Raw genomic sequence first — 48,948 nt, 5'->3', positions numbered from 1 at the left:
GCCTCAGCGATTTACAGCCGGACCAGGGCATCGCTGACAGCCCTCAGTCATTTAGAAAGCAACTTTATTGCTTCTGCATAAAAAAATTACTGGGGAACCCTCAGCCCTGTGGGAGAGGGTTAGGGTGAAGGCACCAGACCGCACGGAATCAATTAAACGGCGCCTTCCCCTCCAGCACCATATCAATCACGTCCAGCACCCCTTCGTCATTATTGTTCGGCGCTTCATAGCGGGCCACAGCCTTTATATGCGGTCTGGCGTTGGCCATCGCGAAGCCAAACCCAGCCTGGCGCAGCATCTCCACGTCGTTACCGCTGTCGCCAAAGGCCACCACTTCACTGTCCTCAATGCCCCAGCGCGCTTGCAGGATCCGCAGGCCGTTAGCTTTGTGAACGCCAGGGATTATCAGGTCGATACTGCCGTGACCCGTGGTCACCGGCACCATGATGTCGCCAAGCTTCTCATGCAGCAGCGCCTGAATGCGCGGTATTTCGTCGTCAGAGACGTTAAGCCCGAACTTGAAGAAAATATCGTTGAGGTTGTCAAAGCTGCTGACGCTTTCAAGGCGGTGATAGTATTTCGCCGCAATCTCTTTGAAGAGGTCGTTATACGTTTTCAGCGTGTAGGCGCTGTTTTTTCCGCAGGCAATTATCTCAATGCCGGGCACGTCGTTTAACAGGGTGGCGACGGTCAGAAAATGCTCTTTCGACAGTTCGCCGTTAAACACGTCTTCGCCCGCATCCACCACCCAGCCGCCGTTTTCGGCGACGAAGGCGATTTCATGGGCGATCTCGGGGAAAAATGAGATCAACTGGTAGTACTGGTTTCCGCTGGCGACCACAAAACGGATGCCTTGCGCTTTCATGCGCGCGTACTGCGCCAGAAAACGCGCGCGATTATAGGTTTTCGCATCGCTCAGGAAGGAGCCATCCATGTCGACTGCAATCAGTTTAACGCTCATATCCCTTCTCCATTGTCGTTTGTTCTGCTTCCGGTTTTGCCACCGCACGCGCCACCAGGGCGGCAATAATCACTAACCCTAACACCACCAGCATGGCGCTGCGCAACCCGTAGTGCTCACCGAGGAATCCAAGCAGCGGCGGCCCCACCAGGAAAGCGAGGTAGCCCGTGGTCGCCACAACGCTCACGCGCGTCGGCGCATCGGGACCGGTATCGCTGGCAGCGGAAATGGTCAGCGGGAAGCCAAGGGAGGCGCCCAGCCCCCACAGGATCACCGACACACCGGCAATCCAGTCCACATCCACAAAGATGATCATCGCGATGCCCAGCCCACCCAGCAGGGCGCTGGCACGGACGACCGCCACGCGGCTGTAACGGTCGATAAACCAGCCGCCGGTAAAGCGTCCGACGGTCATGCCGAGCGTAAATCCAGCGTAGATCAGCGAGCCGGAGGTGGGGCTAAATCCGTGCCCGTCCACCATCAGCAACGGTAGCCAGTCGTTGGCGGAGCCTTCAGCAAATGCCATCGCCAGCACCACCACGCCAATCAGCATTAGCTGGAAATCACGATAGAAGGGCAACCCTTTTGCCGCAGACTTCTGTTCGTCCGAGGCGTGTTGTCCTGTGCCTGCGGGAATAGCCCTGATGCCGGTGAGGATCGGGATAATACAGACCAGCGCCGCCAGCAAAATGTGCACATTGGCCGCAATGCCCAGCGCCGTCAGCGCCATCCCCACGCCCGCGCCCGCCAGCGTGCCGAGACTGTAAAAGCCATGCATCATGGGCAGCACCGTTTTGTTCATCGCCTGTTCGACGGCGGCCCCCTCGACGTTAATGGCCACTTCAGCCGCACCAAAGCTGCCGCCAAATACCATCAGCCCAAGGGCAAACATCAGCGGCGAGGCGAACCACAGCGCCACGCTCAAAGCGAACATTCCCACCACGGCGCAGCACATGGTGGTGCGGATCACCGCGCGCGTGCCAAAGCGCTTCACCAGCCAGGCCGAGCAGAGGATGCCGCTCATCGAGCCAATCGACAGGCCAAACAGTACGATCCCCATCTCCGCCGTCGAGACGGACAGCGTATCGCGGATTGCCGGGGTGCGCGTTGCCCAGGAAGCCATCAGCAGCCCGGGGATGAAGAAGAACATAAACAGCGCCCACATGCGTAGATGCAGGGCTTTGCGAGGAGAAGTTAGCGTCATTGGGATCAGCACCAGAAGTACAACAATAGCGACAACACTAGCAACTTTGTGTACATTTGTACACAAACTGGATGAGGATTTTATGAGCAGACCACCGAACGACCCTAACCGCCGCGAGAAGATACTCCAGGCGACGCTGGACACCATTGCTGAGCACGGTATTCATGCCGTCACGCACCGCAAAATTGCCACCTGCGCAGGCGTGCCGCTGGGGTCGATGACCTACTATTTCGACGGGATGGAGTCGCTTCTGGAGGAGGCGTTCACGTGGTTTACGCAGCAGATGTCTCAGCAGTACCGGGATTTCTTCGCGGGGGTGACCGGGCGGGAGAGGGCGTGCGAGGCCATTACCACGCTGATCCACAGTTCAGCCGTGACCACGCCACACAATATGGCGCTGATGTATCAGCTGTACGCTTTTATGCACCGCAGCGCCGCGCTGAAAACGGTGATGCAGGACTGGATGAAGATGAGCCAGACTACGCTTGAGCAGTGGTTTGATCCGGCTACCGCCCGTGCGCTGGATGCGTTTATCGAGGGGATGACGCTGCATTTTGTAACCGACCGGTCGCCGTTAACCCGGGAGGAGATCCGGGCGATAGTGGGACGGATTGCAGGCGAGGATACCGTCTGATAGCGCTCGCCCCGGCCACGCCTGATGTCAGGAGATTTTTTTCCCGCTGGCGTCAACGACGACTTCGCCATCTTCCTTTGTAAATGCCCCTTTTTGCGCGTCCGGAAGGATGTCGAGAACGACTTCAGAAGGGCGGCACAGACGTGTACCCAGCGGCGTCACCACAATCGGACGGTTAATCAGAATGGGGTATAGCAGCATGAAATCAATAAGCTGGTCATCGGTGAAATTTCCCCCGGCAAGGCCCAGTTGTTCGTAAGGCTCGACGTTTTTGCGCAGCAGATCGCACACGGGAATCCTCATGTCTGCAATCAGCCTGGTCAGTTCATCACGCGACGGTGGGTTCTCAAGATAGAGAATAATTTCGGGTTCCGTACCGCTGTTGCGGATCATCTCCAGCGTATTGCGCGACGTGCCGCAGGCCGGGTTGTGGTAGATAGTGATGTTGCTCATATCCGTTACTCATTACAGTGTGAAGGAGAGACGTAGCGCCAGCGCGGCGAGCGTCACAAACAGAACCGGCAGCGTCATTATGATGCCCGTCCTGAAATAGTAGCCCCAGGTAATGGTCATGTTTTTCTGTGCCAGCACATGAAGCCATAGCAGGGTAGCCAGGCTACCGATGGGGGTGATTTTCGGCCCCAGATCGCAGCCAATCACGTTAGCGTAAATCATCGCCTCCTTAATCAAGCCTGTTGCCGCACTGCCCTCAATGGAGAGCGCGCCGATCAATACCGTTGGCATATTGTTCATTATGGATGACAGAAAGGCGGTGATAAATCCGGTTCCCAGCGTAGTGGCCCAGAGTCCGTGTCCGGCTAAGCGATCAAGAACGCCTGAAAGAGACTCCGTCAGCCCGGCATTACGCAGGCCATACACCACCAGATACATCCCCAGCGAAAAGATAACGATCTGCCAGGGTGCGCCGCGCAGCACTTTCCCGGTGTTAATGGCGTGCCCGTGTTTCGCAACGGCAAATAAAATCAGCGCGCCAGTTGTTGCGATAGCGCTGACCGGGATACCCAGAGGTTCAAGCACAAAGAAACCGACGAGCAGTAGCAGCAGCACGATCCAGCCCGTTCTGAACGTCGGCAGGTCGTGAATGGCCCGTGCGGGCTCGCGGAGTTTTGCCAGGTCATATTCCGGCGGTATTTCCTTGCGGAAGAACAGATGCAGCATCACCAGCGTCGCGGCAATTGCGGCGATATCAACCGGGATCATCACCGAGGCGTATTCGCTAAAGCCCAGCTTAAAGAAGTCCGCTGAGACGATGTTGACCAGGTTGGAGACAATCAGCGGCAGGCTGGCGGTATCGGCGATAAATCCCGCCGCCATCACGAACGCCAGCGTGGCCTGCTTGCTGAACCCCAGCGCCAGCAGCATGGCGATAACGATAGGTGTCAGGATCAATGCCGCACCGTCATTGGCGAACAGCGCCGCCACGGCCGCACCCAGCAGCACGATCCAGGTAAACAGCAACCGCCCGCGACCGTTTCCCCAGTGAGCAACGTGCAGCGCCGCCCACTCGAAAAAACCGGACTCATCCAGCAGCAAACTGATAACGATTACCGCGATAAACGTGGCCGTCGCATTCCAGACGATGTTCCAGACCACCGGAATATCGTTAACGTGGATCACACCGCTCGCCAGCGCCAGCGCGGCGCCAATGGTGGCACTCCAGCCGATACTGAGCCCTTTGGGCTGCCAGATAACCAGTACCAGCGTAAACAGAAAAATAGCCCCTGCCAGAAACATCTTTTACTCCGTTATATCTGTTTTTGTGAATGTGTTGTGGTCAGCACGAGCCCGGGAGGCGGTTTTTCAGCTTCATACGTGTCTCTTCTCGCAGGCAGTTCCAGCTGGTGTCGATTACGGTTGCCGCCCATGCAGGCATGTTGGGAGAGAGACGGTAGTAGATCCATTTACCCTCACGACGATCGATGACCAGCCCGGCCTCACGCAGCAATGCCATATGGCGGGAGACTTTCGGCTGCGGCTCGTTGGTAGCGGAGCAGAGATCGCAGACGCACAATTCTCCTGCTTCACGGAGCAGCATGACGATGGAGAGCCGCGTTTCGTCGGAGAGGGTTTTGAAGAGCTGGAGCGGGTGGAGCATTCTGTCATCCTGAATGTTTTGTGTCATATGCATTAAATCATATGTGATTGTAGTAAAGGAGAGAAGAAGGAGATAGCAGGAAGGATAAAAAAGCGACTGGAGGACTCGCTAAGGTCAAAATAGTCTTTATGGCTTGTCCGGACTACTCCTGATAGTCATGGGAAAGAAACCGCCCCAGGGGGACGGTTTCTTTATATCTGCTCACTTTGAACGCTCTTCTGTGCTCAGGCGCAGCAGCGATCGTTCCAGGTGTCACGGTAAATGATATTCCCCTCCGTGTACTTCCATGAGATTGCTTCGTAACGCAATTCGAGCGTTTCAAGATGGGTGCTGCTCATCCCGTTAGGGGTCATGAAGGGTGCCACTGTCGTGAACTTAACGTTTTCCATCACGATATTGAAATATTCGGCCTCGATCCCGGACTCCAGAATGCGGTACATCTTAATGATCCCCTTCTTCATAACTCTCCCTTCGCACACGGCGCGGTAAAGAAGCGGGGTAGTCTGATCAAATTCTTTAACTATCGTAATAGGGCGATGGACGCGCGTGCCGGTGAGTTTACCCCAGCTTGGATCAACCGGAATGGTTACACCGTGGGAGAACGATTTTAGCTCTATGGAACCAAGACGCGTGGGCATCATGCAGCTACCGATAATCGGCGAACCGTTCTCGTCTTCTAGCCATAGGTGTGCGGGTGTAGACATGTAATTTCCTTATTAGTAAGCGTAACGCATTGATGTTCCTCAATGCCATATCCAGTAAGCCAGTCCCAGTGTTACCAGGTAAAACAGGAGGATGAATCCCTGGCTAACCTCAGGGAAGTAAACGTCAAGGACATAGCCAAAAATGAACGTGAGGATGATCGGGACATAGGTCCAGAAGAAAAACTGAGCCTGAGATTTGAACCAGCGTCTTAAAAAGCCCATCAGTGTCTACCCATTAGCTTCAGGATCGTGTCAGCAGCATCATAAGGGCTTTGACTGTCAGTCCATTGCTGGGTTAGCACGCCCGCGCGCATAAAAGCAGGCTCCACCAGGAAATACATCATCTCCAGTTCTCGCAGGTATAACGCTTGATAGTAGGCGGGATGCATCACTTGCAGGCGATGAGCGCTGTCAGCAGCTTTTTGCACAACCCCGTATATCCCCAGCCCTCCAATAGCCGCGCCCGTTAATCCTGAAACGACCTTTAACCCTGAAGGTGGAAGGGTCACATAGAGGCAAACAGTCGATGCGACGCCTGCAGAGAATGAATACGAGGTTAGCGTGCTGGTGGATATATAAACGTTAGCGCGCATTAGAGCATGCTGTATCGCTGATAATTCTGCCGGGGAATAATCCTTAACCAGCTCCTCTACGTACGTGTTGATTAGGTCAAAGACGATGTTCCAGCGAGAAACGAGATGGAATATGCCCTTTCGGAATCGAGCGTCCTCCAGGTTTTGTCGGGTGCATACATCGTAATATTCATCAGTAAAGCAGGAGGTGTAGTACAGCAGGCGTTGGGCACCGGCACCTATATTATTCAGGTGGCTCTTTACCTCTTCACCTACATCACGTACCGCCCGGTCCAGCTTCATTGCCAGTATCTTTTGGCTCTGAAGCTGGCGGATGATCTCTTCAGAATGGTACATGCTTACTGACCTCGCACTTCAGCTCAATTGAGCGATTTTTTGCTGCATCCCCTAAGACCGGCATTGCTATTACTGAACTTGAAAACTGCATTCCTGTCCCCTCCATAGTGTTTCTATCCGCTCCAGCGTATATCTGTAACTAATATGGAAGTTCAAAGCAGATCATGTTTATGAAAAGCAGGGTATTTTTAGGATAATGACTTGATGTTTTTTAACCAATATGCGATTTATCGGCGAGCTTTTAGTGCGAATAGATAAGTTCAACATTGAGTGACTCGTTCCAAAATCCAACAGAAATATCATCACATACAGACTTTGCCACGCGCAACTAGTAGCGCTCTGGCGTGTTCCAGCCTTTCAGGCAGTTAGCGCCACCCTTAAAGCAGATCGAGCCCCCAGCAGGGCGCTGGCGCGTCACAGCATGGCCAAAAAATCTTTCGCAGACCAAAATCGCACTACACCGCACCCACCTGCGGTTTTTGGATCATAAAAATTTTTCAGTTTTATTTTTCTCCAAATCAGACCGCCATACCGCGCCAGTGCTGGCGGCTCAACAGAAACCCAGAACTGAAAAGATTGAAAAGAATTTCAGTGTTTTTCATTTTTCTGGATTTATATCTTTGCCCCTGCCTTGGCTAATAATCTGATTTATATGATTTTTTCTGTTTTTTTGCGTGAGTGTAAATGACTGATAAAGTAATCATGTGTTATGATCTTTTGCGATGAAATCAAGGATGACGTGGCCTTCAGATTGATACCAATTTACAATTGACTGAAATTCTTGAAATGCGCACATTTTGAATGTGCTTGTTTATTGAATAATGGTGGCATAATGAAAATCAAAGATGGATTATTGGTTTTAATAATTACTGCATGTTCATACTTATATACATACGTATATTTTTTAGGATATTTCAGAGCAAAAAACATTCCTGAGCAGTTTATTGATATCCAGTTGATTTCAATGATAAAGGTTGGTGTTTTTTTGTTAGGGGTCTTAGGGTTAATGTCATTTTTTATTGACATGTTGACTTCGATAGGTGAGCGTGAAATAAATGAAGGCCAGACTGATGCTGTGACACTGAGTGAACCATGGAGGCTTTTCTTTAAACGAAATAGTCTAATTATCATTACAATGCTTTTGGCTATAATGGATTTTTTTCATGATCCGACAATATCAAAACTATCATTTATTGTGTTTGTATTTTGTTTTGTTTTTCTGGCTGAGTTTTCTGTTGTGCCAAAGAATGTAAATACAAAATGGTAAATGCGGAGGTTTAATATTTATTTGAAATCACCTAGAGTTACTGGATCAATAAAAGCTGCTCATAAGTTTAATGTATTAACACAATTTGTATATTTAACTTGGGGCATGTCGGCATTGTTATTGATGTATTTTATTGGTGTGACCGTGGCTAATGGTGAAAAGGATACCCTCATGTGTAATGGGAAATATCATGCTTTACAAATAAACTCAGATGCAGTGCTTGTCACACGAGATTATCGGGAATTTAAGTTTATAGAGAAAACTGAATGTAGTTTTACGAATTTAAAATGAAAGTTTATACTCTCAAAAGGGGAGCTGTAATTGGAATTATGTTAGTAATGTTGAAGGCTTCGCATGGAAGCCACTTCATAACAATCTGCAACGAGTTTCACTTTAACAATTGTGGATATCCCCATACCTAATTGAAATTAATTCAACTCAACAAATTTGTAGCTATCGAATGCCATACCAAGTTCAATAAATTTGCATCGTGAATTTATCTCTTTATTCATATCAGCGATTGCGCCTCTTATCTTGGCTTTATTCTCTTTACCAGCTCTTACTCCGGCAAAAACCTTAGTAATTTGAAATCTGGAAAATTCATGGATACCCTCACGGTTACTTAATGCTCTTACTTCCTGTTCATAAGCCCATTGTTTGCTTTTAGATAGTGCAATATTCAACCCGTTCATATTACCGTCTTTGTCATATAAGGCAGGTCGCATGTCGGTATAATTAACATCGAAAGGAACTATTATTATTGGATTTTCAGTTTTTGAAATTCGTGCAATCATTTCGGATGTATATTCAAACTCAATTGCAAAGCCTTGATGTTCGTCGGCATAATGTGCCCACATAGGAGCGGATAAATGGTCTAAACTAAAACATGTGACTGTTAAGTTATTTGACACTAAACGATGAGTTATTCCACCTACGCCTGTTTGACTCATTAAATTAAAATTTCTTTGCAATAATTTATTAGATGCCTTTTGTTCGAGTTTATAGATGCTTTTAAGTCTTTTAAAAAGTTTTTGTTTGCCTTGGGATGGAAAATATGGGTAGCAGTCAAAAGGATCGTTGAATTTTTCTGGTCTTGAATACCATAATGTACCGTTACTCAGGGTTTTTAAGCAATTTTCCATATTAAGATATTTATAGAATTTCCTATTGACTGGTCGTGTCAGGGAATGGTTGATGCCAACATTTAACATTAGATATCTCCTCTATTAAATATTCAAAGATGCTGTGAAACTGTGCATCCTAAATGCAATTTCGGTGATAATGATTGATTGCAAGTTTTTTTGATGTCAATATCATTATTCTTTTGAATTTTTGAATCCAGATGTGTCGCTTTGTTCTTCGATACTCTCTATATGAGAAACTTTAATTGCATTTGAGGCCTTGATAATTTCAAGAGCATCCTCAGTTGAAACACCTTTTAAATCAATGATTCTTCGATCTGAGCAAATTTCTATTTTAATGCTATTTTTTCTCTGTAACATTTCAAGTGCCTTCAGTACTAATGGTGCATAGGTTTTACCACGTTCATATAGTACGCTAAGAAATTCTTTTACGGTTGATGGCTTGGCGGAGAAACAACGTACCACTCCAGCATGCAAACCCACTTCATCAAAACCATCTATGAATTTTTGCCTTAGGTCTTCTGGAACGTAAAGTTCGATAGAATCGTACCTGGCTTTTCTATCTGATGCCATAGCTGTAGCCTTACATAGTTAATGAGCTTTCTCTGTCGCCACTTTGCCGCCATTGGCATGAAATGGAGTGAGTAAGTCAGTGATTTGGAAGGGATAAAATAGCAGGCAACAAAAAACCCATCAACCTTGAACCAAAAATGGCGGGGTTGATGGGCTCCACAAATTGGGGACATCAAAGAAAAGCAGTGGCACTAGTTATGACTGCACCCTGCGTAAAAAGTTCTGCGCGTAACGAAAATTTTTTCAGCCACACGCAATCTTGAGATTTATCCGAGTCCTGGCCAAATAATGATGATCAGCGTACCTGCCAGCGTCAGCAGCACGTTTGCGATGGCGTAGGTGCCTGCATAGCCCAGCGCCGGGATGTTGCTGCGCGCGGTGTCGCTGATGATCTCCATTGCCGGTGCGCAGGTGCGCGCGCCCATCATCGCGCCGAAGAGCAGGGCGCGGTTCATGCGGAGCACGTAGGCGCCGAACAGGAAGCAGATGACTACCGGTACCAGGCTGACGATAAGTCCGGAAACCAACATTTGCCAGCCGACCGCACCCAGGCCATTGCCAATGCCGCTCCCGGCGCTTAAGCCGACACCCGCCATAAAGACCATCAGACCGAACTCTTTCACCATGTTCAGCGCTCCCTGAGGGATGTAGCCGAAGGTGGGATGGTTCGCTCGCAGGAAGCCCAGCATGATCCCGGCGAACAGCAGACCGGCAGCGTTACCGATGCCGAAGCTAAAGTTACTGAACTGGAAGGTGATCATCCCGATCATCAGGCCAACAATGAAGAAGGCGCAGAAGGCTAACAGGTCCGTCACTTGACTGTGAATCGAGATAAAGCCGATACGGTCGGCAACGGTTTTAACACGTCGGGCATCGCCGCTGACCTGCAACACATCGCCTTTATTAAGCACCACGTTATCGTCGATAGGCATTTCAATCTGGCTGCGGATCACGCGATTGAGGAAACAGCCGTGGTCGGTCAGCTTCAGCTGCGCCAGACGGCGGCCCACGGCGTTGTGGTTCTTCACCACAATCTCTTCGGTGACGATACGCATGTCCAGCAGGTCGCGGTCGAACACTTCTTTCCCGTTGCGGAAGCTCGGATCGAGACGCGCGTGGGCGTCCGGGTAACCAACCAGAGCGATGTCATCGCCCATCTGGAGTACTGCGTCACCGTCCGGGTTTGCCAGAATGCCGTTACGACGGATACGTTCGATGTAGCAGCCGGTCTGACGGTAGATCCCCAGCTCGCGCAGGTTTTTCCCGTCGGTCCAGGCAACCAGCTCTGGCCCGACGCGGTAGGCGCGGATCACCGGCAGGTAAACTTTACGTTTGGAGTCCGTATCCAGACCACGCTCTCGGGCAATGGTTTGGGCGCTGGTCTGGAGATCCTGATGCTGAAGTTTTGGCAGATAGCGCGCGCCAACAATCAGGCTCACCAGACCAATCAGATAGGTCAGGGCATAGCCCAGGCTCAGGTTATCCAGCGCGGCGGAAAGCTGCGTGCCTGCCATGCCAGAATGACGAAGCGTATCCCCCGCGCCAACAAGCACCGGCGTGGAGGTCATCGAGCCTGCCAGCATACCGGCCGTTAAGCCGATGTCCCAGCCAAACAGTTTGCCCAGCCCTAACGCAATCAGCAGGGCGCTGCCGACCATCACCAGCGCCAGCATCAGATAATTTTTGCCGTCTCGGAAGAAAATGGAAAAAAAGTTCGGACCGGCTTCCACGCCTACGCAAAAAATAAACAGCATGAAACCTAAGTTAAGCGCGTCCGTGTTAATACTGAAATGTTGCTGACCTAATAACAGGGAGACGACTAAAACGCCAATGGAATTACCAAGTTGAACTGAACCCAGGCGCAATTTACCCAGACAAAGGCCCAGTGCCAGTACCACAAATAATAACAGGATGTAATTCCCATTTAACAAGTCTGCGACGTTTATATTCACGGAGGCTAACTTCTTGTTTACCAGTAAGTTGTTGAATGAAAGGACTATTTGGGCTACTGTTTTCAGAGTCAGGGAATCACTTTGCACCTCCCTGCTTCCTGATAAATACCCTAAACACTAGCAGGCGGTTAGTTTAATCGTAATAGCTACCGACAGCCACCTATTATCGCACGACTTGTGTGCGTGCTTTGGCAAGGATTGCCGCAATGCTTTATCTGACTGGGCGTCCACCGGACGATTTTTGTATTTGATAGAGATAAGTCAGGAGGATAGTTTGAACTTTAAACGAAACTGGGTTGGCGTAATCAGCTGCTTTTTGCTGTTTACGGTCGTTTGCATGTCGCTTGCTTTTAATGTGAAGGGCGCCTTCAGAGCGTCCGGTCATCCCGAGCTGGGCCTGTTGTTCTTCATCCTGCCGGGGGTAGTGGCCAGTTTTCTCTCGCGCAAAGGCGAGGTGGTAATGCCGCTGCTGGGGGCCATCCTTGCGGCGCCCCTCTGCCTGCTTCTGATGCGCGTGCTGTTTCTCTCGTCGAGAAGCGTCTGGCAGGAAGTGGCGTGGCTACTAAGTGGCGTTTTCTGGTGTGCGCTGGGGGCGCTCTGTTTCTTATTTATGCGCAGCCTGCTGCAACAGCGGAAGCATCATAAATAAAAACGCCCTCAGGGTGAGGGCGTCTTAGCATTACTGAGCGGCAAACAGGCCCAGGTGCTCTTTGGCGTACGCTTCGAAATCGGTGCAGCCGCCGATGTGTTTCTGATCGAGGAAGATTTGCGGCACGGTTTCAACCGGTTTACCCACGGTTTTTTCCAGATCGGCTTTGCTGATGCCTTCCGCGTGGATATCCACGTAACGGAAGTTGAAATCATCACGTTCTTCAGTCAGTTTCTCAGCCAGCTCTTTCGCGCGCACACAGTAAGGGCATCCTGGACGACCAAAAATTACTGCAAACATTTCTCTCTCCTCAAAAAACAAGCCTGACGGCGAATAATCCCTATAGTGCACGATAACCTGCCGTCATGGAAAGAAGGTTTCACCTGTCACTTTGATACAGTCAGGCTATGTTTCGCCAATTACATCAGGTGGATCATTGCCTATACTGGCTGCCATACGTTTTACGCAATACAAAGAGAGACAAAATGACGCCAACCATTGACCTGCTTCGTTCCCACCGTTCCATTCGCCATTTCACCGATGAGCCGATCACCCAGGCGCAGCGGGACGCGATCATCGACAGCGCAAGAGGCACCTCCAGCTCCAGCTTTTTGCAGTGCAGCTCCATTATCCGCATCACCGATCCGGCGATGCGTGAACAGCTGGTAACGCTGACGGGCGGACAAAAGCACGTTGCCCAGGCGGCTGAGTTCTGGGTGTTCTGCGCCGATTTTAACCGTCACCTGCAAATCTGTCCTGAGGCGGAGCTGGGGCTGGCGGAACAGCTGCTGCTGGGCGTGGTGGATACGGCATTGATGGCGCAAAACGCGTTCACGGCGGCGGAATCGCTGGGGCTTGGCGGCGTCTATATCGGCGGGCTGCGTAATAACATCGAAAGCGTGACGCAACTGCTGAAGCTGCCGAAACACGTGTTGCCGCTGTTTGGTCTGTGCCTCGGCTGGCCGGCGGATAACCCGGATCTGAAGCCGCGTATTCCTGCTGCGATGCTGGTGCATGAAAACCACTACCAGCCGGTCGATCAGGACGTTCTGCATCAATACGATGAAGAGCTGGCGAACTACTATCTGACGCGCGACAGCAACAACCGCCGCGATACCTGGAGCGACCATATTCGTCGCACCATCATTAAAGAAAACCGCCCGTTCATTCTTGATTACCTGCACAAACAGGGCTGGGCAACGCGATAGTCCCTTCCTCCTGCGCCTCGTGTATGATAGGTAGGCTTTTCCCATGTCTTTAGAGAGGTGCAGGGTGAAAATTGCCATATTGTCCCGGGATGGAACGCTCTATTCATGTAAACGCCTGCGAGAAGCGGCGGCGAAACGCGGACATCAGGTTGAGATCCTCGATCCGATGTCCTGCTATATGAACATCGACCCTGCGGCGTCGTCGATTCATTACAAAGGCCGCAAACTCCCGCATTTTGATGCGGTAATTCCCCGCATTGGCTCCCAGATCACCTATTACGGCACGGCCGCGCTGCGCCAGTTTGAAATGCTGGGAAGCTATCCGCTCAATGAATCCGTGGCGATCTCACGCGCCCGCGATAAGCTGCGCTCGCTGCAGCTGCTGGCGCGCCAGGGGATCGATTTGCCCGTCACCGGGATTGCTCACTCCCCGGACGACACCAGCGATTTAATCGACATGGTGGGCGGTGCGCCGCTGGTCATTAAGCTGGTGGAAGGCACGCAGGGTATTGGGGTGGTACTGGCGGAGACGCGTCAGGCGGCGGAAAGCGTGATTGACGCCTTTCGCGGTCTGAATGCCCATATTCTGGTGCAGGAGTATATTAAAGAGGCCAAAGGGTGCGACATCCGCTGCTTTGTGGTGGGCGATGAAGTGGTGGCCGCCATAGAGCGGCAGGCGAAAGAGGGCGACTTCCGCTCTAACCTGCACCGCGGCGGTATCGCGCGGGTGGCCCTTATCAGCGAGCGCGAGCGCGAGATTGCGGTGAAAGCGGCGCAGACGCTGGGCCTGGACGTGGCGGGGGTCGATCTGCTGCGTGCCGACCGCGGGCCGCTGGTGATGGAAGTTAACGCCTCGCCGGGGCTGGAAGGGGTGGAAAAAACCACAGGCGTCGATATTGCAGGTAAAATGATCGCATGGATTGAACGCCATGCGACGCCGGGATTTTGCCTGAAAACGGGCGGTTAAATGGATCGGCGCGCACTTTTTGCGTAAGCTGGACAACGTTTTTATTTAAGAGGCTGCACAGCGATGGATTTACAGGTCGTACCTACACTGGATACGTTACGTCAATGGCTCGATGATGCCGGTATTACTTTTTTCGAATGCGACTCCTGCCAGGCGCTGCATCTGCCTCACATGCAAAATTTCGATGGTATTTTTGATGCCAAAATTGATCTGATTAACGACGTGATCTTGTTCTCGGCGCTGGCTGAAGTGAAGCCTTCAGCGCTGCTTGCACTGGCATCCGATCTGTCAGCGATTAACGCCAGTTCTTTGACCGTGAAAGCGTTTCTCGACATACAGGATGATAATCTGCCGAAGCTGGTGGTTTGCCAGTCTTTATTCTCCGGCGCGGGGCTCTCCTTCAAACAGTTCGCCTGGTTTATGCGCCTGAGCGAAGAGCAAATTTCCATGGTAATGATGGAAGCCAACGCACATCACCTGCTGTATAGCGCGGAAGATGATGCCGAGAATAATGATGCATCTTCCAATTTTCTCCACTAAGCCTGTCTGACTTTTGCGCAGTCGCTACCAGAGCGGCTGCATAACACCGCTTTTTCTGCTGCTTTTAACCTTTCTTTAAAGAATTTTTCACCTCCTCTCGGGCCGTTTCGGCTTATCACGTAGACATAATCTGCATAAAAAATTGATAAAAGGCGTTTTTTCGTCTGGGCTATAGCCGGAGACACGGGCTACAGTTATTCTTGCGGTGCTTAAAAAAGCGAGCGGAACCTGCCGGGAAGAGGGGTGTATTTTATTTCGGGCAGAGCGACAAACTATGCATGAATATTGCATATCTTCAGGCTGCACAGTTTTGGTTCGTTTGTTAACGAGCTTTCAGAAGGAATAACAATATGATCGCCTTGAATAAAAAATGGTTATCGGGTCTGGTTGCGGGTGCTCTGATGGCCGTCTCTGCCGGCACGCTCGCTGCGGAACAAAAAACGCTGCACGTCTATAACTGGTCTGACTATATTGCGCCGGACACCGTCGCGAATTTTGAAAAAGAGACCGGCATTAAGGTTGTCTACGACGTATTCGATTCCAACGAAGTACTGGAAGGCAAACTGATGGCGGGCAGTACCGGTTTCGACCTGGTGGTGCCCTCTGCAAGCTTCCTGGAGCGTCAGCTGACCGCCGGTGTCTTCCAGCCGCTGGACAAGAACAAGTTATCGAACTGGAAAAACCTCGATCCGGAAGTGCTGAAGCTGGTGGCGAAGCATGATCCGGACAACAAATACGCCATGCCTTACCTGTGGGCGACCACCGGTATTGGCTATAACGTGGATAAAGTCAAAGCGGCGCTGGGCCCGGACGTCAAGCTGGACAGCTGGGACGTGGTGCTGAAGCCGGAAAATCTCGAGAAGCTGAAAAGCTGCGGCGTCTCTTTCCTCGATGCGCCGGAAGAGATTTTCGCCACCGTGCTTAACTATCTCGGCAAAGATCCAAACAGCAGCAAGGCCGACGACTACACCGGTCCGGCGACCGACCTGCTATTAAAGCTGCGTCCGAATATTCGCTACTTCCACTCCTCTCAGTACATCAACGACCTGGCTAACGGGGATATCTGCGTGGCCATCGGCTGGGCGGGTGACGTCTGGCAGGCAGCGAACCGTGCGAAAGAGGCGAAAAACGGCGTGAATGTTTCCTACTTCATTCCGAAGGAGGGGGCGCTGGCGTTCTTCGACGTCTTCGCGATGCCGGCTGATGCGAAAAACAAAGAGGAAGCGTATCAGTTCCTCAACTACCTGATGCGTCCGGAAGTGATTGCCCACATCAGCGACCACGTCTACTACGCCAACGGTAACAAGGCCTCCGTGCCGCTGGTGAGCGAAGAAATCCGCAATAATCCGGCGATCTACCCGCCAGCCGATGTGTTTGCCAAGCTCTTCACCCTGAAAGTGCAGGAACCGAAAATTGACCGTGTGCGTACCCGCGCGTGGACGAAGGTGAAAAGCGGTAAGTAACGGCGTTTGATATCGTTGCCCGGTGGCGCTGTCGCTTACCGGGCCGACAAATCCCGTAGGCCGGGCAAGCGTTAGCGCCGCCCGGCGATACGCACCCTGACGGTGCGTTTGCACCAGTGTTGATCTATGCCGGAGAGCACCCCGTGAATGACGCGATCCCCCGCCCGCAGGCGAAAGTCCGTAAAGCGCTGACCCCGCTTCTTGAAATTCGAAACCTCACCAAATCCTTCGACGGCCAGCATGCCGTGGACGATGTCAGCCTGACGATTTACAAAGGTGAAATATTTGCTTTGCTCGGCGCATCCGGCTGCGGTAAATCGACCCTGCTGCGCATGCTGGCCGGGTTTGAACAACCTACCGCCGGGCAGATCGTGCTGGATGGGGTAGACCTCTCCAGCGTGCCGCCGTACCAGCGGCCCATTAACATGATGTTCCAGTCCTATGCCCTGTTCCCGCACATGACCGTCGAGCAGAACATCGCCTTCGGCCTGAAGCAGGACAAACTGCCGAAAGCCGAAATCACCGCGCGCGTGGCGGAGATGCTGAGCCTGGTGCACATGCAGGAGTTCGCGAAGCGTAAGCCGCATCAGCTTTCCGGCGGCCAGCGTCAGCGCGTGGCGCTGGCAAGAAGTCTGGCCAAACGGCCGAAATTACTCCTGCTCGACGAGCCGATGGGCGCGCTGGATAAAAAGCTGCGCGACCGGATGCAGCTGGAAGTGGTGGATATCCTTGAGCGCGTAGGGGTGACCTGCGTGATGGTGACGCACGACCAGGAAGAGGCGATGACCATGGCCGGGCGCATTGCGATCATGAATCGCGGTAAGTTCGTGCAGATAGGCGAGCCGGAGGAGATTTACGAACACCCGACAACCCGCTACAGCGCGGAGTTCATCGGCTCGGTAAACGTCTTCGAAGGGCTGCTGAAGGAACGCCAGGAAGACGGTCTGGTGATTGAATCGCCGGGGCTGGTGCACCCGCTTAAGGTTGATTCTGATAATTCCGTGGTGGACAACGTGCCGGTTTACGTTGCCCTGCGCCCGGAAAAAATCATGCTTTGCGATGAGCCGCCCGCCGATGGCTATAACTTTGCCGTGGGCGAAGTGGTACACATCGCCTATCTCGGCGATCTGTCGATTTACCATGTCCGCCTGAAAAGCGGGCAGATGCTCAGCGCCCAGTTACAGAACGAACACCGGTATCGCAAGGGACAGCCAACCTGGGGCGACGAAGTGAGCCTGTGCTGGGATGCGGACAGTTGCGTAGTCCTGACGGTATAAGGAGCGGTCATGAGCACACTTGAACCTCCAGCCCGCGTCAAAAAACCGGGCGGTTTCTCGCACTGGCTGGCGCGCGTGCAGATGGCGCATGGCCGCAAGCTGGTCATCGCCATGCCCTATATCTGGCTGATCCTGCTGTTTCTGCTGCCGTTCCTGATCGTCTTTAAGATCAGCCTGGCGGAGATGGCGCGGGCGATCCCACCGTATACCGATCTGTGGGAGTGGGCCGACGGGCAGCTGACGCTGACCTTAAACCTCGGGAATTTCCTGCAACTGACTGAGGATCCGCTCTATTTCGAAGCCTATTTACAGTCGTTACAGGTTGCGGCGATCTCAACGATCTGCTGCTTGTTGATGGGCTACCCGCTGGCGTGGGCAGTGGCGCACAGCAAGCCGTCGACGCGAAATATTTTACTGTTGTTGGTCATTTTACCGTCGTGGACATCGTTCCTGATCCGCGTGTACGCGTGGATGGGGATCCTGAAGAATAACGGCATACTGAATAACTTCCTGCTGTGGCTTGGGGTGATCGACCAGCCGCTGACGATCCTGCATACCAACCTTGCGGTGTATATCGGGATTGTCTATGCCTATCTGCCGTTTATGGTGCTGCCAATCTATACGGCGCTGACGCGAATCGATTACTCGCTGGTGGAAGCCTCGCTGGATCTCGGCGCACGCCCGTTGAAGACGTTCTTCAGCGTCATTGTGCCGCTCACCAAAGGCGGGATCATCGCCGGATCGATGCTGGTGTTTATCCCGGCGGTCGGGGAGTTTGTGATCCCCGAACTGCTCGGCGGGCCGGACAGCATCATGATTGGCCGCGTGCTGTGGCAGGAGTTTTTCAATAACCGCGACTGGCCGGTGGCCTCGGCGGTGGCGATTGTCATGTTACTGCTGCTGATCGTGCCGATCATGTGGTTCCACAAACATCAGCAGAAACAGATGGGAGACCACGGATGAACAACTTACCGGTAGTACGCTCCCCGTGGCGAATTCTGATCCTGATTATCGGCTTTACCTTCCTGTATGCGCCGATGCTGATGCTGGTGATCTACTCGTTCAACAGCTCTAAGCTGGTCACCGTCTGGGCGGGCTGGTCGACGCGCTGGTACAGCGAGCTGTTCCACGATGATGCGATGATGAGTGCGGTGGGGCTGAGCCTGACCATTGCGGCGCTGGCGGCGACGATGGCCTGCGTGCTGGGCACGATTGCCGCGCTGGTGATGGTGCGCTTCGGCCGTTTTCGCGGAGCAAATGGTTTTGCGTTTATGATCACCGCCCCGCTGGTGATGCCGGACGTCATCACCGGTCTGTCGCTGCTCCTGCTGTTTGTCGCGCTGGCGCACGCCATCGGCTGGCCAGCGGATCGCGGGATGCTCACCATCTGGCTGGCGCACGTCACCTTCTGTACGGCGTATGTGGCGGTGGTCATCTCCTCGCGGCTGCGCGAGCTGGATCGCTCCATTGAAGAGGCGGCGATGGATCTTGGCGCCACGCCGCTGAAGGTCTTTTTTATCATTACGCTGCCGATGATTATGCCGGCGGTGATCTCCGGCTGGCTGCTGGCGTTCACGCTCTCGCTCGACGATCTGGTTATTGCCAGTTTTGTCTCGGGCCCAGGCGCGACGACGCTGCCGATGCTGGTCTTCTCCAGCGTGCGCATGGGGGTGAATCCGGAGATTAATGCCCTGGCCTCCATCATCCTCGGCGTGGTCGGAATTGTCGGATTTATCGCCTGGTATTTGATGGCGCGCGCGGAAAAGCAGCGCGTGCGCGATATCCAGCGTGCAAGACGCGGCTGAAGGAATTATTATTTCCAGTGATGTGCCGCGTATGACGCGGCACTGTTTTTCAGGGAAGTAAAAACATTGGGATTCTTGCAAAAAACACGTCATTCGCACGCCCGTCCGAACGTCCCTGCGCTGGTGCAGGTGGCGGCGCTCGCCATTATTATGATCCGCTGCCTGGATGTGCTGATGATTATGAACACGCTGGGCCCGCGAGGCATGGGGGAGTTCATTCACCGCAGCGCGCAGACGTGGAATCTGACGCTGGTGTTTCTCAGCAGCCTGATGCTGGTGTTTATTGAGATCTACTGTGCGTTCTCGCTGGTAAAGGGGCGCAACTGGGCGCGCTGGGTATATTTTCTTACGCAGATCACCGCCGCCAGCTATCTGTGGGCCGCCTCGCTGGGCTATGGCTATCCGGAGCTATTCAGCATTCCCGGCGGCTCCCGCCGCGAGATTTTCCATTCCTTAGTGATGCAAAAATTGCCGGACATGCTGGTGCTCTGCCTGCTCTATGTTCCCGCCTCCAGTCGGCGGTTCTTCCGCCTGCAATAATGTGTATAATCGCAGCCCTCGTGATTCTTAAGGTTTTCATATGCAGTGCGCACTCTATGACGCCGGACGCTGCCGCTCCTGTCAGTGGATAGAACAGCCGGTCCCTCAACAACTCACCGCCAAAATGGCCGACCTGCAACAGCTGCTGGCAGCACACGCGGTGGGCGAGTGGTGCGCACCCGTCAGCGGGCCGGAGCAGGGCTTTCGTAATAAAGCCAAAATGGTGGTCAGCGGCAGCGTCGAAAAGCCGCTGCTGGGCATGCTGCACCGTGACGGCACGCCCGTCGATCTCACCGGCTGTCCGCTGTATCCCGCCTCGTTTGAGCCGGTGTTTACCGCCCTGAAACCCTTTATCGCCCGCGCGGGGTTAACGCCCTATAATGTTGCCCGCAGGCGCGGCGAGCTTAAGTACCTTCTGCTGACCGAAAGCCAAATCGACGGCGGGATGATGCTGCGCTTTGTGCTGCGTTCGGAAACCAAACTGGAGCAGCTTCGCGCGGTGTTGCCGTGGCTGCAGGAACAGCTTCCGCAGCTCAAGGTCATTACCGCTAATATTCAGCCGGTGCATATGGCGATCATGGAAGGAGAGAAAGAGATTTTCTTCACCGAACAGCATGCGCTGGCGGAGAATTTCAACGGCGTGCCGCTGTGGATCCGTCCGCAAAGCTTCTTCCAGACTAACCCCACCGTCGCCAGCGCGCTGTACGCGACCGCGCGCGACTGGGTGCGTGCGTTACAGGTTCATCACATGTGGGATCTGTTCTGTGGCGTCGGCGGCTTTGGCCTGCACTGTGCCACGCCAGACATGCAGCTCACCGGGATTGAAATTTCTGCGGAGGCCATCGCCTGCGCGAAACAGTCCGCCGCGGAGCTGGGGCTGACGAATCTGCACTTCCAGGCGCTGGACTCGACCCGGTTCGCCACCGGCCAGGGCAACGTGCCGGAGCTGGTGCTGGTGAACCCGCCGCGCCGGGGTATCGGCCAGGCGCTCTGCGACTACCTGAGCCAGATGGCGCCGGAGTACATTGTCTACTCCAGCTGTAACGCGCAGACCATGGCGAAGGATATCGCCAGCCTGCCGGGCTACCGCATTGCGCGCGTTCAGCTCTTTGATATGTTCCCGCACACTGCGCATTACGAAGTGCTGACGTTGCTCGTGAAATCTTAAACAAAATGTGAACTCTTCCCCCGCTCGAAATCAGGTAAGCTTACGTCATAACAAATGATTGAAGGCTTACCCATGAAGCAGATCCTGCTGGTAGAAGACGACCACGATATCGCTGCACTCCTGCGTCTTAACCTGGAAGATGAAGGCTACGCCATTACCCACGAGCCGGACGGGGGAAAGGCGTTACCGCTTCTGGAAAAACAGCCGTGGGACGCGGTGATCCTCGATCTGATGCTGCCGAATGTTGATGGTCTGGAGATTTGCCGCCGTATCCGCCAGATGACCCGCTACCTGCCCACTATCATCATTAGCGCCCGCAGCAGTGAAACTGACCGTATTACCGGCCTGGAAACCGGGGCGGATGATTATCTGGCAAAACCTTTCTCGGTGCAGGAGCTGATTGCCCGCATTAAGGCGCTGTTCCGCCGACAGCAGGCGATGGGCCAGGCGCAGACGGACGGCATTATTCAGGCGCACGGTCTGACTATCGATCCGCTGGCGCGCACCGTGCGTCTTAACGGTCAACACGTCGATCTCACCCCGCGTGAATTTGAACTGCTCTATTTTTTTGCCCGCCATCCCGGAGAGGTCTTTTCACGGCTGGCATTGCTGGAGCAGGTGTGGGGGTATCAGCACGAAGGCTACGAACACACCGTCAACACCCATATTAACCGCCTGCGCATCAAAATAGAGAAAGATGCCGCCGAGCCGGAGATCGTTCGCACCGTCTGGGGTAAAGGCTACAAATTTGCGGAGCAGAAACATGATGTGTCGCTTTAGCCTGAGCCAGCGCCTGACGCTGCTGTTTACGGTGTTACTTTTGCTCTGCGCCACCGTCGCCTGTGCGGTGCAGCTCTACGTTAGCATGCAGTACGGCAATGCGATGGTGCAGCGTCTCTCCGGCGGGCTGGCGCAGCAGATTGCGCAGCGGGAAGCGATTCTGGATACGCAGGGCAGGGTGGATCGCAGCGCCTTAAAGCCGCTGTTCGACCGGCTGATGACCTTTAATCCGAGCGTCGAGCTGTATGTTGTCTCGCCTGATGGCGATATCCTGGCCGATGCCGCCCCGCCGGGGCACATTCAGCGGCAAAAAATTGACCTCGCGCCGATACAGAATTTCCTGAGCGGGACGGTGATGCCGGTGTTTGGCGACGATCCCCGAAGCCAGAATAAGAAAGTCTTCAGCGCCACCCCGCTGCGGCAGGACGGTGAGCTGAAGGGGTATCTGTACATTATTCTGCAGGGGGAGGAGTCCAACGCGCTGGCGGAGATGGCCTGGCACAAAGCGCTCTGGAGTACGGCGCTGTGGTCGATGCTGCTGGTGGCGCTGTTTGGTCTGCTGGCCGGGTTGCTGCTCTGGTACTGGGTGACGCGCCCGGTTAAACAGCTCACGCTGGACGTGGCCGGGCTGGAGCAGGACAGCATCAGCGCGATTAAGCAGCTGGCGGCCCAGCCGCTCCAGCCTGCCGGCCAGGATGAAGTGGCGATCCTGCGCAATACCTTTATCGAGCTGGCGCGCAAAATCACCTCTCAGTGGGATCGGCTGGCCGACAGCGACCGCCAGCGGCGGGAGTTTATCGCCAACATTTCGCACGACTTACGCACCCCGTTGACGTCGCTGCTGGGTTATCTGGAAACGCTGTCGCTGAAATCCGCCACGCTGTCGCCGCAGGAGCATCAGCAGTACCTCGCTACCGCGCTGCGTCAGGGGCAAAAGGTACGCCATCTGTCGCAGCAGCTGTTCGAGCTGGCGCGTCTTGAGCACGGCGGCATCAAGCCCCAGCGCGAGCGTTTTGCCATGGCTGAACTGATTTCCGACGTGGCGCAGAAGTTTGAACTTACCGCCCGCACGCGCGAGGTGAACCTGCGTATTGATGTGCCGGGGCGATTGCCGCTGGTGAACGCCGACGTGTCGATGATCGAGCGCGTGGTCACTAATCTTCTGGATAACGCCATCCGTCATACGCCGAGCGGCGGAGAAATTCGTCTGGCGGTCTGGCAGGAGAATGAACGACTTCAGGTCGAAGTGGCAGACAATGGTACGGGCGTAGATGCCTCGCTGCGCGACGATTTGTTCCAGCGGCCTTCAGCGTTAAATCCTCAGGCGTCGCGGGAGAACCGTGGGGGATTAGGGCTGTTAATCGTGAAGAGAATGCTGGAGCTGCACGGTGGCGGGATCAGGCTGATGGAGTCCGTGAGCGGGGCGCGGTTCAGGTTCTTTGTGCCGCTATGAGAAATTGCCGGGTGGCGCTGCGCTTTCCCGGCCTACAGACCACCCCCGTAGGCCAGACCACCCGGCAAAAAGAGATTACTGCGGGAACCACTGCTCGCTGATTTTCTGGTATGTGCCGTCAGCTTTGATCGCTTTTAGCGCGCCGTTCAGTTTTTCCAGCAGGGCTTTGTTATCCGGACGTACCGCGATGCCGAGGCCGGTACCAAAGTACTGCGGATCGGTCACTTTCTCCGTCGCTGTACCCAGCTGCGGGTTGGTTTTCAGCCACTCATTCACGACCGCGGTGTCGCCAAATACGCCATCGATACGGCCATTTTTCAGGTCGATAATTGCGTTCTGGTAGCTGTCATAGGCCACGGTTTTCACTTCAGGATGCTTGTCCTGGAGATATTTCTGGTGCGTGGTGCCGTTTTCCATGCCGATGCGCTTGCCTTTCAGTTCGTCGAAAGACTTATAAGCTCCTTTCTTCGCAATCACTACCGCAGAGTTCGCGTAGTACGGGTCGGTAAACGCGACCTGCTTGCTGCGCTCTGGGGTGATATCCATGCCGGAGATCACCGCATCGTATTTTTTAAATTTCAGGGACGGGATCAGGCTGTCAAACGCGTGGTTAGTAAAGGTGCAGTCGGCCTGCATCTGCTTGCACAGCGCTTTCGCCAGGTCAATGTCAAAGCCGACGATCTGGTTGCTGGCATCCAGCGATTCAAACGGCGGATAGGTGGCAGAAACGCCAAAATTGATTTTATCTGCGGCGGATGCGCCTGCGGCGAAGGTTGCGAGTAATGCGGCCAGAACTAACTTTTTCATTGTAATGCTCCCGTCTGTCTTATTTATGCGCCGTGTCTGCGGCCTGGATATACAGTGCCATCTAATGAATTTATATGCAATAAAAATGATTAAATATTACCTTTGTTGCAAAAAAAAGCGGATAACCCATCAGGTTACCCGCTCAATGAATACCGTTTTATGCATTGGCGTGATTAATTCCTGCGCTCAAACGCCAGCGCCTTACGCTCGATAAGACGCATCATCAGCGTCAGCAGACCGTTGACCACCAGATAGACCAGACCCGCCGCACCGAACACCATCACGTCGTAGGTACGTCCGTACAGCAGCTGCCCGTGGCCCATCACTTCCATCAGGGTGATGGTGTAGGCCAGAGAGGTGCTTTTGAACACCAGAACGACTTCGTTGGAATAGGAAGAGAGCGCACGCTTAAAGGCGTATGGCAGCAGGATCGCCAGCGTGTCCTTCTTGCTCATGCCCAGCGCACCGCAGGATTGCCACTGGCCTTCCGGGATCGCGCGGATCGCGCCGTAAAACAGCTGCGTGGTATAGGCCGCGCTGTTCAGTGAGAGAGCTATCAGGGCGCAGAGCCATGGCTCAGAGAGCAAATGCCAGATAACCGGATATTCCTGTAACGACGGGAACTGCCCTGGACCGTAGTAAATCAGGAAGATCTGCACCAGCAGCGGCGTACCGGTAAAGAGCGTAATGTAGCCACGGACAATCCACACCAGCACCGGCGTTTTCAGCGTCAGGACGATGGTGAAGAACAGCGCCAGGATCAGCGCTACGATGATAGACGCAACGGTCAGCGTCAGGCTGGTGTGCAGCCCTTTCATCAGTTCGGGTAAATAATCCAGCATCAGCCTGGTCTCCGTTCAAAACGCGTTGCGCGCAGATCAATACGCTTCAGAACGTACTGGCTCAGCAACGTGATCACCAGGTAGATAGCCGCCGCGACGATGTACCAGGTAAATGGCTCCTGCGTACGGGTGGCGATACTTTTGGTTTGCAGCATTAAATCGTTCACGCTGATCAGGCTCACCAGCGCGGTATCTTTCAGCAGTACCAGCCACTGGTTGCCCAGCCCTGGCAGGGCATGACGCCACATCTGCGGCATCACCAGGCGGAAGAAGATCGCCGCTTTCGACAGGCCCAGCGCCTGACCGGATTCCCACTGTCCCTGCGGTACCGCTTTCAGCGCGCCGCGCAGCGTTTGTGACGCATAGGCCGAATAGAGCAGGGAGAGCGCAATTACGCCGCACAGGAACGGGCTGACGTCGAAGTTCTCAATCTGCATTTGCACCGGGATCTGCGCAAAGCCGAGATTAATCGTAAAGCCGTCCGACAGCGTTAACAGCAGCTGTGAGGAGCCGAAATAGATAAACAGGACCACCAGAATTTCCGGCAGTCCACGCAGCACAGTCACCAGCGCTGAACCGAGCCATGCGACAGGGCGCCACTTAACGGACTCCCACACCGCAAAGAACATCGCCAGTACGAGGCCGATAATCAGTGCACAAACGGCAAGGCCGACGGTCATCCCGGCGGCGCTTGCTAAAGGAAAAATTTCATTCATCAGGAATTACTTCTGGAACCATTTTTTGTAGATGGTTTCGTAGGTGCCGTCTTTCTTCACTTTTTCCAGCGCAGCGTTGAATTTCTGCTGCAGCTCGGTGTTGCCCTGACGTACGGCAATACCCAGACCTGTACCGAAGTAGTCTTTATCTGTCACCTTGTCACCCACGGCGGCCAGCTTGTCGTTCGCTTTCAGCCATTCAGTCACGACAGCCGTGTCCCCGAACACCGCATCGATACGGCCGTTTTGCAGGTCCAGCTTCGCATTCTGGTAGCTGTCATACGGCACGGTGGTGATTTCCGGGTGCTTATCCATGATGAATTTCTGGTGCGTGGTGCCGTTCTGCACGCCGACTTTCTTGCCTTTCAGCAGGTCAACGGAGGCGTATTTACCTTTCTGACCAATGAACAGCGCCGAGTTGTCGTAGTAAGGGGTGGTGAACAGAACCTGCTTTTCACGCTCCGGAGTGATGTCCATACCGGCCATCACGGCGTCGATACGGCGGAACTTCAGGCTGGGGATCAGGCTGTCGAACGCCTGGTTGCTGAAGGTACAGGTCGCGTCGATCTCTTTACACAGGGCATTTGCCAGATCCACGTCGAAGCCAACAATCTTGTTGTTCGCATCAATGGATTCAAACGGAGGGTAGGACGCTTCAGTGGCGAAACGGATGGTCTGGGCTGCGGTAGCGGAAAGGCTGACGCTAGCAAGCAGCGCGGCAATCAATACTTTTTTCATTATAATTTCCCTAACACATCAGTGTGATAAGTAGTTTTTGAAGGCATCGGTTTGCGGGTTGGTGAAGCAGCTCGCATCACCTTGCTCAACGATATACCCGTTTTCCATGTAGACCACGCGGCTGGCGGTTTTGCGCGCCACTTCCACCTCGTGGGTCACGATGACCTGGGTAATGTTGGTTTCCGCCAGTTCACGAATGATACTCACGATCTGGGCAGTAATTTCCGGGTCCAGCGCTGCGGTTGGTTCGTCGAACAGCAGCACCGCTGGCTCCATCATCAGCGCACGGGCGATCGCCACACGCTGTTGCTGACCACCAGAGAGATGCAGAGGATAACGGTCGCTGTACGGTTTCAGACGCAGACGTTCCAGCAGCTTTTCAGCTCGCGCCATCGCCTGGTCTTTGCTTAAGCCAAGCACGCGGCACGGGGCTTCAATCAGGTTTTGCACCACCGTCAGATGCGGCCAGAGATTATATTGCTGGAAAACCATGCCCACGTTTTGACGCAGTTCACGAATCGCTTTATCAGAAGGGGTTTTCGCGAAGTCAAAATGGTTACCGGCGATGGCCAGCGTTCCCGAACGGGGCATTTCAAGCAGATTTAAAACACGCAGAAGGGAGCTTTTTCCCGCGCCGCTTGGGCCGAGCAAAACCAGCGTTTCGCCCTCCGGGCAGCTCAGCGTAATGTCGAACAGCGCCTGGTGTGCGCCGTAGAAGCAGTTAATGCCGTTTAGTTTAATACTCATCGGGGCAGTCTTTACTCATCCAGGCAATCTATAGCAATTGAGGCCGCAGATAGTACCGTTGACAGAATAGTTATGCAATATTTCTGCGTTAAAAGTTAAATATAACCCGTGTTTCCTCTTAAACATAGCACAAAATAGCGACGGGAAAGGGGGGCGAGAATAAATGTCGGCATTCCGCATGAAATGCCGGACATTTTACGGGGTTAACGTTTATTTAACGTATGCGTTAGCGGTTCTCAATCGACTGGCGAAGGGTGCCCGCCGGAGCATGAACGCTGCCGCCAATGTAGCGCACATCATCTATTGCCCAGCACTGGCCTTCACGGATCATCAGCACCTCATCCTGCCAGGTTTGCGTTCCCTGGGTTAGCTTCACGCGCAGAGGAATATTCCGTGCGTCGGTATTCGGAATGGTGGACGCGCTGGCGACGTCGGCGCTGTCCGGCAGCGTGGCGCGGCTGGAGAACGGATCGGATGAAAGCAGCGCGTTTTGCTGCGGATCGCGCGAGGCGTCATTAAGCAGTTTCGCCAGATTATCGCTCAGGTACGGGCGCAGGGCGGTGAGGTCATTACCGCGATGCTGAATGCGATAATCATAGAACTGTTGCGCCACGGCGTCCGGGCCGCCCTCAATGCAGGGGCCGCTGCGGGAACCGATATCCTTAAAGGCTGGCGTGACCGGCGTAGTGCAGGCGCTGAGCACCAGCGCGCAGGGCACTAAAAGCGTTAAAGCAGAGTAGCGCATGTTGATTTCCTTATTTATTAACTATCCTTTCAATCATAGCGTAACGAACCGATAATGCAGTTGCTAACGCATTGAACGCTAAAGACGGAGAGGAAGTATGCAATTTTCAACAACACCAACCCTGGAAGGTCAACCCATTACCGAGTACTGCGGCGTGGTCACCGGTGAGGCGATTCTGGGCGCCAACATCTTCCGGGACTTCTTTGCCGGCATTCGGGATATCGTCGGCGGGCGCTCCGGTGCCTACGAGAAAGAACTGCGTAAAGCGCGTGACATTGCGTTTAAGGAGCTGGGCGAGCAGGCCAAAGCGCTGGGCGCGGATGCGGTGGTGGGCATTGATATCGACTACGAAACGGTCGGGAAAGATGCCAGCATGCTGATGGTGAGCGTAAGCGGCACGGCGGTGAAAACCCGTCGATGAAGCGTTCGCTCTCAACCCTCCTGCTGGCATTGTTGCTGGCAGGATGCGCCTCGGAAGAGGGCGTTGTTGATAAAGGCGCGTACGAACTTGATACGCGCCATCAGGCGCAGGCGGCCTACCCGCGCATAAAGGTGCTGGTGATCCATTACACCGCCGATGATTTCGACACCTCTCTTGCGACCTTAACCGATAAAAACGTCAGCTCTCACTATCTCATCCCCGCAAAGCCCCCAGCTCCGCAGGGCAAACCGCGTATCTGGCAGCTGGTGCCGGAGAGCGAGCTGGCCTGGCATGCAGGTATTAGCTTTTGGCGTGGGACCAACCGCATAAATGATACCTCCGTCGGCATTGAGCTGGAAAACCGCGGCTGGCGGAAAACCGATGGCGTGAAAATCTTTACCCCCTTCGAACCGGGGCAAATTGCGGCGCTGATCCCGCTTGCCAGAGACATCATCGCCCGCTACGACATTAAACCGCAGAACGTTGTGGCCCATTCGGATATCGCCCCGCAGCGTAAAGACGACCCTGGCCCGCTGTTTCCGTGGCGCGAGCTGGCGCAGCAGGGCATCGGAGCCTGGCCCGAACCGGCGCGGGTAAATTTTTATATCAACGGGCGACCGCATTATCAGCAGGTTGATACCGCAGCACTGCTCGATCTGCTGGCGCGCTACGGTTACGAGGTGCCAGAAAACAGCACGCCTGCACAGCAAAAACGCATCATCATGGTGTTCCAGATGCATTTCCGTCCGCAGTTATGGAATGGCGTAGCGGATGTTGAAACCATGGCGATTGCCGAAGCACTTTTAGAGAAATACGGGCAGGGGTAAACCTTTGGCTTACCCCCAAATGAGTATATTTCCGCAAGTTTCTATTAGATTAATCCTAAGTACAATCTCATTTCATTTTTAGTTAATTGACTTAAAATTATTCGGATTTAAGATGGACACATAGCACGCTAAGCAATTTAGCGAATAAAAAACTTTACTCTTTTTTTTATTCTTGAGTTTTTCATCAGGAAAATATTTATGGTTCGGTATGAATGCCGTTGCCATGTTTTTTTAAAATCACATCTTAAAACGGGTATAACAATGTTAAGCATCTATGGAAAAAAATTACGTCCGCAACATGAAATGGAAAAGATTATTTCTGCAACCTCATGCGTTGAAGAAAGAACGTTGAAAAAATGGCAGAAGATTTCCACTGCTGATTCCGGTTTAATTCATATTATTGTCAGCGGCGAAGTCGAATTTCGACGTGACTCTGACGAACTGTGCTTGTTCACCGTTACCGGGCAATGCATTTTCGGCCTGTCGTCGATGTATTACAACGCCACCCATATGTACGGCCTTGTTCGGTCGAATACGGTTGTTCGCTCGATCAAGAAAGAGGTCTTCGCCCAGCTGATGACCGAGAAAAACCTGTGGCCTGAACTGACAAAAGTGCTTTCCTGGTACATATGCCTGATGAGCAAGCGCGATGATATTCTGGTCGCTCGCAGCGCATATTCTGTTGTTCGCGAATTTTTATATGAGATCAACGACCTGATTGTACAGCATCAGCGTGATATTAACGTTTATGATTACATTCAGGAATACACTAACCTGGCACGTAGCACCATTATTAAAATCCTCTCCGATCTGAAAAAAGGTCAATATATTGTGGTGGAAAAAGGTCGACTGCTTAACCTCACCGCACTGCCTGAAAAATATTAATGCCTACTCCCGCCGATCTCCTTTATCACTGAAAGGGGAACGGCTGTTTTCACTGTTTTTAACACTTGCTTGTGAATTATCCTGCGTTTCGTCAACCGGCGGTGCGGGAATTTTTCCTTGAGAATAATCCTGCTCCTGCTCTTTTAATGCCTGTTTAAATAATTCCGTTAATGATGACTCTTCACTGCTCGTGCTGGCGGGGGCGGTATCGTGCTCATGCGCCTCAGTTCCGGGTAGGGTATCCCGCGAGGGGTCTTGCGGCACCGCGCCGTCGGGCGCCTGCTGCCAGTCGGCATCATCACTGATGATCGGCAGATCCTGCATCGGTGGAACATCAACAGGCACTGGCGCAGCTTTAGGCTGCGGATGCGGGAACGGTTTACTCACGTACACGTAGTGCATCTCCGAAAGCTGGGTTTCCGGTTTGGCAACGCTGGCGTTGACCGGTTCAGGTGCCGGGTGGCGCATGTTCCAGTAGACATGCATATACAGGCCGACAACCAGCATGGCGCAAAGGCCGACCATCCATAATGCTGTTTTGCCGAAAACGTTTTTCAGGCTGGGGAGGCGGTACGAAAACCAGACCGCTTCCCCGGTTGTATAGCTGCGCTGGGCCGCAAGGCAGATGGTCGACATTAGGCTTTCTTCTCCTGCATTTTTGCGTCCGGGGTAGTGCGGGTGGCCTGAATCAGTACGCTCGGCGTGCTGTTAGTTACGCGCATCAGCTGCATCAGCGTTTCTTCGCCGGGGATGCCATCCACGTGCAGATGCATTTTTTGCTGAAACTCACGGGTGCGTTTCATCATCTCTGCGGTCCAGATCCGGGCATGCGTTTCGGGCTGGTTCAGCGCGATGCTTAACTGCTGATCGAGCCAGGCCATGTCTTTGCTGTCGCTGGCCGCGCCGATCGCGTCTTTTCCTTCCGGTGTCAGGCGGTGCAACTGGGTGAAGTTGCCGGTCGCATGCCGGTTAAACCAGCTGCGGCTCACCTGCCAGGTCCGGTTATTCATTAACAGGTCAATTGATGTATCTCCGACCCTGGCGACCACCGCATAGTTAAGGTGACCGCTGGTTTTCAGTTCACTGACCCACGGATACCCTTCCTGCGCCAGCGTCTCCGGCGACGCGTTCCCCTGTTTACACATCAGGTTCACTTTAGCGGCGTTCTGGCACAGCGCATCTTCGGCCGAGGCATCATATCCCCACATCAGATAGAGCTGGTGCATCGCATCCGGCTGATTAACCATTTCATTGTCGATAACCGGCACCACGGGCGCCTCCGTTTTTCGCGTCGGCTGTTTCCAGCTGACGGGGACCGGCAGCTGGATGGGAAGGTGCCCGCTGATGGACGAGGTTAAATACCAGCCGCAGGCGGCAAACAGCACCGAAGCGAACAGCCCCACGGTTGCCAGACGCTTACCGTGTTTTTTCGCGGGCAGGATCTCTCCCGCCGCCAGGCGTAAATGACGCGGGCTGACCTGCGACGCGCGTTCCGTCCAGGCAGCGAGCATTGACAGGTGCGCCAGTTCGTTAAGTTTGCTGATGTTGCCTTTGGTCAACGTGTGCATTTTGCGCACGCGGGCCGGCGTTAACGGCGAATTTTCACAGCCGTGTTCTTCGCATTGCGCCTGCACATAGCCCAGGAATTCGCGGCAGGTCAGGGGGCGCAGGACATGACGAGTGTGTGTATATTCGCGCAGTTCAGGTTGCTTAAGCAGGATTTCCTGATCCGCAGTGCCCGTCAGCACCACGGAGAGCCGGAAGTTCAGCTCCTGGGCTCGCGTGAGCAGCGTACCCAGGACTTCACGGCAGCTCTCTTTCATGGCTTCGGCGTGTGAAATCACCAGCACTCTGGTTTTCGCTTTTCCCTCGTGCCACTGGCGCAGGATGGCATCCACCGCCTGCAGGCGATTCTTGCTCTCTTTCGTTACCGGATTGAGCTTGTACAGCAGGCTACTGGCACTCAGTTTGGGAAACGCATTGATAACAAGGACGTTACTGTGGCGGGTTTTTAGCGCATCGCTGAAGTGACCCAGAAGCGGGGCGTCGTCGCAAAAGAGCCCGATAATTCCCGCCTGCTGGGTTTTCTCTTTCAACAGGTTGAACACATCCTGATGATAAGGCACCAGAAAACCCCCGGATAAACGGGCGATCGATCTGAATGGCGGATTTTTAAAATTAAAGTGGCTCTGATACATAACGACTTACCGTCTCTGATTAGGAATAGCAACAGCATCAGAAAGTAAGGTAACGCCCCTGAACGGTCAATTTGCAAACAGGGTAAAAATATCCTGCTGGCAGCGTCTAACATTTGGATTTTATACGGTCAATATTTTTCTTTATGAAAGTTAGCGGCGAAGTCAGTGGTCGCATTTGCATCAGCTTATTACTATTTTCATCCATATTGGCGCAGTATGATGCTGCTTATTTTTGCTTTGCTATAGGCCGGATAAAAAATGAGGTTCTCATTTCTTTCACGGTGGATAACGCCTTGTATTATGTTTGTGCTGCTGATCTTTTGCGGCCAGCAAGGGTATCTCACCTTTAAAGATTATAAAAAAGTTATGAATAAGTTGGCTAATGCCGATCAACAGCCGCTGAAAAAAACGCGCGAAGAGAAATCCTTTTCGCTTTTTACGGCAGCCGTGCGTCAGGAAATCTTACCGGGTGCGGTGAAAGCCCCGCTGGCAGCTGAAATCGAAGGTATTGTGAACAGCGATGACGCCTGGCTCTCCTTTGCTGTCATCAAAACGCCAGGCGGTCAGAGAAGCTACCGTGAGGGTGAACCTCTCTCTGGATTTAACGACGCATTTATTCAGGAAATAAACAAAGATAATGTGGTGGTTAATTATGAAGGTACTACGCAGGTTCTGGCATTAAATAAACCGGACTATTTTAAGGGTGGCGTGGATAGCGGCCCGGTAACGAAATCGACAAAAGATGTTGGCGCAGAGAGTGTGCATCTTGATGATTATCTGGTGTTAAAACCCATAATTGAAAAGGGCCGACTGGAAGGCTACAGGATAAACGCAAGGAATGCCTCCGCCTTTTACAGCCAGTCAGGTCTGGAAAAAGGCGATGTGGCGGTTCAGGTTAACTCTGTCGATATGACCGATGAAGCAAAAGCGAAAAGCATTATTGCCAACTGGTCAAAAATGAAAGAAGCGGAGGTCATCGTACGACGTCACGCTCACCTTGAAAATATTCGGATTAATGTTCTAAACAATTAAAAAGTGTGCAGACATGAAAAAAATTCCCTGGGCGTGCGTGGCGCTGACCGCATTGTCGTTATATTCCAGTTCGCTGCTTGCAGCTAACTTTAGCGCGAGTTTTAAAAATACTGATATTCGCGAGTTTATCGATACGGTAGGCCGCAATCTCAATAAAACCATTCTGGTCGATCCGTCCGTCCAGGGAACCGTCTCGGTCCGAACCTACAACGTGCTGACGGAAGATGAGTACTATCAATTCTTTCTGAGCGTGCTGGATCTCTACGGCCTGTCGGTGATCCCGATGGACAACGGCATGGTCAAAGTGGTGCGCTCAAGCGTAGCGCGTACCGCCGGTGCGCCGCTGGCAGACAGCAAAAATCCGGGCAAAGGTGACGAGATCATCACCCGCGTGGTGCGCATGGAAAACGTGCCTGTTCGTGAGCTGGCCCCGCTGCTGCGTCAGCTCAACGATGCCACCGGTATCGGGAATGTGGTCCACTTTGAGCCGTCCAACGTCCTGCTGTTAACCGGTAAAGCCTCGGTGGTGAACCGGCTGGTGGATCTGGTGCAGCGCGTCGATAAAGACGGCATCCAGCGTCGCGAAATCATCCCGCTGCGCTTTGCGTCCGCCAAAGAACTCTCGGAGATGTTGAATAACCTCAACAATGAAGAACAGAAAGGGCAGAACGCGCCGCAGCTGGCGACTAAAGTCGTCGCGGATGACGAAACCAACAGCCTGGTGATCAGCGGCGCGGAAGATGCGCGGGCGCGCACCCGTTCCCTTATTCATCAGCTGGATCGTGAGCAGAATAACGAGGGCAATACCCGCGTCTTCTACCTCAAATATGCCAGCGCCACCAAAGTGGTGCCGGTTCTCACCGGGATTGGTGAGCAGTTGAAAGACAAGCCGGGTGCGGCCAAAGCGAAATCCGCGAGCGCCTCAACCGATCTGAATATTACCGCCGACGAGTCAACCAACTCCCTGGTGATCACCGCACAGCCTAACGTGATGAACTCCCTCGAGAAAGTGATCGACAAGCTGGATATTCGCCGTCCGCAGGTGCTGGTGGAAGCGATCATTGCCGAAGTGCAGGACGGTAACGGCCTGGATCTTGGCGTGCAGTGGACCAGCAAGCACGGCGGGGTGCAGTTTGGCTCCACCGGCCTGCCAATCAGCCAGATTAAAAATGGCACCATGAAAGGGGCAAGTTTCACTGGCCTTGCGACCGGTTTCTTTAACGGTGACTTCGGTGCGCTGGTGACCGCGCTTTCCACTGACGGCAAAAATGACATCCTCTCCACGCCAAGCGTGGTCACGCTGGATAACAAAGAAGCGTCGTTCAACGTCGGTCAGGATGTGCCGGTGCTTTCCGGTTCGCAAACCACCAGCGGCGACAACGTCTTTAACTCGGTTGAGCGTAAAACCGTAGGGACCAAGCTGAAGATTGTGCCGCAGATTAACGATGGCGACATGATCCATCTGAAGATTGAGCAGGAAGTGTCGAGTGTCGACAACAGCGCGACGGAAGACTCCAGCCTCGGCCCAACCTTCAACACGCGCACGATTAATAACGAAGTGATGGTCCACAGTGGTCAGACGGTGGTGCTCGGCGGTTTGATGGAAAATGTGACCAAACAGTCCGTGTCCAAAGTGCCCCTGCTCGGCGATATCCCGCTGGTCGGTCAGCTGTTCCGCTACACCTCGCAGGATACTTCCAAACGCAACCTGATGGTGTTTATTCATACCACCGTCCTGCGTGACGACGACAACTACAGCGCGGCCTCGAAAGAGAAATATGACCAGATCCGGGTGCGCCAGATGCAGCGAGTGGAGGAGAAAAAGCTCGGTATTGTTGAGCCGACTGACAACGCCGTCCTGCCCGCGTTTCCCTCTGCAAGCACTGGCGCCGCACCGGTGAAAACCAGCGCCACGCGCAATCCGTTTAAAGAATAGCGCGGAGGGGTAACGTGGACGAACTGAGTAAAACACTGTGTAGCAGCAGCTACGCAAAAGATAACGGCGTTCTGTTTTACAACAATGATGTCTATATCCGGGACGACACTCCTGCGCATGCTCTGCTGGAGGTGCGCCGGGTGCTGGGCCGTGCTTTCATCCCCGTCACTGTGACGCCGGAAGCGTTTGACGAGATGCTGGCCAAAATCTGGCAGCAGAGCAGCGGCGTGTCGCAGCAGCTGGTGGACGACATGGACGCGGATATCGATCTGATGGCCTTAACCGAGGAGATCCCGGATAACGAAGATCTGCTCGATAACGACGAAAACTCACCGGTGATCCGCCTGATCAACGCCATTCTCGGCGAGGCGGTGAAGGACGGCGCGTCGGATATTCATATCGAAACCTTCGAGCGCACGCTGAGCATCCGCTTTCGTGTTGACGGCGTGCTGCGCCCGGTGTTGCAACCGGCGCGTAAGCTCGCGCCGCTGCTGGTGTCGCGTATTAAGGTGATGTCGAAACTCGACATCGCCGAGAAACGTCTCCCCCAGGATGGACGTATCTCCCTGCGCATTGGCCGTAAGGCCATCGACGTGCGTGTGTCGACCATTCCATCTCAGTACGGCGAGCGCGTGGTCATGCGCCTGCTCGATAAAAGCAATCTCAAGCCCGACATCAACAAGCTTGGGCTGATTGATGAAGAGCTGGAGAAGCTGAAAGGGCTGATTGACCGCCCGCACGGGATCATCCTCGTTACCGGCCCGACGGGTTCCGGTAAAAGTACCACGCTGTACGCCATTCTTTCGGCGCTGAACGGTCACGAGCGCAACATTCTGACCGTGGAAGACCCGATCGAATACGAGCTGGAAGGCGTGGGGCAGACGCAGGTTAACCCGCGCGTGGACATGACCTTTGCCCGTGGGCTGCGCGCGATTCTGCGTCAGGACCCGGACGTGGTGATGATCGGGGAAATTCGCGACGGTGAGACCGCCCAGATCGCGGTGCAGGCGTCGCTGACCGGTCACCTGGTGATGTCGACGCTGCACACCAACAGTGCCCCAGGGGCGATAACCCGTCTGCGGGATATGGGGCTGGAGTCGTTTTTAATCGGTTCATCGCTGCTCGGTGTCATTGCCCAGCGTCTGGTGCGTCGGCTGTGTACGCACTGCCGGACCACCAGTCCGCTGGATGCCAATGAAAAAGCGTTGTTCAGCTTTATGGACGCGCCGCCAAAAGCGATTTATCGCGCGGTGGGGTGTGAACACTGCCGTCAGAGCGGCTATCAGGGCCGCGCCGGTATTCATGAGTTTCTGGTGGTGGACAGTACCATGCGCCGCGCCATCCATGAAGATAAGGACGAAATGTCCATAGAAACGCAGCTCTTTAAGCAGGCCTACAGCCTGCGTGAAAACGGGCTGCTGAAGGTGATTAGCGGCGTGACGTCTCTGGAAGAAGTCATGCGCGTCACCGCCGAGCGTGGGGGGGATGCGTAATGGCTTTCTACGCCTGGACGGCGACGAGTGCCGCGGGAAAAACCCAGCGCGGGACGTTACAGGCCGAGGGACAGAAGCAGGTTCGCCAGTGGCTTCGCGAGCAAAAGCTGATGCCCGTGAGTATCACCGAAACCCGCGAAACGGCGACAGGCGGGAAAGCGAAAACCGGGGGGAAGCTCTCTACCCCGGTGCTGTCGATGTTTACCCGTCAGCTTTCGACGCTGGTGAACGCCGCGCTGCCGCTGGAAAGTGCGCTGAAGGCGATCTCTAAGCAGACGGAAGATAAAAAGCTGGCGGCGATGGTGATGGAGATCCGCGAGAAGGTGGTCGAGGGGCATACGCTGTTCGACGCCTTTAGTCAGTTTCCACGCACCTTCGACAAACTTTACTGCACGCTGGTGATGGCCGGTGAAAAGACCGGCCACCTGGGCGACGTGCTGGAGAAGCTGGCGGAGTACAACGAACAGCGCCAGAAGATGAAAAGCAAGCTGACGCAGGCGATGGTCTACCCGATTACCCTCACCGTGGTCGCTATCGCGGTGATCGGCATTCTGCTGGTGGCGGTGGTGCCGCAGGTGATTGAGCAGTTTACCCACATGAAACAGCAACTGCCGATCACCACCCGGACGCTGATTGCGGTAAGTGATTTCCTGCAAGCCTGGGGTATCTATATTATCGGCAGCCTGGCGGGGGCGTTCGTCGGCTTCAAAACCTGGGTGCGAAACGTGAAAAACCGTTTTCGCTGGCACAGCTGGCTGGTGAACGGCTCGCCGATTAAAAAGCTGGTGTGCGCCATCAACAGCGCCCGCTATATCCGTACCCTGAGCATTTTGCAGGCCAGCAGCGTGCCGCTGCTGGAGGGGATGTATATCGCGATGGACGGTATTGAAAATCTCTATGCCCGGCAGGTGCTGGAGCAGGCCGCCGATACCGTACGTCAGGGGGCGTCGCTGTATGCGGCGCTGGAACAGGCGAAATTATTCCCGCCAACCATGCTGTATATGATTGCCTCCGGTGAAGAGAGCGGGGAATTAGGTAATTTAATGGATCGCGCTGCAGAAAATCAGGAATCGGCATTACAGCATCGAATTACATTAACGCTGTCGGTATTTGAACCGGCGCTGGTGGTATCCATGGCGACGATTGTTTTATTCATCGTTCTTTCAATATTACAACCGCTTCTGCAACTTAATAATATGGTAGGTTAAATCATGGCTCTAAAACGTAAAAACCTGGCTCGCCAGGCGGGCTTCACATTGCTCGAATTAATGGTGGTGATTGTTATTCTCGGCGTTCTGGCGAGTATGGTAGTGCCAAACTTAATGGGTAATAAAGAAAAAGCGGATACGCAAAAGGCGACCAGCGATATTGTCGCGCTCGAAGGCTCGCTGGATATGTATAAGCTGGACAACCACCGCTACCCGACCACAGAGCAGGGTTTGCAGGCGCTGGTGACGAAGCCGGAAATCGCACCAATCCCGAACGGCTATCGCGCGGATGGCTATATTCGCCGCCTGCCGCAGGATCCATGGGGCAGCGATTATATTCTGGTCAGCCCAGGTGAACACGGTGCGGTGGACATTTTCTCTGCGGGTCCGGACGGCGAAGCGAATACTGCCGATGACATTACCAACTGGTCTCTGGATAAGAACGAGAAGTAATGAAAAATCAACGCGGCTTTACGTTGCTGGAAATTATTCTGGCGCTGGTGATATTTGCCAGCTGCGCCATGATGGTGGTGTCCACCATTCCTTCGCGCAGCGGCGCGGATATATTTGGCCAGCAATTAAAAGCGCTCGTTGATTATGGTTCAGACCGTGCGGTGATGGACGGAAATATTGTCGGGCTGGTGATCGCCACTGATAAATATCAGCTGGTGACGATCGCGGATAAAAATGGCGAGCGTCACTGGGTGCCATTATCTGCCGGACGTATTACCACCAAAGGTGATTTTCCGGAAGAGATGCACGTGTCGCTCTCGCCGCAGCGCCTGGCCGCGACGGTGGCGTCCGAGCCACAGGTGATCTTTTTACCGGACGGTGAAATCAGCCGCTTTACGCTGACGCTGCAAAGTTACGACAAACAGCACCATTTCCGCGTGGTGTCGCAGGGTGCGGCGCCGGTATCGGTAGAAAACGATGGCTAACGACAACACAAAGCAAAAGGGGATGACGCTGCTGGAGGTGATGGTCGCGCTGGTGATTTTCTCCACCTCCGCGCTGGCGCTAATGAACTCGGTCTCCCTGAACGTGCGTTTTACCCATGGTCTGGCCGATACCTTGCAGGCCAGTTGGGTGGCGGAAAATCAGCTGGCGGAAGCGCAGCTCACCAAAACCGACTTCCCGGATGCTGAGCAGCAGGGGACGGAAATCATGGGCGGGCGCAGCTGGAACTGGCGTAAGCAGCGAGTGAAAACCGCCGACAACGGCTGGGCGAACTCCATTCGCGTCTATGCGGAAGGCGATGAGAGCCAGCCGGTTATTTCCCTGCACATCATTCCGCCGGGAGAGAGCAAGTGAAGAAAACGCGACGCCAGCGCGGATTTACCCTGCTGGAGATCATGATTGCGCTGACTATTTTCGCGGTAATCAGCACCCTGGCCTGGCAAATTCTGGACGGCGCGATGCGTACCAGCTCGGCCACCGATGCCAGCGCCGCTAAGCTCAACCAGCTTCAGCGCGGCTGGAGTCTGATGGAGCGCGACTTTTTCCAGCTACAGGCGCGAGCGCCGCGTAATGAGCCAGAGCGGTTCCGTCAGGAGGGCGATGCCCTTGAACTGACCACCCTGAATGGCGTGAGCGGAACGGTCCAGCTGGAGCGCGTGCGCTGGCGGCTGGAAGAGGGGCGTTTGTACCGCGACGTCTGGCCGGTCATTGACGGCCCGGTGGACGTTAAGCCTGACGAAGTGCCGATTGTCAGCGGCGTAAAAGCATTGCAGTGGCGGTTTTATCGTCAGGGCTGGCAGACAGCCTGGCACGACGCCGCCCATCTGCCGGACGGCGTGGAGGTTACGTTGACGATGGAAAACGGGGATACCTGGCGCTGGGTGTTCACCACGCCGGGGGATATGCCGGAGGTGGCCGCTGCCGCTGCCCCAGAGAAAGCCGCCGACGCGCCTGCGACGACTCCGGACGCAACCCCTGCGCCTTCGCCGGAGACCAGACCATGAACCGAATCCGTCAACAAAAGGGCGTCGCTCTGCTGGTGGTGCTGATTTTGCTGGTGATGATGTCGGCGCTGGCCGCCAAAATCAGCCAGCAGTTCTGCCGTAATTTGCAGAAAACGCATTATCAGATAAGCCAGCAGCAGCTGCGCTGGGCGATGCAGGCCCAGGAAAAAGTGGTGAAGGACAGGTTACAGACCGATGCCAGCGGCGAGAGCAAGCCGCTGGCACTGGACGGCGACTGGCATCAGCCGCTGGAGACGCAGGGAGAAGACTACACGGTCGTGAGCCAGGTGGAAGACGCTCAGGACTGCTTTAACGTCAATAACCTGTTGACCGCCGACGTCGCGCCCCAGGGGCAAAGCGCTCCCGCGGTGGCGGAAAAACCGCGTAAAGAGCGGATTGTTGAACAACTCCTGACGGAAAGCGGGCTCAGTCCGGGCACGGCGGAGGCGGTCTATTTCCAGCTGGTGGATTATCTCGATGGTGACAGCACCACGGCGAAAGAGGGTGCCGAAAGCGATGCGTGGGCTGGCGTCGTGCCCGCCCGGCAACCGGCAAACCAGATGATGCGCAGCATCGCGGAGATCAAACTGCTGCCAGCGTTCCCGGTTACGGCATATCCGAAGGTGAGCAAGCTGTTATGCGTGCTGCCGGACGCCGCCAGCAAGGTGGACGTTAACACCCTGCAACCGGAACAGGCCGCTGTGCTGGCGGCCATGTTTCCGGGAAAATTCACGCAGGATGACGCGGTTCGTCTGCTGGATACACGTCCGGAATCGGGCTGGGAAAATATGGACGCGTTCAGCAAAGCGCTGGAGCAGACCTTCCCGCAGTTAAAAGACGATCTCCCGCAGGTGGCAGATCAATTTTCTATAAACAGCCGGTACTTCCGCGTGAATTACAGCGGCAATACCGATGAATTAACGCTTCGCGTGGTCAGCCAGCTTCAGATGAATAACGAAGCCGGTGAGATCGTGACGTGGCAGCGTCGTTACCGAATGATTGAATAAGAAAAGTAGAACGTTATGAAACAGGTACTTTTTGTTCGCCCCGACAGCCGCGAGGGCGGGAAAATAATGTGCTGTGAGTCCGGCAGCGAGCGCGTCGAGGTGCTCGACAGCCTGGAGATGCTGGCCGAACACCCGCTGGCTACACGCGTTTGTCTCCTGCTGCCCGCCAGCGACATGATTTTCCGCCATTTCACGCTGCCGAAAAAGGTGGCTTCTCAGGCGATGGCCTTCTCGTGGATGGCGGAAGAGACGCTGATTGGCGACGTGGACAACCTCCACTGGACAGTGCTCTACAAAAAAGGCGCTGACGTCGACGCCGTTGCCATTGACGCCGACCGCCTGCGTACGGCATTGACCCGCTGTCACGAGGCCGGATTAAACGTGATTCAGGCCCTGCCTGATGCCTGGCTGCTGCCCGTGGCGGCAGGGGGCAGCACGCTGGTCGCACAGGATAAAGGCTACTGGCTGCGTTTATCTCCCCACGTGGCGGGTGAAATGGAGGGAACCCTGCTGCCGCTGTTGATGCAGAAAGCCGGAGACGGGGAAGTGTGTTGCTACGGCGACGCGCCTGCGGACGTTCACGTTGACGTACAGCATGCCTGGCAGCATCCGCTGGTGCTGATCCAGCCGCAGTGGAAAACCTGTCGTGTGAATCTGCTTCACGGTGAATTCAGCCTTAAGGCCGGTCATGGCCAGGCCGCAAAAAGCATGAAAGCAGCGATGATAGCGGCGGGCCTGCTGTCCGTTGGTCTGCTGCTGGGGCCGCGCATTGCGATGGCCTGGATGCTTGTGCAGCAGGAAAATCGGGTTCAGCAGGAGATCGTTCAGGTTTATCAGCACCATTTCCCCAGCATGCGCCAGCAGACCAATATCAAATATCACTTTGGCCAAAGCCTGAAAAAACAGAGCAAGGGGTTCTTTCTTCAGCTTGAGGAGCTGGAGAAAGCCCGGCAGTCAGTCCCTGCGATGGAGATCGATCTGCTGGAATACGATGCGCAGCAAAACACCCTGACGCTGAGCGTTAGCGCGCAAAGCCAGCCCGCGTTGCAGGCGTTTGTGAACCAGACCAGTGAGAATTTTGATTTTACCTTACAACCTGTTTCAACAACCGAACCGTATACCGCCATGATCGCAGGGAAACATAAATGAAAGAGCGAATCGCGCAGCTGAAATCACGCTATCAGAATTACAGCGCCCGGGAAAAAATCATTTTAAAAATATGTGCCGTTGCCATTGTGGCGGCTGCGGTGTATTACACAGGAGTAATTCCCCTGGATAATATGATTCAAAATAGTAAATCGACGCTTAAAAGACAAAAAGAGACGCTTAACTGGATGCGCAGTGAAATTGATAAAAATCATCTTCAGGTCCAGTTAGTTAAAACGAATAATCCGCGTACGGTGGTCGAGAACAGCGCTCATGAAATTAATCTTTCACTGACGGATGTGCGCCAGGAGGGGCAAACTTTATCGTTCGTGGTGAATCGGGTAAATGTATATGAATTAAAAAGCTGGCTGCGTGAAATTAATCAGACCTCCGGCGTGACATTGCAAAAAATAAACCTCACGCCGGTTGACCACCTCAGCGATGTGAAAGCACAGGTGCAGCTTACCTGGTCAAAAAGCGCATGAATACCTTCACGCTGATGCGGGAGGCCTGTCCGCTCGGTTTCCCGATGATGAGTGCTATCCTGGGCGGGATTATGGGCAGTTTTCTTGGCGTTGTTGCCGAGCGCGTACCGGGAATGGTGATGGATGAGGAGGGGAGCGGCAATCTGCTCTTTCCTGCCTCGCACTGCCCGGTGTGTCAGCACACGCTTGCTGCATGGGAAAATATCCCGCTGCTCAGTTGGCTGTTATTACGGGGGCGCTGCCACCAGTGCGGCAGCGCGATCCCACTGCGACTCTTTTTGGTGGAACTGTTCTCCGCGCTGTTTTTTGGCATCACGGCCTGGTGCATGCCGGACGTTCAGGCGCTGTTCTCTTTGTGGTTACTGGCGGCTTTTTTACTGCCGCTGGCCATGATCGACTGGCAGCATCAGTTGTTGCCGGACTGCCTGACCCAGCCGCTGCTGTGGGCGGGGTTAGTGCTCCATGCTATTGACCACACATTGCCGCTACGTGATGCGCTGTTTGGCGCGGTGGCGGGCTATCTGTCGCTCTGGCTGCTCTACTGGGCTTTTCGTCTGATCGCCGGACGAGAAGGGCTGGGTTACGGGGATTTTAAGCTACTGGCGGCGCTGGGCGCCTGGTGCGGCTGGCAGGGATTACCCTCCATTGAACTGGCGGCAGCGTTAAGCGGTATTGTCGGTTATTTCGCCGTCAATAATTTAAATAAAAATAACCTCACTATTTCTTTTGGTCCTTACCTCGCCTTTTCTGGAATCGTGGTGTTTATTAGTCAGCAGTTTGCTTTCACATTTTAAATATACTGGTCAAGGTTTTTTATAAATCTTTTTGATGCTGGGAGAGAAGGACGACTCTTTACGCTCGGTGTATCGTAGGAGATATAAGCTACACGGGATTTGGCTTGTATCTTTTTATGGAGGAATACAGCGCAGCAACAATTTTTTGTTTACGGCACTCACGTTGGTTAAATACGCATTACGCGAAACGCATCCATGATCTCACGGAAGGCATGGGTTATTACGTTATAAATAAATTTATCAGGAAATAAAAATGAAATTTATGAAACCAAAATATCTGGCGCTCTTTATTGCGGCGGCCACCAGCTCCGCATTTGCAGCTGCGCCGGGTACGCCTTCTATTACATCGGGCAATGATAAATTTGCGCTGGTAGAAGTGGATCAGGCGGCACAGGATTACAACAACCTCATCAAAGTGCATAAAGAGGGTGTTGATGTAAAAGTGGAATGGAACGTCTGGAGCGGTGACGCCCCAACGTCTGCAAAAGTGCTGCTGGACGGCAAGACCGTCTGGACCGGCGCGGGCAGCGCGGCGGGTTCTGCGACCTTCAAAGTCAAAAAAGGGGGCCGCTATCAGGAACAGGTCGAACTGTGTAACGACAGCGGCTGTACCAAAAGCGCAAGCAAACTGATTATCGTTGCGGATACCGACGGAAGCCATTTGCTGCCGCTGAATACGCCGCTGCTGGAAAATAACAAAGCTTTCGCTCAGCATACCGATAAAGTCGTCGGTGCCTATTTCCCTGAGTGGGGCGTTTACGATCGAAACTTCTCTGCGGATAAGATCCCGGTCGCGAACATTAACCACCTGCTGTACGGCTTTATTCCAATTTGCGGCGGCGACGGTATTAACGACAGCGCCAAATCTTCAGGTGCACTGGAATCCCTGAAACGCGCCTGTGCTGGCCGTCAGGACTACACCGTGGCCATTCACGATCCATGGGCTGCATTGCAGAAACCGCAGAAAGGCGTAAGCAACTGGGACGATCCCTACAAAGGTAACTATGGGCAGCTGATGGCGATGAAAAAAGCCCATCCTGACCTGAAAATTCTGCCATCCATTGGTGGCTGGACCCTGTCCGATCCGTTCTATCAGATGGATAACAAAGTACTGCGTGACCGTTTCGTGGCGTCGGTAAAAGACTTCCTGACCACCTGGAAAGTGTTTGACGGCGTGGATATTGACTGGGAATTCCCGGGCGGCGGCGGTGAAAACGCCAAACTCGGCAATCCTCAGACCGATAAAGCCACCTACACCGCGCTGATGCACGACCTGCGTCAGATGCTGAATGAACTGTCTGCGGAAACCGGTCGTACCTACGAGCTGACTACTGCAATCGGTGCCGGTAAAGATAAGATCGAAGACGTGGACTATAACACCACGCAGCAGTACCTCGACCATATCTTCCTGATGAGCTACGACTTCTACGGTGCCTGGAGCAATACCGATCTGGGCCACCAGACCGCCCTGTACGGTGCTTCCTGGAAACCAGACACTAACTACACCACCGATAACGCGGTAAAAGCGATGCTGGAGCAGGGCGTTAAGCCAGGCAAGATCGTGGTAGGCGCAGGTATGTATGGCCGCGGCTGGACCGGCGTTCATGGTTATACTGGCGATAATCCATTTACCGGCACCGCAACCGGACCAATTAAAGGGACATGGGAAAGCGGTATCGTTGACTATCGTCAAATCGTCAACCAGATGCTGGGCAAACCGGGCTGGGAATACAAATATGACGAAGCGGCTGAAGCGCCGTACGTGTTCAACAAGTCCACCGGTGAGCTGGTGACGTACGATAACGCCCGTTCCGTTATGGCGAAAGGCAAATACGTACTGAACAAAAACCTGGGCGGACTGTTCGCATGGTCTATCGAGTCTGATAACGGCGATATCCTGAACGCCATGAACGAAAGCCTGCTGGGCGGAAGTTCCATCCCGGATCTGCCTGTTGAGACTAACCATGCGCCAGTGGCTTCAGCTGCCGATCAAAATGTCACCGGTCCTGCAACCGTGACCCTGGATGGCTCTGCTTCCAGCGACCAGGACGACGATGCGCTGACCTATAAATGGACGCAGGTTTCAGGCCCTTCTGTGACCATCGCCAATAGCACCAAAGCAAAAGCCAGCTTTAGCGTTCCGGCTGTGACAAGCGACCAGAACCTGGTCTTCCGTTTGACCGTAACCGACGCTAAAGGGCTGAGCAATGCTGTTGACGTCCAGGTTGTGAATAAAGCGCCTAAAGCCAACCAGGCGCCGGTAATCAATGCTATGGAAGCCGTTACCGTTCAGTCCGGTGAAGCAATTTCTCTGCACGCACAGGCATCCGATCCTGATGGTGACGCGCTGACCTACAGCTGGAGCGTACCGGCTGATATGAACGCGACCGGCACTGATTCGGCCAACGTTCGCATCACTGCGCCAGAAGTGCACAATACTTCTTCCTACACCCTGAGCGTTATTGTGACGGACGGTAAAACCAGCGTGCAGTCTGACGTGCAGGTGACGGTGGAGCCTAAGCCGGCTGACGAGGTAACGCCTCCTGCCGATGACGTAACCCCACCGGTTGACGACGTAACGCCTCCTGCCGATGACGTCACACCACCGGCTGACGACGTAACCCCGCCAGCTGACGATACCACCGGCAGCTGCGATGCACCTGTCGATGCCAACGCCAGCAAATACGCTGCGTGGGACGCGAGCAAAATCTATAACAACGGCGATACCGTAAGCTTCGACCACCTCGTGTGGAAAGCGAAATACTGGACTCAGGGCAATCAGCCTGGCTTCGGTATGGACGCGTGGGAGCTGGTAAGCAACGTGAAGATGAACTGGCGTTCTGACCTGGTCTACAACGGCGGCGACACCACCACCTATGAAGGTAACGTTTACCGTGCGAAATGGTGGACCCGTGGTGATAACCCAGCAAATAGCGACGTATGGGTAAAAGAAGGCGCATCAACAGATTGCAAATAATCTAACCCATTAATTACTCCCCCCTTCTGAGGGGGAGTAATTAAAAATTCATTTTACAGGATGTTTCTAAGGAGAAATAACCAATAAAGTCAGCAGGTAAAAATGAAAAAGCTCATTTTGTTGTTATTAATAATAAGCCAGGGCGCTCTGGCAAACTGTTGGGATAAAGCGGCGCGTTATTATCATGTCGACCCTTATTTACTGTACGCGATAGCGAATGTGGAATCCGGTATGAATCCGTACGCGGTTGGGCAAAACCGCGATGGCACGCGGGATGTCGGGCTGATGCAAATCAACAGCTCGCATTTTACCGCGCTGGAAAGCAGAGGCATCGATGAGTATCGCTTAATGACCGAGCCGTGTACCTCCATCATGGTGGGTGCCTCCATTCTCTCCGGAATGATAAGAGTATATGGCTATAACTGGGAAGCGGTAGGCGCTTATAACGCCGGGTTGAAGAAAGAGAATTATCCGCAGCGGATGAAATATGCCCATAAGGTCTGGGCTAAATATCAGCAATTAAAATTAGCAGCACGCGATTAACGTTTTTTATTTTTGAAGAATTCCTGAAGGTGTTCTTCGAAAAGTGAAAACAGCTGAATGTGGTTTATGTATTAACGGAATAATACCTAAGCCGGGATATTAACATTTAATTTGAAACGAACAGGAAAACTGAAATGAACAAAAGGACGTTACTGAGTGTACTTGTTGCTGGTGCTTGCGTTGCACCTTTTATGGCGCAGGCCGCCTCTTTGCAGGCGACCACCGGCGAGCCGTACACCATGAAAGCCAGCGATCTGGCGAAGAAAGAGCATGAGCTCACTAACTTCCCGCTGATGGCCTCCGTTAAAGAGACTATTCAGACCCTGGACAACGCGCAGGTCGAACTGATTGAGCCAGGCCGCGCGGCGAACCCGGACAACGTCAAACGCGTTGAAGGGATTGTGAAAGCCAGCGACTGGGAATATCTCTTCCCGCTGCGTGCACAGGCTTATACCTACAGCAACTTCCTGAAAGCCGTGGGTAAATTCCCGGCGCTGTGTAAGACCTACAACGACGGTCGTGACAGCGACGCTATCTGCCGCAAAGAGCTGGCGACCATGTTTGCCCACTTTGCCCAGGAAACCGGCGGCCACGAAAGCTGGCGTCCGGAAGCCGAATGGCGTCAGGCGCTGGTCCACGTGCGTGAAATGGGCTGGAGCGAAGGGCAGAAGGGCGGCTATAACGGCGAATGTAACCCGGACGTCTGGCAGGGACAGACCTGGCCTTGCGGTAAAGACAAAGACGGCGATTTCCTGAGCTATTTCGGACGCGGTGCGAAACAGTTGTCCTACAACTACAACTACGGTCCATTCTCTGAAGCGATGTACGGCGACGTGCGTACCCTGCTCGATAAACCTGAGCTGGTGGCGGACACCTGGCTGAACCTGGCCAGTGCTATCTTCTTCTTCGCCTATCCACAGCCGCCAAAACCAAGCATGTTGCAGGTGATCGACGGTACATGGCAGCCGAACGATCACGATAAAGCCAACGGCCTGGTCCCGGGCTTCGGTGTAACAACCCAGATCATCAACGGTGGCGTTGAGTGCGGCGGCCCGACTGAAATTGCGCAGTCTCAGAACCGTATCAAGTATTACAAAGAATTTGCGAACTACCTGAAAGTCCCTGTTCCGGCGAACGAAGTGTTGGGTTGCGCCAACATGAAGCAGTTTGACGAAGGTGGCGCAGGCGCCCTGAAGATTTACTGGGAACAGGACTGGGGATGGAGCGCGGATACCCCGGACGGCAAGACTTACTCTTGCCAGCTGGTGGGTTATCAGACACCGTTCAGCGCGTTCAAAGAGGGCGACTACAGCAAGTGCGTGCAGAAGTTCTATAACGTGAATATCGTGAATGACGACGGTTCCTCGGTGACGCCGGACGAAACCCCGGTCACGCCAACGCCAACACCTTCTGAAGATGTTACGCCGGCCCCAACGCCAGCGCCAGTTCCGGATGAAACTCCGGTTGAACCTGTCGCGGTGAACCACGCGCCGGTTGCGCAGATTGCGGGCCCAATCGGTGCCGTTGAAGCGGGCGCGCAGGTTTCTCTGAGCGCGGAAGGCTCTACCGACGCAGACGGCAACAAGCTGACCTACACCTGGCGTTCTCAGGATGGCCAGACCGTGACCGGCGAAGATAAAGCGGTGGTGACCTTTAAGGCGCCTGAGTCTGCAACGGCGCAGCAGTATGAAGTGAGCCTGACCGTCAGCGATGGCGAGCTGAGCAGCACCACGTCTTACCTGCTGAACGTGAAAGCGAAAGCGGCAACGCCATCCGGAGAAGATACGTCTTACCCGGCATGGAGCGCGAACAGCAAGTACAACGCCGGTGATATCGTGAACAACCACGGTAAATTGTTCCAGTGCAAACCGTTCCCGTACAGCGGCTGGTGTAACAGTGCGCCGACGTACTATGAGCCGGGTGCAGGCCTGGCATGGGCTGAAGCCTGGACGGCTCTGTAAAAGCAAACGGCAACCCTCGGGTTGCCGTTTTAATGTTTGCACCCTCTCCCTGTGGGCTGAGGGTTCCCCACAAATTAATGCGAGCACTGAGCAATCCCCTCGCCCCTCCGGGGAGAGGGTTAGGGTGAGGGGAACATACGGCGGTGG

51 protein-coding genes are annotated in these 48,948 nt (G+C 54.0%); 32 read left to right on the top strand and 19 right to left on the bottom strand.

All coding sequences use genetic code 11. The annotated features are described in order from the left end of the window. Positions 1-148: 148 nt before the first annotated feature. Together ACOTZP_RS20830 and ACOTZP_RS20825 are read right to left on the bottom strand one after the other, a co-directional pair. Positions 149-961, bottom strand: a complete 813-nt coding sequence (locus ACOTZP_RS20830; RefSeq protein ID WP_022647558.1) for a Cof-type HAD-IIB family hydrolase — start codon at positions 959-961, stop codon at positions 149-151. Next, positions 951-2,165, bottom strand: a complete 1,215-nt coding sequence (locus tag ACOTZP_RS20825; protein ID WP_023299676.1) for an MFS transporter — start codon at positions 2,163-2,165, stop codon at positions 951-953. Before ACOTZP_RS20825 ends, ACOTZP_RS20830 begins: the two co-directional genes overlap by 11 nt. Positions 2,166-2,247: 82 nt before the next feature. Between ACOTZP_RS20825 and ACOTZP_RS20820 the strand changes: the two genes are divergently transcribed. Further along, positions 2,248-2,799, top strand: a complete 552-nt coding sequence (locus tag ACOTZP_RS20820) for a TetR/AcrR family transcriptional regulator (RefSeq protein WP_032624580.1) — start codon at positions 2,248-2,250, stop codon at positions 2,797-2,799. Positions 2,800-2,826: 27 nt separating this feature from the next. Here ACOTZP_RS20820 and arsC read toward each other — a convergent pair whose 3' ends face one another. The 5 genes from arsC to ACOTZP_RS20795 all read right to left on the bottom strand — a co-directional run bounded on the left by arsC (position 2,827) and on the right by ACOTZP_RS20795 (position 6,548). Next, a complete protein-coding gene (gene arsC / locus ACOTZP_RS20815; protein ID WP_126490345.1) occupies positions 2,827-3,252 on the bottom strand; it encodes a glutaredoxin-dependent arsenate reductase in 426 nt (141 codons plus the stop codon). A 12-nt stretch (positions 3,253-3,264) separates the two neighbouring features. Further along, positions 3,265-4,554 (bottom strand): arsenic transporter, encoded by a 1,290-nt coding sequence (locus tag ACOTZP_RS20810; RefSeq protein WP_271075029.1) that lies wholly within the window; start codon positions 4,552-4,554, stop codon positions 3,265-3,267. A 40-nt stretch (positions 4,555-4,594) separates the two neighbouring features. After that, positions 4,595-4,915, bottom strand: coding sequence for a metalloregulator ArsR/SmtB family transcription factor (locus ACOTZP_RS20805; protein ID WP_022647563.1), 321 nt, complete (start codon positions 4,913-4,915; stop codon positions 4,595-4,597). Positions 4,916-5,139: 224 nt separating this feature from the next. After that, positions 5,140-5,619, bottom strand: a complete 480-nt coding sequence (locus ACOTZP_RS20800) for an Hcp family type VI secretion system effector (protein WP_023305768.1) — start codon at positions 5,617-5,619, stop codon at positions 5,140-5,142. A 221-nt stretch (positions 5,620-5,840) separates the two neighbouring features. Continuing rightward, positions 5,841-6,548 (bottom strand): hypothetical protein, encoded by a 708-nt coding sequence (locus tag ACOTZP_RS20795; protein ID WP_023305769.1) that lies wholly within the window; start codon positions 6,546-6,548, stop codon positions 5,841-5,843. 832 nt (positions 6,549-7,380) lie between these two features. Between ACOTZP_RS20795 and ACOTZP_RS20790 the strand changes: the two genes are divergently transcribed. Continuing rightward, on the top strand, positions 7,381-7,815 hold the full coding sequence (locus ACOTZP_RS20790; RefSeq protein ID WP_271075030.1) for a hypothetical protein: 435 nt from the start codon (positions 7,381-7,383) through the stop codon (positions 7,813-7,815). Positions 7,816-8,243: 428 nt separating this feature from the next. Here the strand turns inward: ACOTZP_RS20790 and ACOTZP_RS20785 are convergent, their stop codons facing one another. The 3 genes from ACOTZP_RS20785 to ACOTZP_RS20775 form a co-directional block, all read right to left on the bottom strand. Beyond that, positions 8,244-9,026: a DUF2971 domain-containing protein gene (locus tag ACOTZP_RS20785; protein ID WP_032676351.1), complete on the bottom strand. Its 783-nt coding sequence runs from the start codon at positions 9,024-9,026 to the stop codon at positions 8,244-8,246. Positions 9,027-9,131: 105 nt separating this feature from the next. Then, on the bottom strand, positions 9,132-9,530 hold the full coding sequence (locus tag ACOTZP_RS20780; RefSeq protein WP_032670998.1) for a hypothetical protein: 399 nt from the start codon (positions 9,528-9,530) through the stop codon (positions 9,132-9,134). 266 nt (positions 9,531-9,796) lie between these two features. Then, a complete protein-coding gene (locus ACOTZP_RS20775) occupies positions 9,797-11,482 on the bottom strand; it encodes an aspartate:alanine antiporter (RefSeq protein ID WP_001024855.1) in 1,686 nt (561 codons plus the stop codon). Positions 11,483-11,756: 274 nt separating this feature from the next. Here ACOTZP_RS20775 and ACOTZP_RS20770 point away from each other — a divergent pair, with 274 nt between their 5' ends. Next, on the top strand, positions 11,757-12,131 hold the full coding sequence (locus ACOTZP_RS20770) for an inner membrane protein YbjM (protein WP_023299682.1): 375 nt from the start codon (positions 11,757-11,759) through the stop codon (positions 12,129-12,131). 30 nt (positions 12,132-12,161) lie between these two features. Here the strand turns inward: ACOTZP_RS20770 and ACOTZP_RS20765 are convergent, their stop codons facing one another. Further along, positions 12,162-12,431, bottom strand: coding sequence for a GrxA family glutaredoxin (locus tag ACOTZP_RS20765; protein WP_014169305.1), 270 nt, complete (start codon positions 12,429-12,431; stop codon positions 12,162-12,164). A 185-nt stretch (positions 12,432-12,616) separates the two neighbouring features. Here ACOTZP_RS20765 and nfsA point away from each other — a divergent pair, with 185 nt between their 5' ends. The 11 genes from nfsA (at position 12,617) to ACOTZP_RS20710 (ending at position 23,332) form a co-directional block, all read left to right on the top strand. Further along, positions 12,617-13,339, top strand: coding sequence for a nitroreductase NfsA (gene nfsA, locus ACOTZP_RS20760; RefSeq protein ID WP_023299683.1), 723 nt, complete (start codon positions 12,617-12,619; stop codon positions 13,337-13,339). A 64-nt stretch (positions 13,340-13,403) separates the two neighbouring features. Next, positions 13,404-14,306: a 30S ribosomal protein S6--L-glutamate ligase gene (gene rimK, locus ACOTZP_RS20755; RefSeq protein WP_032621711.1), complete on the top strand. Its 903-nt coding sequence runs from the start codon at positions 13,404-13,406 to the stop codon at positions 14,304-14,306. A 63-nt stretch (positions 14,307-14,369) separates the two neighbouring features. Further along, complete coding sequence (locus ACOTZP_RS20750) at positions 14,370-14,846, top strand: YbjN domain-containing protein (protein ID WP_022647571.1); 477 nt, start codon at positions 14,370-14,372, stop codon at positions 14,844-14,846. A gap of 350 nt (positions 14,847-15,196) precedes the next feature. Beyond that, a complete protein-coding gene (gene potF, locus ACOTZP_RS20745) occupies positions 15,197-16,309 on the top strand; it encodes a spermidine/putrescine ABC transporter substrate-binding protein PotF (protein WP_063163409.1) in 1,113 nt (370 codons plus the stop codon). A 143-nt stretch (positions 16,310-16,452) separates the two neighbouring features. After that, the gene (potG, locus tag ACOTZP_RS20740) at positions 16,453-17,586 is read left to right on the top strand and encodes a putrescine ABC transporter ATP-binding subunit PotG (protein ID WP_006809449.1); all 1,134 of its coding nucleotides are present in this window, start codon (positions 16,453-16,455) and stop codon (positions 17,584-17,586) included. A 9-nt stretch (positions 17,587-17,595) separates the two neighbouring features. Continuing rightward, positions 17,596-18,549 carry a putrescine ABC transporter permease PotH gene (potH, locus tag ACOTZP_RS20735; RefSeq protein ID WP_022647573.1) on the top strand — a complete coding sequence of 318 codons (954 nt, stop codon included), beginning with the start codon at positions 17,596-17,598 and terminating at the stop codon, positions 18,547-18,549. Then, positions 18,546-19,391: a putrescine ABC transporter permease PotI gene (gene potI / locus ACOTZP_RS20730; protein WP_022647574.1), complete on the top strand. Its 846-nt coding sequence runs from the start codon at positions 18,546-18,548 to the stop codon at positions 19,389-19,391. Before potH ends, potI begins: the two co-directional genes overlap by 4 nt. Positions 19,392-19,433: 42 nt before the next feature. After that, positions 19,434-19,931 carry a YbjO family protein gene (locus ACOTZP_RS20725; RefSeq protein WP_087878582.1) on the top strand — a complete coding sequence of 166 codons (498 nt, stop codon included), beginning with the start codon at positions 19,434-19,436 and terminating at the stop codon, positions 19,929-19,931. Between the two features lie 40 nt (positions 19,932-19,971). After that, complete coding sequence (gene rlmC / locus ACOTZP_RS20720) at positions 19,972-21,099, top strand: 23S rRNA (uracil(747)-C(5))-methyltransferase RlmC (RefSeq protein ID WP_032676348.1); 1,128 nt, start codon at positions 19,972-19,974, stop codon at positions 21,097-21,099. Positions 21,100-21,171: 72 nt separating this feature from the next. Then, on the top strand, positions 21,172-21,879 hold the full coding sequence (locus ACOTZP_RS20715) for a response regulator transcription factor (protein ID WP_271075031.1): 708 nt from the start codon (positions 21,172-21,174) through the stop codon (positions 21,877-21,879). Beyond that, positions 21,863-23,332, top strand: coding sequence for a sensor histidine kinase (locus tag ACOTZP_RS20710; protein ID WP_023305775.1), 1,470 nt, complete (start codon positions 21,863-21,865; stop codon positions 23,330-23,332). The genes ACOTZP_RS20715 and ACOTZP_RS20710 overlap by 17 nt, the downstream gene beginning before the upstream one ends. Before the next feature lie 75 nt (positions 23,333-23,407). Here ACOTZP_RS20710 and artJ read toward each other — a convergent pair whose 3' ends face one another. From artJ to ACOTZP_RS20680, 6 genes are all read right to left on the bottom strand, one after another. After that, entirely contained in the window at positions 23,408-24,139 is a 732-nt protein-coding gene (gene artJ / locus ACOTZP_RS20705; protein ID WP_015571008.1) for an arginine ABC transporter substrate-binding protein ArtJ, read from the bottom strand. 173 nt (positions 24,140-24,312) lie between these two features. After that, the gene (artM, locus tag ACOTZP_RS20700; protein ID WP_022647579.1) at positions 24,313-24,981 is read right to left on the bottom strand and encodes an arginine ABC transporter permease ArtM; all 669 of its coding nucleotides are present in this window, start codon (positions 24,979-24,981) and stop codon (positions 24,313-24,315) included. Then, on the bottom strand, positions 24,981-25,697 hold the full coding sequence (gene artQ / locus ACOTZP_RS20695) for an arginine ABC transporter permease ArtQ (protein ID WP_003858367.1): 717 nt from the start codon (positions 25,695-25,697) through the stop codon (positions 24,981-24,983). Before artQ ends, artM begins: the two co-directional genes overlap by 1 nt. 6 nt (positions 25,698-25,703) lie before the next feature. After that, positions 25,704-26,435, bottom strand: a complete 732-nt coding sequence (artI, locus tag ACOTZP_RS20690) for an arginine ABC transporter substrate-binding protein ArtI (protein WP_006174322.1) — start codon at positions 26,433-26,435, stop codon at positions 25,704-25,706. A gap of 18 nt (positions 26,436-26,453) precedes the next feature. Then, complete coding sequence (artP, locus tag ACOTZP_RS20685; RefSeq protein WP_006809439.1) at positions 26,454-27,182, bottom strand: arginine ABC transporter ATP-binding protein ArtP; 729 nt, start codon at positions 27,180-27,182, stop codon at positions 26,454-26,456. Positions 27,183-27,408: 226 nt separating this feature from the next. Further along, positions 27,409-27,927, bottom strand: coding sequence for a lipoprotein (locus ACOTZP_RS20680; RefSeq protein WP_022647580.1), 519 nt, complete (start codon positions 27,925-27,927; stop codon positions 27,409-27,411). Positions 27,928-28,024: 97 nt separating this feature from the next. Between ACOTZP_RS20680 and ACOTZP_RS20675 the strand changes: the two genes are divergently transcribed. The 3 genes from ACOTZP_RS20675 to ACOTZP_RS20665 all read left to right on the top strand — a co-directional run bounded on the left by ACOTZP_RS20675 (position 28,025) and on the right by ACOTZP_RS20665 (position 30,060). Then, positions 28,025-28,348, top strand: a complete 324-nt coding sequence (locus ACOTZP_RS20675) for a heavy metal-binding domain-containing protein (RefSeq protein ID WP_003858361.1) — start codon at positions 28,025-28,027, stop codon at positions 28,346-28,348. After that, positions 28,345-29,175 (top strand): N-acetylmuramoyl-L-alanine amidase, encoded by an 831-nt coding sequence (locus ACOTZP_RS20670; RefSeq protein WP_063146173.1) that lies wholly within the window; start codon positions 28,345-28,347, stop codon positions 29,173-29,175. The genes ACOTZP_RS20675 and ACOTZP_RS20670 overlap by 4 nt, the downstream gene beginning before the upstream one ends. A 261-nt stretch (positions 29,176-29,436) precedes the next feature. Continuing rightward, on the top strand, positions 29,437-30,060 hold the full coding sequence (locus ACOTZP_RS20665) for a helix-turn-helix domain-containing protein (protein WP_022647582.1): 624 nt from the start codon (positions 29,437-29,439) through the stop codon (positions 30,058-30,060). A 3-nt stretch (positions 30,061-30,063) separates the two neighbouring features. Here the strand turns inward: ACOTZP_RS20665 and ACOTZP_RS20660 are convergent, their stop codons facing one another. Continuing rightward, positions 30,064-30,696, bottom strand: coding sequence for a hypothetical protein (locus ACOTZP_RS20660; protein WP_045623349.1), 633 nt, complete (start codon positions 30,694-30,696; stop codon positions 30,064-30,066). Further along, entirely contained in the window at positions 30,696-32,258 is a 1,563-nt protein-coding gene (locus ACOTZP_RS20655) for an ExeA family protein (RefSeq protein WP_271075033.1), read from the bottom strand. Before ACOTZP_RS20655 ends, ACOTZP_RS20660 begins: the two co-directional genes overlap by 1 nt. A gap of 300 nt (positions 32,259-32,558) precedes the next feature. On the opposite strand from ACOTZP_RS20655, the gene gspC reads away from it, so the two are divergent. The 15 genes from gspC to ACOTZP_RS20580 all read left to right on the top strand — a co-directional run bounded on the left by gspC (position 32,559) and on the right by ACOTZP_RS20580 (position 48,801). Further along, on the top strand, positions 32,559-33,290 hold the full coding sequence (gspC, locus tag ACOTZP_RS20650; RefSeq protein ID WP_045623351.1) for a type II secretion system protein GspC: 732 nt from the start codon (positions 32,559-32,561) through the stop codon (positions 33,288-33,290). A 13-nt stretch (positions 33,291-33,303) separates the two neighbouring features. Next, the gene (gspD, locus tag ACOTZP_RS20645; protein WP_023299693.1) at positions 33,304-35,226 is read left to right on the top strand and encodes a type II secretion system secretin GspD; all 1,923 of its coding nucleotides are present in this window, start codon (positions 33,304-33,306) and stop codon (positions 35,224-35,226) included. 14 nt (positions 35,227-35,240) lie between these two features. Continuing rightward, entirely contained in the window at positions 35,241-36,719 is a 1,479-nt protein-coding gene (gene gspE / locus ACOTZP_RS20640; RefSeq protein WP_271075034.1) for a type II secretion system ATPase GspE, read from the top strand. Then, a complete protein-coding gene (gene gspF, locus ACOTZP_RS20635; RefSeq protein ID WP_063152060.1) occupies positions 36,719-37,927 on the top strand; it encodes a type II secretion system inner membrane protein GspF in 1,209 nt (402 codons plus the stop codon). The genes gspE and gspF overlap by 1 nt, the downstream gene beginning before the upstream one ends. A 3-nt stretch (positions 37,928-37,930) precedes the next feature. Next, positions 37,931-38,380, top strand: a complete 450-nt coding sequence (gene gspG / locus ACOTZP_RS20630) for a type II secretion system major pseudopilin GspG (RefSeq protein WP_023299696.1) — start codon at positions 37,931-37,933, stop codon at positions 38,378-38,380. Next, positions 38,380-38,865, top strand: a complete 486-nt coding sequence (gene gspH / locus ACOTZP_RS20625; protein ID WP_023299697.1) for a type II secretion system minor pseudopilin GspH — start codon at positions 38,380-38,382, stop codon at positions 38,863-38,865. The genes gspG and gspH overlap by 1 nt, the downstream gene beginning before the upstream one ends. Beyond that, positions 38,858-39,238 (top strand): type II secretion system minor pseudopilin GspI, encoded by a 381-nt coding sequence (gspI, locus tag ACOTZP_RS20620; protein ID WP_163347672.1) that lies wholly within the window; start codon positions 38,858-38,860, stop codon positions 39,236-39,238. Before gspH ends, gspI begins: the two co-directional genes overlap by 8 nt. Then, positions 39,235-39,888: a type II secretion system minor pseudopilin GspJ gene (gene gspJ, locus ACOTZP_RS20615; protein ID WP_045308509.1), complete on the top strand. Its 654-nt coding sequence runs from the start codon at positions 39,235-39,237 to the stop codon at positions 39,886-39,888. Before gspI ends, gspJ begins: the two co-directional genes overlap by 4 nt. Then, entirely contained in the window at positions 39,885-40,895 is a 1,011-nt protein-coding gene (gene gspK, locus ACOTZP_RS20610; RefSeq protein WP_063146167.1) for a type II secretion system minor pseudopilin GspK, read from the top strand. The genes gspJ and gspK overlap by 4 nt, the downstream gene beginning before the upstream one ends. Before the next feature lie 15 nt (positions 40,896-40,910). Then, positions 40,911-42,044, top strand: a complete 1,134-nt coding sequence (gene gspL, locus ACOTZP_RS20605) for a type II secretion system protein GspL (RefSeq protein ID WP_271075036.1) — start codon at positions 40,911-40,913, stop codon at positions 42,042-42,044. Continuing rightward, a complete protein-coding gene (gene gspM / locus ACOTZP_RS20600; RefSeq protein WP_063150535.1) occupies positions 42,041-42,526 on the top strand; it encodes a type II secretion system protein GspM in 486 nt (161 codons plus the stop codon). Before gspL ends, gspM begins: the two co-directional genes overlap by 4 nt. Continuing rightward, a complete protein-coding gene (locus tag ACOTZP_RS20595) occupies positions 42,523-43,320 on the top strand; it encodes a prepilin peptidase (protein WP_271075037.1) in 798 nt (265 codons plus the stop codon). The genes gspM and ACOTZP_RS20595 overlap by 4 nt, the downstream gene beginning before the upstream one ends. A 253-nt stretch (positions 43,321-43,573) precedes the next feature. Next, the gene (locus ACOTZP_RS20590; RefSeq protein WP_163347668.1) at positions 43,574-46,297 is read left to right on the top strand and encodes a glycosyl hydrolase family 18 protein; all 2,724 of its coding nucleotides are present in this window, start codon (positions 43,574-43,576) and stop codon (positions 46,295-46,297) included. A 102-nt stretch (positions 46,298-46,399) separates the two neighbouring features. Continuing rightward, positions 46,400-46,840: a type III secretion system invasion protein IagB gene (gene iagB, locus ACOTZP_RS20585; protein ID WP_022647598.1), complete on the top strand. Its 441-nt coding sequence runs from the start codon at positions 46,400-46,402 to the stop codon at positions 46,838-46,840. Between the two features lie 134 nt (positions 46,841-46,974). After that, entirely contained in the window at positions 46,975-48,801 is a 1,827-nt protein-coding gene (locus ACOTZP_RS20580; protein WP_022647599.1) for a chitinase, read from the top strand. The last annotated feature ends 147 nt before the right edge of the window (positions 48,802-48,948 follow it).

The organism is Enterobacter cloacae complex sp. SYL001 (assembly GCF_049237025.1).
Taxonomy (GTDB): domain Bacteria; phylum Pseudomonadota; class Gammaproteobacteria; order Enterobacterales; family Enterobacteriaceae; genus Enterobacter; species Enterobacter intestinihominis.
This window is presented reverse-complemented; position numbering and strand designations above follow the sequence as displayed.

Coding starts and splice junctions, on each gene's coding strand:
- artQ (WP_003858367.1), bottom strand. CDS start 25,697: ATGAATGAAATTTTTCCTTTAGCAAGCGCCGCCGGGATGACCGTCGGC.
- ACOTZP_RS20780 (WP_032670998.1), bottom strand. CDS start 9,530: ATGGCATCAGATAGAAAAGCCAGGTACGATTCTATCGAACTTTACGTT.
- gspH (WP_023299697.1), top strand. CDS start 38,380: ATGAAAAATCAACGCGGCTTTACGTTGCTGGAAATTATTCTGGCGCTG.
- gspF (WP_063152060.1), top strand. CDS start 36,719: ATGGCTTTCTACGCCTGGACGGCGACGAGTGCCGCGGGAAAAACCCAG.
- ACOTZP_RS20790 (WP_271075030.1), top strand. CDS start 7,381: ATGAAAATCAAAGATGGATTATTGGTTTTAATAATTACTGCATGTTCA.
- ACOTZP_RS20590 (WP_163347668.1), top strand. CDS start 43,574: ATGAAATTTATGAAACCAAAATATCTGGCGCTCTTTATTGCGGCGGCC.
- ACOTZP_RS20710 (WP_023305775.1), top strand. CDS start 21,863: ATGATGTGTCGCTTTAGCCTGAGCCAGCGCCTGACGCTGCTGTTTACG.
- potF (WP_063163409.1), top strand. CDS start 15,197: ATGATCGCCTTGAATAAAAAATGGTTATCGGGTCTGGTTGCGGGTGCT.
- ACOTZP_RS20810 (WP_271075029.1), bottom strand. CDS start 4,554: ATGTTTCTGGCAGGGGCTATTTTTCTGTTTACGCTGGTACTGGTTATC.
- gspI (WP_163347672.1), top strand. CDS start 38,858: ATGGCTAACGACAACACAAAGCAAAAGGGGATGACGCTGCTGGAGGTG.
- ACOTZP_RS20665 (WP_022647582.1), top strand. CDS start 29,437: ATGTTAAGCATCTATGGAAAAAAATTACGTCCGCAACATGAAATGGAA.
- gspC (WP_045623351.1), top strand. CDS start 32,559: ATGTTTGTGCTGCTGATCTTTTGCGGCCAGCAAGGGTATCTCACCTTT.
- artI (WP_006174322.1), bottom strand. CDS start 26,435: ATGAAAAAAGTATTGATTGCCGCGCTGCTTGCTAGCGTCAGCCTTTCC.
- ACOTZP_RS20655 (WP_271075033.1), bottom strand. CDS start 32,258: ATGTATCAGAGCCACTTTAATTTTAAAAATCCGCCATTCAGATCGATC.
- ACOTZP_RS20765 (WP_014169305.1), bottom strand. CDS start 12,431: ATGTTTGCAGTAATTTTTGGTCGTCCAGGATGCCCTTACTGTGTGCGC.
- potI (WP_022647574.1), top strand. CDS start 18,546: ATGAACAACTTACCGGTAGTACGCTCCCCGTGGCGAATTCTGATCCTG.
- ACOTZP_RS20825 (WP_023299676.1), bottom strand. CDS start 2,165: ATGACGCTAACTTCTCCTCGCAAAGCCCTGCATCTACGCATGTGGGCG.
- ACOTZP_RS20675 (WP_003858361.1), top strand. CDS start 28,025: ATGCAATTTTCAACAACACCAACCCTGGAAGGTCAACCCATTACCGAG.
- artM (WP_022647579.1), bottom strand. CDS start 24,981: ATGCTGGATTATTTACCCGAACTGATGAAAGGGCTGCACACCAGCCTG.
- ACOTZP_RS20580 (WP_022647599.1), top strand. CDS start 46,975: ATGAACAAAAGGACGTTACTGAGTGTACTTGTTGCTGGTGCTTGCGTT.
- arsC (WP_126490345.1), bottom strand. CDS start 3,252: ATGAGCAACATCACTATCTACCACAACCCGGCCTGCGGCACGTCGCGC.
- ACOTZP_RS20715 (WP_271075031.1), top strand. CDS start 21,172: ATGAAGCAGATCCTGCTGGTAGAAGACGACCACGATATCGCTGCACTC.
- ACOTZP_RS20750 (WP_022647571.1), top strand. CDS start 14,370: ATGGATTTACAGGTCGTACCTACACTGGATACGTTACGTCAATGGCTC.
- ACOTZP_RS20820 (WP_032624580.1), top strand. CDS start 2,248: ATGAGCAGACCACCGAACGACCCTAACCGCCGCGAGAAGATACTCCAG.
- gspL (WP_271075036.1), top strand. CDS start 40,911: ATGAAACAGGTACTTTTTGTTCGCCCCGACAGCCGCGAGGGCGGGAAA.
- artP (WP_006809439.1), bottom strand. CDS start 27,182: ATGAGTATTAAACTAAACGGCATTAACTGCTTCTACGGCGCACACCAG.
- rlmC (WP_032676348.1), top strand. CDS start 19,972: ATGCAGTGCGCACTCTATGACGCCGGACGCTGCCGCTCCTGTCAGTGG.
- gspK (WP_063146167.1), top strand. CDS start 39,885: ATGAACCGAATCCGTCAACAAAAGGGCGTCGCTCTGCTGGTGGTGCTG.
- nfsA (WP_023299683.1), top strand. CDS start 12,617: ATGACGCCAACCATTGACCTGCTTCGTTCCCACCGTTCCATTCGCCAT.
- gspM (WP_063150535.1), top strand. CDS start 42,041: ATGAAAGAGCGAATCGCGCAGCTGAAATCACGCTATCAGAATTACAGC.
- ACOTZP_RS20670 (WP_063146173.1), top strand. CDS start 28,345: ATGAAGCGTTCGCTCTCAACCCTCCTGCTGGCATTGTTGCTGGCAGGA.
- iagB (WP_022647598.1), top strand. CDS start 46,400: ATGAAAAAGCTCATTTTGTTGTTATTAATAATAAGCCAGGGCGCTCTG.
- ACOTZP_RS20680 (WP_022647580.1), bottom strand. CDS start 27,927: ATGCGCTACTCTGCTTTAACGCTTTTAGTGCCCTGCGCGCTGGTGCTC.
- ACOTZP_RS20800 (WP_023305768.1), bottom strand. CDS start 5,619: ATGTCTACACCCGCACACCTATGGCTAGAAGACGAGAACGGTTCGCCG.
- artJ (WP_015571008.1), bottom strand. CDS start 24,139: ATGAAAAAGTTAGTTCTGGCCGCATTACTCGCAACCTTCGCCGCAGGC.
- gspD (WP_023299693.1), top strand. CDS start 33,304: ATGAAAAAAATTCCCTGGGCGTGCGTGGCGCTGACCGCATTGTCGTTA.
- ACOTZP_RS20830 (WP_022647558.1), bottom strand. CDS start 961: ATGAGCGTTAAACTGATTGCAGTCGACATGGATGGCTCCTTCCTGAGC.
- gspG (WP_023299696.1), top strand. CDS start 37,931: ATGGCTCTAAAACGTAAAAACCTGGCTCGCCAGGCGGGCTTCACATTG.
- ACOTZP_RS20660 (WP_045623349.1), bottom strand. CDS start 30,696: ATGTCGACCATCTGCCTTGCGGCCCAGCGCAGCTATACAACCGGGGAA.
- ACOTZP_RS20595 (WP_271075037.1), top strand. CDS start 42,523: ATGAATACCTTCACGCTGATGCGGGAGGCCTGTCCGCTCGGTTTCCCG.
- ACOTZP_RS20785 (WP_032676351.1), bottom strand. CDS start 9,026: ATGTTAAATGTTGGCATCAACCATTCCCTGACACGACCAGTCAATAGG.
- ACOTZP_RS20805 (WP_022647563.1), bottom strand. CDS start 4,915: ATGCTCCACCCGCTCCAGCTCTTCAAAACCCTCTCCGACGAAACGCGG.
- ACOTZP_RS20795 (WP_023305769.1), bottom strand. CDS start 6,548: ATGTACCATTCTGAAGAGATCATCCGCCAGCTTCAGAGCCAAAAGATA.
- potH (WP_022647573.1), top strand. CDS start 17,596: ATGAGCACACTTGAACCTCCAGCCCGCGTCAAAAAACCGGGCGGTTTC.